Origin of the sequence: Rhodococcus sp. 14-2483-1-2, from assembly GCF_002259405.1 — a bacterium.
Classification (GTDB): Bacteria; Actinomycetota; Actinomycetes; order Mycobacteriales; family Mycobacteriaceae; genus Rhodococcoides.
In genome coordinates this window covers 1-52,146 of sequence record NZ_NPFW01000018.1, presented here as the reverse complement: position 1 = coordinate 52,146, position 52,146 = coordinate 1, and the positions used below count along the sequence as shown (strand labels likewise).

At 64.5% G+C, this 52,146-nt stretch carries 53 protein-coding genes, 1 rRNA gene and 1 riboswitch; of the genes, 22 read left to right on the top strand and 32 right to left on the bottom strand.

Translation table 11 applies throughout. The features are described 5' to 3' along the window. The coding region (locus tag CH295_RS17220; protein ID WP_252342080.1) for a DUF7159 family protein at positions 1 to 825 on the top strand (825 nt) is incomplete at its 5' end. A gap of 145 nt (positions 826 to 970) precedes the next feature. Here CH295_RS17220 and CH295_RS17215 read toward each other — a convergent pair. The 7 genes from CH295_RS17215 to CH295_RS17185 form a co-directional block, all read right to left on the bottom strand. After that, positions 971 to 1,747 carry an enoyl-CoA hydratase gene (locus CH295_RS17215; protein ID WP_094741398.1) on the bottom strand — a complete coding sequence of 259 codons (777 nt, stop codon included), beginning with the start codon at positions 1,745 to 1,747 and terminating at the stop codon, positions 971 to 973. Next, positions 1,744 to 2,652, bottom strand: a complete 909-nt coding sequence (gene mmsB / locus CH295_RS17210) for a 3-hydroxyisobutyrate dehydrogenase (RefSeq protein WP_094633230.1) — start codon at positions 2,650 to 2,652, stop codon at positions 1,744 to 1,746. The genes CH295_RS17215 and mmsB overlap by 4 nt, the downstream gene beginning before the upstream one ends. Further along, complete coding sequence (locus tag CH295_RS17205) at positions 2,649 to 3,707, bottom strand: enoyl-CoA hydratase/isomerase family protein (RefSeq protein ID WP_094741397.1); 1,059 nt, start codon at positions 3,705 to 3,707, stop codon at positions 2,649 to 2,651. Before CH295_RS17205 ends, mmsB begins: the two co-directional genes overlap by 4 nt. Then, a complete protein-coding gene (locus CH295_RS17200) occupies positions 3,704 to 4,843 on the bottom strand; it encodes an isobutyryl-CoA dehydrogenase (protein ID WP_094741396.1) in 1,140 nt (379 codons plus the stop codon). Before CH295_RS17200 ends, CH295_RS17205 begins: the two co-directional genes overlap by 4 nt. 7 nt (positions 4,844 to 4,850) lie before the next feature. Then, a complete protein-coding gene (locus tag CH295_RS17195; RefSeq protein ID WP_094741395.1) occupies positions 4,851 to 6,359 on the bottom strand; it encodes a CoA-acylating methylmalonate-semialdehyde dehydrogenase in 1,509 nt (502 codons plus the stop codon). 76 nt (positions 6,360 to 6,435) lie between these two features. Then, positions 6,436 to 7,188, bottom strand: a complete 753-nt coding sequence (locus CH295_RS17190; RefSeq protein ID WP_094741394.1) for an SWIM zinc finger family protein — start codon at positions 7,186 to 7,188, stop codon at positions 6,436 to 6,438. Next, positions 7,188 to 10,019, bottom strand: a complete 2,832-nt coding sequence (locus tag CH295_RS17185; protein ID WP_094741393.1) for a DEAD/DEAH box helicase — start codon at positions 10,017 to 10,019, stop codon at positions 7,188 to 7,190. Before CH295_RS17185 ends, CH295_RS17190 begins: the two co-directional genes overlap by 1 nt. Before the next feature lie 81 nt (positions 10,020 to 10,100). On the opposite strand from CH295_RS17185, the gene CH295_RS17180 reads away from it, so the two are divergent. The 3 genes from CH295_RS17180 to CH295_RS17170 all read left to right on the top strand — a co-directional run bounded on the left by CH295_RS17180 (position 10,101) and on the right by CH295_RS17170 (position 12,664). Beyond that, on the top strand, positions 10,101 to 11,006 hold the full coding sequence (locus CH295_RS17180; protein WP_094741404.1) for an NADP-dependent oxidoreductase: 906 nt from the start codon (positions 10,101 to 10,103) through the stop codon (positions 11,004 to 11,006). 145 nt (positions 11,007 to 11,151) lie between these two features. Continuing rightward, positions 11,152 to 11,826 carry an HNH endonuclease family protein gene (locus tag CH295_RS17175; RefSeq protein WP_094741403.1) on the top strand — a complete coding sequence of 225 codons (675 nt, stop codon included), beginning with the start codon at positions 11,152 to 11,154 and terminating at the stop codon, positions 11,824 to 11,826. Positions 11,827 to 11,836: 10 nt separating this feature from the next. Then, entirely contained in the window at positions 11,837 to 12,664 is an 828-nt protein-coding gene (locus tag CH295_RS17170) for a shikimate 5-dehydrogenase (protein ID WP_094741392.1), read from the top strand. A gap of 1 nt (position 12,665) precedes the next feature. Here CH295_RS17170 and nagB read toward each other — a convergent pair whose 3' ends face one another. The 3 genes from nagB to CH295_RS17155 are packed head-to-tail and all read right to left on the bottom strand — an operon-like array spanning position 12,666 to position 15,874. Then, positions 12,666 to 13,445 (bottom strand): glucosamine-6-phosphate deaminase, encoded by a 780-nt coding sequence (gene nagB / locus CH295_RS17165; protein ID WP_094741391.1) that lies wholly within the window; start codon positions 13,443 to 13,445, stop codon positions 12,666 to 12,668. After that, complete coding sequence (locus CH295_RS17160) at positions 13,446 to 14,630, bottom strand: N-acetylglucosamine-6-phosphate deacetylase (RefSeq protein WP_170945950.1); 1,185 nt, start codon at positions 14,628 to 14,630, stop codon at positions 13,446 to 13,448. Beyond that, positions 14,627 to 15,874, bottom strand: a complete 1,248-nt coding sequence (locus tag CH295_RS17155) for a PTS transporter subunit EIIC (protein WP_052047888.1) — start codon at positions 15,872 to 15,874, stop codon at positions 14,627 to 14,629. The genes CH295_RS17160 and CH295_RS17155 overlap by 4 nt, the downstream gene beginning before the upstream one ends. Before the next feature lie 175 nt (positions 15,875 to 16,049). On the opposite strand from CH295_RS17155, the gene CH295_RS17150 reads away from it, so the two are divergent. Together CH295_RS17150 and CH295_RS17145 are read left to right on the top strand one after the other, a co-directional pair. Further along, positions 16,050 to 16,280: a PTS sugar transporter subunit IIB gene (locus tag CH295_RS17150; RefSeq protein ID WP_032393491.1), complete on the top strand. Its 231-nt coding sequence runs from the start codon at positions 16,050 to 16,052 to the stop codon at positions 16,278 to 16,280. Further along, positions 16,277 to 16,738, top strand: a complete 462-nt coding sequence (locus CH295_RS17145; RefSeq protein ID WP_094633237.1) for a PTS sugar transporter subunit IIA — start codon at positions 16,277 to 16,279, stop codon at positions 16,736 to 16,738. Before CH295_RS17150 ends, CH295_RS17145 begins: the two co-directional genes overlap by 4 nt. Positions 16,739 to 16,740: 2 nt before the next feature. Here CH295_RS17145 and CH295_RS17140 read toward each other — a convergent pair whose 3' ends face one another. Beyond that, on the bottom strand, positions 16,741 to 17,484 hold the full coding sequence (locus CH295_RS17140) for a GntR family transcriptional regulator (RefSeq protein ID WP_170945949.1): 744 nt from the start codon (positions 17,482 to 17,484) through the stop codon (positions 16,741 to 16,743). Positions 17,485 to 17,666: 182 nt separating this feature from the next. Here CH295_RS17140 and CH295_RS17135 point away from each other — a divergent pair, with 182 nt between their 5' ends. Both CH295_RS17135 and CH295_RS17130 read left to right on the top strand, forming a co-directional pair. After that, positions 17,667 to 18,884 (top strand): benzoate/H(+) symporter BenE family transporter, encoded by a 1,218-nt coding sequence (locus CH295_RS17135; RefSeq protein WP_094741390.1) that lies wholly within the window; start codon positions 17,667 to 17,669, stop codon positions 18,882 to 18,884. Positions 18,885 to 18,894: 10 nt separating this feature from the next. Beyond that, a complete protein-coding gene (locus CH295_RS17130) occupies positions 18,895 to 19,368 on the top strand; it encodes an acyl-CoA thioesterase (protein ID WP_094741389.1) in 474 nt (157 codons plus the stop codon). A gap of 4 nt (positions 19,369 to 19,372) precedes the next feature. On the opposite strand, the gene CH295_RS17125 is transcribed toward CH295_RS17130, so the two are convergent. Then, positions 19,373 to 20,398, bottom strand: coding sequence for a phosphotransferase family protein (locus CH295_RS17125; RefSeq protein ID WP_094741388.1), 1,026 nt, complete (start codon positions 20,396 to 20,398; stop codon positions 19,373 to 19,375). A 114-nt stretch (positions 20,399 to 20,512) separates the two neighbouring features. After that, a complete protein-coding gene (locus CH295_RS17120) occupies positions 20,513 to 20,839 on the bottom strand; it encodes a hypothetical protein (protein WP_141217045.1) in 327 nt (108 codons plus the stop codon). Between the two features lie 591 nt (positions 20,840 to 21,430). On the opposite strand from CH295_RS17120, the gene CH295_RS17115 reads away from it, so the two are divergent. Then, positions 21,431 to 22,144, top strand: coding sequence for a hypothetical protein (locus CH295_RS17115; RefSeq protein WP_141217044.1), 714 nt, complete (start codon positions 21,431 to 21,433; stop codon positions 22,142 to 22,144). Between the two features lie 43 nt (positions 22,145 to 22,187). Here CH295_RS17115 and CH295_RS17110 read toward each other — a convergent pair whose 3' ends face one another. From CH295_RS17110 to CH295_RS17100, 3 genes are read right to left on the bottom strand one after another with little or no spacing between them, the layout of a single operon-like run. After that, the gene (locus CH295_RS17110; RefSeq protein ID WP_037193418.1) at positions 22,188 to 23,609 is read right to left on the bottom strand and encodes an NAD(P)(+) transhydrogenase (Re/Si-specific) subunit beta; all 1,422 of its coding nucleotides are present in this window, start codon (positions 23,607 to 23,609) and stop codon (positions 22,188 to 22,190) included. Continuing rightward, positions 23,609 to 23,932, bottom strand: coding sequence for an NAD(P) transhydrogenase subunit alpha part 2 (locus tag CH295_RS17105; RefSeq protein WP_037193419.1), 324 nt, complete (start codon positions 23,930 to 23,932; stop codon positions 23,609 to 23,611). Before CH295_RS17105 ends, CH295_RS17110 begins: the two co-directional genes overlap by 1 nt. After that, positions 23,932 to 25,050, bottom strand: coding sequence for a Re/Si-specific NAD(P)(+) transhydrogenase subunit alpha (locus CH295_RS17100; RefSeq protein WP_037193420.1), 1,119 nt, complete (start codon positions 25,048 to 25,050; stop codon positions 23,932 to 23,934). The genes CH295_RS17105 and CH295_RS17100 overlap by 1 nt, the downstream gene beginning before the upstream one ends. A gap of 254 nt (positions 25,051 to 25,304) precedes the next feature. Here CH295_RS17100 and CH295_RS17095 point away from each other — a divergent pair, with 254 nt between their 5' ends. Then, positions 25,305 to 25,745, top strand: a complete 441-nt coding sequence (locus CH295_RS17095; protein ID WP_037193422.1) for an HIT family protein — start codon at positions 25,305 to 25,307, stop codon at positions 25,743 to 25,745. Beyond that, on the top strand, positions 25,742 to 26,386 hold the full coding sequence (locus CH295_RS17090; RefSeq protein ID WP_094741386.1) for a Type 1 glutamine amidotransferase-like domain-containing protein: 645 nt from the start codon (positions 25,742 to 25,744) through the stop codon (positions 26,384 to 26,386). Before CH295_RS17095 ends, CH295_RS17090 begins: the two co-directional genes overlap by 4 nt. An 8-nt stretch (positions 26,387 to 26,394) precedes the next feature. On the opposite strand, the gene CH295_RS17085 is transcribed toward CH295_RS17090, so the two are convergent. Further along, positions 26,395 to 26,706, bottom strand: a complete 312-nt coding sequence (locus CH295_RS17085) for a hypothetical protein (protein WP_037193424.1) — start codon at positions 26,704 to 26,706, stop codon at positions 26,395 to 26,397. A gap of 192 nt (positions 26,707 to 26,898) precedes the next feature. Here CH295_RS17085 and CH295_RS27855 point away from each other — a divergent pair, with 192 nt between their 5' ends. The 3 genes from CH295_RS27855 to CH295_RS17070 all read left to right on the top strand — a co-directional run bounded on the left by CH295_RS27855 (position 26,899) and on the right by CH295_RS17070 (position 29,428). After that, positions 26,899 to 27,414, top strand: coding sequence for a DUF3558 domain-containing protein (locus CH295_RS27855; RefSeq protein ID WP_170945948.1), 516 nt, complete (start codon positions 26,899 to 26,901; stop codon positions 27,412 to 27,414). A gap of 4 nt (positions 27,415 to 27,418) precedes the next feature. Next, positions 27,419 to 27,955, top strand: coding sequence for a DUF3558 domain-containing protein (locus CH295_RS17075; protein ID WP_094741384.1), 537 nt, complete (start codon positions 27,419 to 27,421; stop codon positions 27,953 to 27,955). A 90-nt stretch (positions 27,956 to 28,045) separates the two neighbouring features. After that, entirely contained in the window at positions 28,046 to 29,428 is a 1,383-nt protein-coding gene (locus CH295_RS17070) for an FAD-binding oxidoreductase (protein WP_094741383.1), read from the top strand. On the opposite strand, the gene CH295_RS17065 is transcribed toward CH295_RS17070, so the two are convergent. The 10 genes from CH295_RS17065 to CH295_RS17020 all read right to left on the bottom strand — a co-directional run bounded on the left by CH295_RS17065 (position 29,429) and on the right by CH295_RS17020 (position 40,979). Next, a complete protein-coding gene (locus CH295_RS17065; protein ID WP_094633247.1) occupies positions 29,429 to 30,739 on the bottom strand; it encodes an aspartate aminotransferase family protein in 1,311 nt (436 codons plus the stop codon). It abuts the gene before it with no gap. Next, a complete protein-coding gene (locus CH295_RS17060) occupies positions 30,740 to 31,876 on the bottom strand; it encodes an ABC transporter substrate-binding protein (RefSeq protein WP_094741382.1) in 1,137 nt (378 codons plus the stop codon). It abuts the gene before it with no gap. Continuing rightward, on the bottom strand, positions 31,873 to 32,631 hold the full coding sequence (locus tag CH295_RS17055) for an ABC transporter permease (protein WP_094741381.1): 759 nt from the start codon (positions 32,629 to 32,631) through the stop codon (positions 31,873 to 31,875). The genes CH295_RS17060 and CH295_RS17055 overlap by 4 nt, the downstream gene beginning before the upstream one ends. After that, complete coding sequence (locus CH295_RS17050; RefSeq protein WP_037193432.1) at positions 32,628 to 33,407, bottom strand: ABC transporter ATP-binding protein; 780 nt, start codon at positions 33,405 to 33,407, stop codon at positions 32,628 to 32,630. Before CH295_RS17050 ends, CH295_RS17055 begins: the two co-directional genes overlap by 4 nt. Next, the gene (locus CH295_RS17045; RefSeq protein WP_252342079.1) at positions 33,404 to 34,309 is read right to left on the bottom strand and encodes an ABC transporter permease; all 906 of its coding nucleotides are present in this window, start codon (positions 34,307 to 34,309) and stop codon (positions 33,404 to 33,406) included. Before CH295_RS17045 ends, CH295_RS17050 begins: the two co-directional genes overlap by 4 nt. A gap of 26 nt (positions 34,310 to 34,335) precedes the next feature. Beyond that, on the bottom strand, positions 34,336 to 35,367 hold the full coding sequence (locus CH295_RS17040; RefSeq protein ID WP_037193437.1) for a TIGR03842 family LLM class F420-dependent oxidoreductase: 1,032 nt from the start codon (positions 35,365 to 35,367) through the stop codon (positions 34,336 to 34,338). A 3-nt stretch (positions 35,368 to 35,370) separates the two neighbouring features. Then, positions 35,371 to 36,792 (bottom strand): dihydropyrimidinase, encoded by a 1,422-nt coding sequence (hydA, locus tag CH295_RS17035; RefSeq protein WP_037193440.1) that lies wholly within the window; start codon positions 36,790 to 36,792, stop codon positions 35,371 to 35,373. Then, entirely contained in the window at positions 36,792 to 37,631 is an 840-nt protein-coding gene (locus tag CH295_RS17030) for a nitrilase-related carbon-nitrogen hydrolase (protein ID WP_212556183.1), read from the bottom strand. The genes hydA and CH295_RS17030 overlap by 1 nt, the downstream gene beginning before the upstream one ends. 103 nt (positions 37,632 to 37,734) lie before the next feature. Continuing rightward, positions 37,735 to 39,249, bottom strand: a complete 1,515-nt coding sequence (locus CH295_RS17025) for an ATP-dependent DNA ligase (protein ID WP_094741401.1) — start codon at positions 39,247 to 39,249, stop codon at positions 37,735 to 37,737. A 137-nt stretch (positions 39,250 to 39,386) separates the two neighbouring features. Continuing rightward, entirely contained in the window at positions 39,387 to 40,979 is a 1,593-nt protein-coding gene (locus CH295_RS17020) for a carboxylesterase/lipase family protein (RefSeq protein ID WP_052047918.1), read from the bottom strand. A 98-nt stretch (positions 40,980 to 41,077) separates the two neighbouring features. Here CH295_RS17020 and CH295_RS28255 point away from each other — a divergent pair, with 98 nt between their 5' ends. From CH295_RS28255 to CH295_RS16990, 6 genes are all read left to right on the top strand, one after another. Continuing rightward, positions 41,078 to 41,725: a hypothetical protein gene (locus tag CH295_RS28255; protein ID WP_230596360.1), complete on the top strand. Its 648-nt coding sequence runs from the start codon at positions 41,078 to 41,080 to the stop codon at positions 41,723 to 41,725. 118 nt (positions 41,726 to 41,843) lie between these two features. After that, positions 41,844 to 43,241 carry a sugar porter family MFS transporter gene (locus CH295_RS17010; protein WP_037193447.1) on the top strand — a complete coding sequence of 466 codons (1,398 nt, stop codon included), beginning with the start codon at positions 41,844 to 41,846 and terminating at the stop codon, positions 43,239 to 43,241. A 63-nt stretch (positions 43,242 to 43,304) separates the two neighbouring features. Continuing rightward, positions 43,305 to 43,404, top strand: a riboswitch (TPP riboswitch). Beyond that, positions 43,398 to 44,120 carry a TenA family protein gene (locus CH295_RS17005; protein WP_094633264.1) on the top strand — a complete coding sequence of 241 codons (723 nt, stop codon included), beginning with the start codon at positions 43,398 to 43,400 and terminating at the stop codon, positions 44,118 to 44,120. Its footprint overlaps the riboswitch before it by 7 nt. Beyond that, positions 44,117 to 45,130 carry an ABC transporter substrate-binding protein gene (locus CH295_RS17000; RefSeq protein ID WP_094741380.1) on the top strand — a complete coding sequence of 338 codons (1,014 nt, stop codon included), beginning with the start codon at positions 44,117 to 44,119 and terminating at the stop codon, positions 45,128 to 45,130. Before CH295_RS17005 ends, CH295_RS17000 begins: the two co-directional genes overlap by 4 nt. Beyond that, a complete protein-coding gene (locus tag CH295_RS16995; RefSeq protein WP_094741379.1) occupies positions 45,108 to 45,944 on the top strand; it encodes an ABC transporter permease in 837 nt (278 codons plus the stop codon). Before CH295_RS17000 ends, CH295_RS16995 begins: the two co-directional genes overlap by 23 nt. Then, entirely contained in the window at positions 45,937 to 46,674 is a 738-nt protein-coding gene (locus tag CH295_RS16990) for an ABC transporter ATP-binding protein (protein WP_037193452.1), read from the top strand. The genes CH295_RS16995 and CH295_RS16990 overlap by 8 nt, the downstream gene beginning before the upstream one ends. A 30-nt stretch (positions 46,675 to 46,704) precedes the next feature. Here the strand turns inward: CH295_RS16990 and CH295_RS16985 are convergent, their stop codons facing one another. Then, a complete protein-coding gene (locus CH295_RS16985) occupies positions 46,705 to 47,982 on the bottom strand; it encodes an LCP family protein (RefSeq protein WP_094741378.1) in 1,278 nt (425 codons plus the stop codon). A 20-nt stretch (positions 47,983 to 48,002) separates the two neighbouring features. Further along, positions 48,003 to 48,659, bottom strand: coding sequence for an FMN-dependent NADH-azoreductase (locus tag CH295_RS16980; protein ID WP_082323750.1), 657 nt, complete (start codon positions 48,657 to 48,659; stop codon positions 48,003 to 48,005). Positions 48,660 to 48,732: 73 nt separating this feature from the next. Here CH295_RS16980 and CH295_RS16975 point away from each other — a divergent pair, with 73 nt between their 5' ends. After that, complete coding sequence (locus CH295_RS16975; RefSeq protein ID WP_094741377.1) at positions 48,733 to 49,095, top strand: helix-turn-helix domain-containing protein; 363 nt, start codon at positions 48,733 to 48,735, stop codon at positions 49,093 to 49,095. A 15-nt stretch (positions 49,096 to 49,110) separates the two neighbouring features. Here CH295_RS16975 and CH295_RS16970 read toward each other — a convergent pair whose 3' ends face one another. Continuing rightward, complete coding sequence (locus CH295_RS16970) at positions 49,111 to 49,431, bottom strand: homoserine dehydrogenase (RefSeq protein ID WP_094741400.1); 321 nt, start codon at positions 49,429 to 49,431, stop codon at positions 49,111 to 49,113. A 230-nt stretch (positions 49,432 to 49,661) separates the two neighbouring features. Then, positions 49,662 to 50,432, bottom strand: coding sequence for a hypothetical protein (locus CH295_RS16965; protein WP_037193454.1), 771 nt, complete (start codon positions 50,430 to 50,432; stop codon positions 49,662 to 49,664). Positions 50,433 to 50,618: 186 nt separating this feature from the next. Here CH295_RS16965 and CH295_RS16960 point away from each other — a divergent pair, with 186 nt between their 5' ends. After that, a complete protein-coding gene (locus tag CH295_RS16960; protein WP_094741376.1) occupies positions 50,619 to 50,903 on the top strand; it encodes a GNAT family N-acetyltransferase in 285 nt (94 codons plus the stop codon). 1,146 nt (positions 50,904 to 52,049) lie between these two features. Here the strand turns inward: CH295_RS16960 and rrf are convergent. Next, a 5S ribosomal RNA gene (rrf, locus tag CH295_RS16950) occupies positions 52,050 to 52,146 on the bottom strand; the annotation flags it as partial.

Here is a 52,146-nt window from a genome sequence, read left to right as displayed (position 1 = left end):
GTGCTGGTGTTGGGGGTCGGGGCGGGTGCGCACGGTGCACGCGCAATTCTGACGTATCTGGACAGCCCCCATCGCACACCCATCGTGTCGCGGACGGTTCGCCGCGCTCCCGGTCAGTCGCTGTCCACCACGATCGCCACCGGTGTCGACGCCATCCACTCGATCGCCGCGACGATGTCGCTCCCGGTACAGTTCTCCGCCATCGCCTATCGGGTTGCCACCGATCCCGGCACGGTCGCCACCCGAGGTACGGCCCGCACGGCCTCGCTCGTTCCGGAAACCGCTGCACAAGTGCGCTATCTGCGTTTCATCGGGCTGGTACCCAACCACGGCGTCACCGTGTTGTGCGATATCGGTAGCACCGGAACCACGGTGACCGTCATCGATCTCGCGTCCACGCGCACACTCATGACGCGGCGTACCGCGACGTTCTGCGGCGACGATCTCGACCACTCGGTGCGTAGGCTGCTCTCGTCCAACGGCGTTCGCGTCGGAATCGATGTCAGCCGATCCATCAAGGAGCAACTGAGCCTCGACTCCGTTGTCAGCACCACGAATTCATCCGGTACTGCGCGGCATGTGCTGACCCGCCGCGATTTCGACGATCTGATCGCCGGACCGGTGCGGTACGCGGGCATGCTGGTGGAGCAGACCATCCAATTGTCCGGTGCCAGACCGCAGTCCATCGTCGTGGTCGGCGGCGGCGCGAACATCACCTCGATTGCGCAGTCACTCGAGCTGCGGACCGGCCTGACGACTCTGGTGCCGTCGATGCCGGAGCTGGTCTCGGCCCGCGGTGCCGCCCTCCTGTCCCCCGACAGGTAGGGCGGACCCGGGAGTGGAGCCTGCGGAACGACCGGTTGGGGGGTAGGAGTGGAGCCTGCGGAACGACCGGTCGGGGTAGGAGTGGAGCCTGCGGAACGAGCGGTTGGGGTAGGAGTGGAGCCTGCGGAACGACCCAGAAGAGCAATCAGCGGTGCTGGAAGTTCGGCGTCCGCTTCTCGATGAAGGCCGACATTCCTTCCTTCTGGTCCTCGGTGGCGAACGTGGAGTGAAACACGCGGCGCTCGAACAGAACACCCTCGCGAAGGCTCGACTCGAACGATCGGTTGACTGCTTCCTTCGCCATCATGACGACCGGTAGCGACATCTCGGCGATGGTGGTGGCGGTCGCGATGGCGTCGTCGAGGAGATCCGCGACCGGCACGATGCGCGAGACCAATCCTGCCCGCTCGGCTTCCTCGACCTTCATGTTGCGACCGGTCAAACACATCTCCATGGCCTTGGCCTTGCCCACCGCGCGGGTCAGACGCTGCGACCCGCCGATTCCCGGAATGACGCGCAGTTTGATCTCGGGTTGTCCGAACACCGCGGTGTCCGAGGCGATCAGAACGTCGCACAGCATCGCGAGTTCACACCCGCCGCCGAGTGCGTAGCCGGAGACCGCTGCGATCAGAGGTGTTCGAGCCGCTGCCAGTCGATCCCAGGCCGCGAAGAAATCGTCGAGGTACACGTCCATGTAGGACTTGGGCTGCATCTCCTTGATGTCGGCCCCAGCAGCGAAGGCCCGCTCGGAACCGGTGATCAGGATCGCACCGATGTCGGAGTCCGCGTCGAGTTCTTCGACCACCGAGACGACCTCGCGCATCAGTTGAGAATTGAGCGCGTTCAATGCCTTGGGTCGATTGAGCGTGATGATGCCGACGCGTCCCCGACGTTCGAGCAGAATTGTCTCGTAGTCACTCACAGGCCTGCTCCGTTCGAGCGCTCGCGGATGTCGTTGATGATGCCGGAGAAGTCGACATCGGTGCCGCCCCCGGACGTTTCCTTGAATCGAGCGTACAACTCTGCTGCCCGTAGGCCGAGGACACCCTCGACACCGTTGTCGCGCAGTGCATTGGCAGCCAGACCCAGGTCCTTGTCCATGAGCGCCGCCGCGAAGCCCGGCTTGTACTCGTTGTTGGCGGGGCTCGTCGGGACCGGTCCGGGTACCGGGCAATTGGTCGTCAGTGCCCAGCACTGACCGGACGCAGTCGACGCCACATCGAACAACGCCTGATTGCTCAGACCGAGCTTCTCCCCCAACACGAACGCCTCGCTGATGGCGATCATCGACACCCCGAGGATCATGTTGTTGCAGATCTTGGCGGCCTGGCCGTTGCCCGCTGCACCGCAGTGCACCACCTTGCGCCCCATGACGTCGAGAACTGCTGCCGCAGAGGCAAAATCCTCTTCGGAACCGCCGACCATGAAGGTCAACGTTCCCGCGGCCGCTCCCCCGACACCACCGGAGACCGGCGCGTCCAGACTGCGGTGGCCTGCCTCGTGCACCAGCTTGTGCGCGGCATGCGCGTCGGCCACGTCGATGGTCGAGGAGTCGATGAACAACGTGCCCGGTGCGGCGGCAGGCAGCAGGTCCGCGTACAACCCGAGTACCAGTCTGCCGTTGGGCAGCATCGTGATGACGATGTCGGCATCGGCAACGGCGGCCACAGCCGACTCCACCACGGTGACGCCGTCCTTCGTGGCCTGCTCCAGCGCGGCAGGCACCAGATCGAAGCCCTGCACGGTGTAGCCGGCCGCAGCCAGATTGGCGGCCATCGGTCCGCCCATGTGGCCGAGGCCGATGAAGCCGATCGTCTTCTCGCTCATGACTGCTCACCTTCTGTGTGTGCTTTCGACAGGCCCAGTTCCGCGTCCCCGAGAGGCGCGAAGTACCGGTCGACGTCCTCGGGCGTGACGTCTGCCAACGTACGCGGTTGCCATTGCGGGTTGCGGTCCTTCTCGACCACCTGTGCTCGGATTCCTTCGACGAGATCGTGGCTGGACAACGACGCGACCGACACGCGGTACTCCTCGTCGAGCACTGCCTCGAGCGTCGGAAGCGTCGCTGCCCGACGCAGCGACCTCAGTGTCACGGCCAGCGACACAGGCGATTTGGACGCGATGTCCTCTGCGGACTTCTGTGCCTCCGGCACCGTGCTGGCGGCCAGAGCGTCGACGATGCCCTGGACGTCGTCGCCGGCGTAGCACTCGTCGATCCATCCCTGCTGTCCGGCAACGGTGGACTCCGGTGCCGGCTCACTGAATGTCGCGACGGCCTCGCCGACACTGACGCTCTCGAGTGCCGAGTAGAAGTCGTCCAGCTTGTCGGACGGGATGTAGTGATCGGCGAAGCCGACCGCGATGGCGTCGGCGGCATTCATTCGCGCCGTGGTGAGCGCGAAGTGGGTGCCGATCTCGCCCGGTGCACGCGAAAGTAGGTACGTGCCGCCCACATCCGGAACGAAACCGATTCCGACCTCGGGCATCGCAATCTTCGATCGCTCGGTGACGATGCGAGTGTTGGCATGTGCCGAGAGCCCGACGCCTCCGCCCATGACGATGCCGTCCATGATGGCAACGAACGGCTTGGGGAACCGAGCGATCGCGGCGTTGAGGATGTACTCCTCACGCCAGAAGTCCTTGCTACCGTTGCCGCCGTCTTTCGCGTCGTGGTAGATCGAGACGATGTCGCCACCGGCACACAGTCCGCGCTCACCGGCCCCGGTCAGCAGCACGACGTCGACGGCGTCGTCGGTTGCCCACTGCGCCAACGCCGGTGCGATCTCGCGAACCATCGCATGATCGAGCGCATTGATGGCTTTGGGGCGGTTCAGGGTGATGCGGCCGATACCACCGGAGACCTCGAGGATCACGTCGCTCATGCGGCACCCACGATCGATCGAGCGACGACCACCCGCATGATCTCGTTGGTGCCTTCGAGAATCTGGTGCACCCGAAGGTCGCGAACGATCTTCTCGACACCGTATTCACTGAGGTACCCGTACCCGCCCAGCAGTTGCAGCGCTCCGTTGGCGACCTCGAATCCGGTATCGGTTCCGAAACGCTTTGCCATAGCGCACATTTCGACCTTGTCGGGAGCGTCGTTCTGCAACGCGTCCGCGGCCCGCCACAGCAGTGTGCGGGCGGCCTCGAGTTCGGTCTTGAAATCGGCCAGTCGGAACTGAAGCGCCTGCGCATCGAGCAACCGTGCCCCGAACGCCTTGCGCTCGGCGAGGTAGGCAACGGCCTTGTCGAGAGCGGACTGCGCTCCGCCGACCGAACACGCGGCGATGTTGATGCGTCCGCCGTTGAGTCCGTTCATCGCGATCCGGAACCCGTCGCCCTCGCTGCCGAGCATGTTCTCGGCCGGAATGCGGACTCCTTCGAGAACGACCTGACGAGTGGGCTGAGCGTTCCACCCCATCTTCTTCTCGTTGGCCCCGAAGGAGAGTCCCGCGGAGTCCTTCGGCACGATGAACGCCGAGATGCCACGCGGACCCGACGCGCCGGTGCGCGCCATCACCACGTAGACCTCGGATGTGCCTGCGCCGGAGATGAATTGCTTGACGCCGTCCAACACGTATTCGTCGCCGTCGCGCACTGCCTTGGTGCCGAGCATCGCGGCATCGGATCCCGCGCCGGGCTCGGTGAGGCAGTAGCTCCCCAGCTGATCCATCGCGCACAGGCCCGGGAGCCAACGCTGCCGTTGCTCGTCGTTTCCGTAGGTGTCGATCATCCAGGCGACCATGTTGTGGATGGAGATGTATGCCGCGATGGACGGGTCACCGGTGGCCAGTTGCTCGAAGATCCGCACCGAGTCGACTCTGGTCAGACCCGATCCACCCACATCCTCGCGAATGTAGATGCCGCCCATTCCCAGTCCCGCTGCCTTGCGCAGCACGTCGACCGGGAAGTGTTTCTGCTGGTCCCATTCGATGGCATTCGGTGCCAGGAACTCGTCGGCGAATTCGCGAGCGGTGTCGTTGATCGCGCGCTCGTCCTCGTTCAAGGTGAACATCGCCGGATCAGTCCATGTTCGGAATGACGAAGTGATTCTGTGCTGCCGCCTCTTTGGTGCCCGACGGCCAGCGCTGCGTGACGGTCTTGGTCTTGGTGTAGAAGCGGATCGAATCGGGTCCGTGCTGGTTCAGATCGCCGAATCCCGAACGCTTCCAACCACCGAACGTGTGGTACGCGATCGGGACCGGAATCGGCACGTTGACGCCGACCATGCCCACCTGGACGCGGGAGCAGAAGTCGCGGGCGGTGTCACCGTCACGGGTGAAGATGGAGACGCCGTTGCCGTATTCGTGTTCGGTGGGCAGGCGCAGCGCGTCCTCGTAGTCCTTCGCGCGCACGACGATCAGGACCGGTCCGAAGATCTCTTCCTTGTAGATGCGCATGTCGGTGGTCACCTTGTCGAACAGCGTTGCGCCGGCGAAGAATCCACCCTCGTGGCCTTCGAGGCTGAATCCGCGTCCGTCGACGACGAGTTCGGCCCCCTCGTCCACACCGATCTGGGTGTAATCGTTGACTCGCTTCAAAGCATCGCTGCCCACGAGCGGTCCGAAGTCCGCGTCCTCGTCGTCGCTGCGGCCGATCTTCAGCTTCGCCACTCGCTCGGTCAGTTTGGCAACGAGGGCGTCGGCGGTCTCCTCACCGACCGGTACCGCGACGGAGATGGCCATGCAGCGCTCGCCTGCCGAACCGTAGGCGGCACCGAGAAGAGCGTCGGCAACCTCGTCGAGATCGGCGTCGGGCATCACCAGGGCATGGTTCTTGGCTCCACCGAAGCACTGCGCGCGCTTGCCGTGCTGCGCTGCGGTCTCGTAGATGTACTGCGCGATGGGAGTCGAGCCCACGAAGCCGATCGCCTTGACGCGGTCGTCGGTGAGGAGCACGTCGACAGCATCCTTGCCGCCGTTGACGACGTTGAACACACCCGGCGGCAGTCCCGCTTCGAGGAAGAGCTCGGCGAGCTTGAGCGGGACGGACGGGTCACGCTCGGAGGGCTTGAGGATGAACGCGTTTCCGCAGGCGATGGCCGGGCCGGCCTTCCACAGGGGAATCATCGCGGGGAAGTTGAACGGGGTGATGCCTGCGACGACGCCGAGCGGCTGACGCATCGAGTAGACGTCGATTCCACCGCCTGCGCCTTCGGTGTACTCACCTTTGAGCAGATGCGGGACGCCGACGGCGAACTCCACGACCTCGACGCCACGCTGGATGTCACCCTTGGCGTCGGCAATCGTCTTGCCGTGCTCGGACGAGAGCAAGCGGGCCAGTTCCTCTGTGTCGCGGGTGACGAGCGCCAGGAACTTCATCAGTACGCGGGCCCGACGCTGCGGGTTCCACTTGGCCCATTCACGTTGGGCCTGTTCGGCATCGGCGATGGCGGCCTCGACCTCGGATACGTCGGCCAGCGGCACACGGGCCTGAACCTCGCCGGTGTTGGGGTCGAAGACGTCCCCGAAGTTTCCGGAGGTGCCTGCGACATGCTTGCCGCCGATGAAGTGCGTGAGTTCGCGAGCCATGGGAGTGTCCGTCCTCGAGCGTGGAAGTGAAGTACGCCCATCCTATAGTCGGATGTCCATGTAAGTCCAGGAGTGGTCACATCCGGTCGTAGAACTGCCTCAGATCGGCACCGGCGCGACTGACCTCGGCCTCGGTCGAGCCGTCGGCGCGGAAGATTCGGTGCAGGATCAACGGATCGAGATCGTCCACCGCGGGGGCGAACGACACCTGCGGAAGTTCGGGGAAAGACGCGCGATCGGCGAACCAGTCATCGGGGTCGAACTCGTCGTCCCCGTCACCGACACCTTCGATCAGTTGATCGAGATCGACTCCACGCAACGTCAGGATGGTCGCGGCGGACGCGTCGATGTGCTCGGCGGCGATGTACATCAGAGCCGCCGCGTGTTTGCAGGGCCACCCGTCGTCGGGGCATGTGCAGTCGAAATCGAGCTGCCCCTTGTCGTGCGGCAGCAACACCGACGCCAGTGCCTGCGGAATGGCATTGGAGGCCAGCTCGGCCAGCATGCCGGGGTTCGATCGCACCCTGCCGACCAGCGCGGCTACTTCACCCTGCGTGAGCGGGTCGACGGTGACCGAGGCCGAGAACGGCTCGAGCTGACTGCCCTGCACCTCGCCGTATATCTGCCCGCGCTCGACACCGAGAGTGAGCACCTGCCCTTGACGCGCATACGTTCTGCCCCGAGCAATCCGACCCGGATCCGCGAGGTCTTCCATGGCCGCCACGAAATGCCTGCCCCACCACGTCTGCCCGAACGCGCCGCGCTTGTTTCTGGACTCGATGCCGCCCTTGGCTTTTCGCCGCTTGCCGTACTGCGAGAAGTCGACCATCACTCCCCCACCGCATCCTCGCTGAGGCGGAACAGTTCCTGCAGCTCCGCGGTGTCCATCTCGGTCACCCAGTTCTCGCCGGTGCCCACCGCCAGATTCGCCAGGTCCTGCTTGGAGACGAGCATCGAGTCGATCCGTTCCTCCACGGTGCCGACGCACAGCAGTTTGCGCACCTCGACGTTCTTGCGCTGCCCGATGCGAAAGGCCCGGTCCGTCGCCTGATTCTCCACCGCCGGATTCCACCATCGATCCAGATGAACGACATGATTGGCGGCCGTGAGATTCAACCCGGTGCCGCCGGCCTTGAGCGAGAGCATCATGATCGGCGGACCGTCGTCGGTCTGGAACTTCTCCACCATCTCGTCGCGCTTGGTCTTGCTCACGCCGCCGTGCAGGAACGGCACCTCGGTGCCGAATCGTTCGGCGAAGTAGGGTGCCACGAGCTCACCGAACTCCCGGAACTGCGTGAACAACAACGCTTTCTCGTTGTCACCCAGAATCGAGTCGAGCATGTCCTCCACCAGACCGATCTTGCCGGAACGATGCTGCCCCCTCTTGAGCACCGGCGAGCCGTCGGACAGGAAATGGGCGGGGTGATTGCACACCTGTTTGAGACGAGTGAGCGCGGACAGCACGGCACCCTTGCGCTTCATGCCCTTCGCGTCGGCGATCTGCGCCATCATCTCGTCGACGACGGCCTTGTACAGCGCAGCCTGCTCGGCCGTCAGGTTGGCGCGCACGGTCATCTCGTTCTTCTCGGGCAGATCCGAGATGACCGTCGGATCGGTCTTGACGCGACGCAGAATGAACGGCGAGGTGATGGCGCGCAGACGCGAGACTGCGCTCTCGTCGTTCTCTCGCTCGATCGGAACCGAGAATCGCTTTCGAAAGTCCGACGGCCTACCGAGCATTCCCGGATTGGCGAAGTCGAGAATGGACCTCAGCTCGTCGAGACGATTCTCGACCGGCGTTCCGGTGAGCGCCAGCTTGTGATCCGCGGGGATCGCTAGCGCCGCCTTGGCCTGCACGGTCCCCGAGTTCTTGATGTGTTGCGCCTCGTCGAGGACCACACGACGCCACGTCTGCTCCGCCAGCTGCTCGCGATCCTTGGCCATCAGCGCGTACGTGGTGACGATCAGATCGTGCTCGGCGATCGCCCGGTCGAGCTCGTCGCCCTTCGACCGGGCCGGCCCGTGATGCACCAGAACTCGCAGTGCCGGAGTGAATTTCGCCGCCTCACGCTGCCAGTTGCCGACCACCGACATCGGTGCCACCAGCAGCGTCGGCGTCGAACTCTTCTCGTGCGCGAGCAGTGTCAGCACCTGCAGCGTCTTGCCCAGCCCCATGTCGTCGGCGAGTACCGCCCCGAGACCGAGCCGACTCATGAACGCGAGCCAATCGAGCCCACGCTGCTGATACGGCCGCAGAGTCGCGTTCACACCGGCCGGTACGGGGATCGTCTCCGGCACCGCACCGGGCTCGAGCAACGTGGCCGCCCATCCCGAGGCACGAATGTCCTGGACCGGAGCCGGCGGTGGATCGGCCAGAGTCATCTCGCGCATCAGCGTGCTCAGCGCAGTCCCGTCACCGTGATGCTCGGCGACGTACTTGGCAGCCCGCGCGAGCTGACCGCCGTCGGCCAACACCCACTGACCGCGGAGTCGTACGAGATCGCCCTTCGAGACGGCGAGCCTGTTCATCTCCGCCTCGGTGAGCACCATGTCGCCGAGTTGGAGCTGCCAGTCGTAGGACACCAGTTCGTCCATGCCGACCGCCCGATCGGCTGCCGCTTTCGTCACCGCCGGTGACTCGACGCGCAGCCTCATCGACGGATCCAGCCTCGTCCAGGCCCGAGGCAACAGAACCGTCGTCCCGGTGGCCTGCAGTGCCGTCGCACCGTGTTCGACGAGGTCGATGACCACCGACGTCGGAAGCAACAGATCGAGGGTGCCTTCCTGAGACGGCAGATCGCGCAGTCTCGGGTACGCCGCCACGGCGTCGCCGAGCTTGCGCACGGCGATGGAGAGCAGAGTGGCATCGACCTTGCGGCTCATCGGAACCGGTCGCGGCGCTTCGCCATCGGCTCGCAGACACACCTGCAGCGTCCAGTAGGACTCCACTGCGTCCTCGGAGGAACTGTCGACGGCGTCATAGTCATCGGGTTCGAGCAGGCGGAGCACAAGGGACGGCTCGTCGACGGTGAGGCTTCGACGCCAGTTCTCGAGCAACGTCGACATCTGTTGGGTGCCATCGGCATACGGGTCGTCGCGAATCAGAGCCGACAACAGCGGATGCTCCGAGTCGGGTCTGCCCAGAACCGATCTGACGATCGGATCGGTGAGCTCCTCCACCATGTCGTCGAGGATCTTCTTGGGCCGCTCACCCGCACGCTGCACCGAGGGCATCGCGACGGCGAGTTCGCTGAGCCAGGCACGTTGACGTTCGCCCCCGACCAGACGCCACCGCGGCCACCACTGCCCGTCCATCAACTTCAGGGCCGGAACGACGCGACCGCCGCGGACCCAGCGTTCGATTCCGCGGGCGACGTGCGCCAGGTAGCGGAGGTCACCGGAGATCGACGGGTGGTCGGACGGCGTCCGCAACAGCAGGTCGGCACCGTCGTGCGGGGCGAGTGCGATGGCCGGAACCTGTACCGGGGCCTGCGCGGTGGAGGTGCGTCCGGATGACGGAAACGACACCGCGGCACGGTGCCGGAACGTTCTGGTGAGCACGTGCGCGTGGGTCGGCGGCAGATCGGGTTCGTCGCCGGTGGTGATCTCGTCGTCCCACAGCATCAGCCCGGCACCGGGAGACCAGAGACCGTGCAGCATCGGTCCATCCAATCAGCAAGCACCGACACACTTCAGGTGAGGCGCTCCCGAGCGGGTCGCTGGGTGAGGCACAGTATGTACATGATCGCGTACGGCTTCAGTGAATACGGCGGACCCGACACCGAATACCTTCTCGACCTTCCTGTCCCCGAGCCAGGACCGGGGCAAATTCTCGTCGCGGTCCACGCCGCCGGGGTCAATCCTGCGGATTGGAAGGTGCGGGCGGGCAACCGCAAGGACACCGTGCAGATCACCTTGCCCGCGGTTCTGGGTCGGGAAGTATCGGGCACGATCGTGTCGGTCAGCGGCGATGTGGCCGACTTCGCGGTGGGCGACCACGTGTTCGGAGCCACCGCGTCGGGATACGGAGGCTATGCGCAGTACACCGTGCTCAACGCGTCGAGCAGCGCCCACAAGCCGGAAGCCGTCTCGTGGGCAGCCGCGGCCACGCTGCCGGTGGCTGCCGGAACCGCGTACGACGCGCTGCGCCGACTCGCCGTCGGCGCGGGTGATTCCATCGTGGTGCTGGGCGCAGGTGGCGGCGTGGGTTCGACCGTTCTGCAACTCGCGCGAGCCGACGGTATCGACGTTCTCGCGGTCGCGAGTGCAGGCAAGCGGGAGTGGATCGAGAGCCTCGACGCAGAATTTCTCGCCTCCGGCCCCGATTTCGTCGACTCGATGTCACGACCGGTGAACGGCATCATCGATCTCGTCGGAGGCGAGAGCTTGCGCGCCGCCGCGACCGCTGTGACCGCGGGGGTGCCGATCGTCAGCGTCGCAGACCCGGTGCTCGCGGCGCAGTGGGGCGGTTCCGGAGTCGATCGCGACCGCACCACCGCGGCATTTGCGCGGCTGGCGGACCTGACCGCGTCGGGCGTCATTCGTCCGCGTATCGACCATGTGTTCCCGCTCGAACGTGCGGGTGAGGCTCTCGCCCTCGTCGAGGACGGGCACGTGCTCGGCAAGGTCGTCGTCGAGGTTCGCTGATGCCGGATTCGCGTCGGCGGAGAACTGTCGGGACCTTCCGGCACACTGCTGTCGCGAGGACCGATGACCGAACAACAAGATCGACGATGGGGCGTGCGTGAGAAAGCTGTGGGTGGCGGTACTACTGGCGATCGCCGCGGCCGTGATGGCTGTGTTCGGCTCGTGCGACCGGCCCGTCGTCCCCGGCTTCTCCCCCGCCGAACCGGCTCCCGGTAGCCCCACTCGAGCCCAGATCGAGCAGTTGCTCGCCCAGGTTCGTGTGGTCGCCGACCGACCCGATGCCCTCGGCTACGAGCGCGGGTGCAAGAGCGGCGAAGGGTGTGTGTTCGGCCCGGCATGGACGGACGACTACGACGGGCCTGGCGGCCACGACGGTTGCGGTACCCGCGACAACGTCCTGGCGCTGTCGATGACCGGGGTCGAGTTCCGGGCGGGCACCCGCGACTGCGTCGTGCTGTCGGGTTCGCTCGCAGACCCGTACTCCGGTGAGCCGATGCAGTTCACCAAGTCCGACGCCGGAAAAATTCAGATCGATCACGTTTACCCCCTGTCCGCTGCGTGGGATATGGGCGCGAACATGTGGTCGCCCGACAAGCGCGTTCGGTTCGCCAACGACGTGGCGTTCAATCTGCTCGCGGTCAACGGCGCAGACAATCAGAGCAAGAGCGACAAGACACCCTCGCAATGGTTGCCGCCGAACGCGGCCTACCACTGCTTCTATGCGGGCAAGTACCTCTCGGTCGCTGCCCAGTACGAGTTGCCGATCACGCGGGACGATCGGAGTGTTCTCGCTTCGGTCGCCTCGACGTGCGCGGCGTAACGTCTCAGCGATGGCAACAGCACACCCGCGCAGCTTCCTCGACCGTGACACACAGCTCTGCATGTCCCTGTCCGGCCGACCGAGCAATATCGGAACTCGCTTCCACAACTTTCTCTACGACGAGTTGGACCTCAATTTCGTCTACAAGGCGTTCACCACCACCGACCTCGCCGCCGCGGTCGGGGGCGTTCGCGCGCTGGGCATCCGAGGCTGCGCCGTCTCGATGCCGTTCAAGGAAGATGTGATCGAACTGGTCGACGTGATGCACGAGTCGGCGAGCGCGATCGAATCCGTCAACACGATCGTCAACGAGAACGGCGTCCTGCACGCGTACAACACCGACTACCAGGCCGTCGCGAACCTACTCGCCGCGAGCGGCTTCTCGACCGACTACTCGGTGGCCGTCACCGGCAGCGGCGGTATGGCCAAGGCTGTCGTTGCCGCACTGCGGGATTCGGGTTTCACCCGGGGCACCGTCGTCGCCCGCAACACGAACACCGGCCCGGTGCTCGCCGAGACCTACGGCTACGACTGGTCTGCCGAAGCTGTGGGCGCAGACCTGCTGGTGAACGTGACTCCGGTGGGTATGGCCGGCGGACCGGACGCTGATTCGGCACCGTTCACCGTCGAGCAGATCGACGCAGCGAAGGCCGTGTTCGACGTCGTCGCCATGCCGTCGGAGACGCCGCTGATCGTTGCTGCCCGGGCGGCGAACAAGCCCGTGATCACCGGCGCTCAGGTCATCGCCCTGCAGGCGGCAGAACAGTTCGTCCTCTACACCGGAGTGCGGCCGTCGGACGACCAGATCGCGCGCGCATCGGAGTTCTCGCGCAGCTGACTCACAGGTGCTGCCACCGGGGCTTGTCGGCATAGGCGTACCGGTAGTAGTCCGCGAGGGTGAGCGACGCCGCCGCGGCCTCGTCCAACAGCACCGTTGCGTGCGGGTGCCATTGGATCGCCGACGCCGGACAGTGCGCCGACAGCGGTCCTTCGACGGCCGCCGCCACCGCGTCCGCTTTCGACTCCCCCGTTGCGATCAACACCAGGTGACGGGCCTCGTCGATGGTGCCGAGACCCTGCGTCAGTACGTGATGCGGCACGTCCTCGGGCGAGTCGAAGAAACGGGCATTGTCGGCGCGAGTCTGTTCGGTCAGCGTCTTGACCCGCGTCCGCGATCGCAGTGAAGATCCGGGCTCGTTGAAGCCGATGTGTCCGTCGGTGCCTATTCCGAGGATCTGAACATCGATGCCGCCTGCCGCCGCGATCGCCGCGTCGTACCGCTGCGCCTCCGCCGCGATGTCGTCCGCTTCGCCGTTGGGCGAGAACACTGCGGCGTCGTCCAGGTCGACGTGGTCGACGAAGTTGTCTCGAATGAACGAGAAGTAGGACTGCTCGGCTGCTTTCGCCAGTCCGATGTATTCGTCGAGGAGAAAGGCTCGGCATCGCGCGAACGACAGGCCGTCGTCCCGATGCCGTCGCGCCAACTCGCGATAGGTGCCCACCGGGGTCGACCCGGTCGCCAGTCCCAGTACAGCCGGACCGGCTCGCACCACTCGTTCGACGATGTCGGCGGCCGTTCGATCCACTGCGTCGACCCCCTCGAGGATCACGACCTCCATCTAGCTGTCCTCTCTGATTGCAGTTCCGCTTCTGATCACCTGTAGTGGCTCGAACGCCGCGTCGACCACCAGCACGTCGGCTCTCATGCCCTGTTCGAGGCACCCGATGTCGGAGCCGAGTCCGATCGATGCCGCCGGAGTCGACGATGCGGCCCGGACCGCTTCGACAATGGGCACGCGGGCGTCCAGCACGGCGCGGCGCACCAGGTCCAGCACGGTCGCGGTTCCGCCCGCGATCGGAGCGGTCTCGGAGTCTGCGTCGCGGGACAACCGTGCGACCGAGTGCTGGACGGTCACATCCAGTGGTCCGAGTCGGTAGCGACCGTCCGGCATTCCGGCCGCGGCCATCGCGTCGGACACCAGCGCGATCTGTGCGCCACCGACGAGATCGAACACCGCGCGCACGGTCTCGTCGGCGAGATGCACTCCGTCGCCTATCAATTCGAGCACCATCACGCTGCGGGCCGCGGCCGCCAGGCACTCGCTCACCGGGCCCGGCGATCGATGATGCCAGGTCGGCATTCCGTTGAACAGGTGCGTGGCCGTCATCGGACCGTCCCCCAGCGACTCGACAGCGCGTCGGGTGGTGAGCGCATCGGCGTCCGTGTGCCCGATGCTCGGCAGTATGCCGTTCTCCCGCAACATCTCTGCTACGGCAGCGAAGCCGTCGATCTCGGGCGCAAGGGTCATCGACCGCACGGCTCCCCGGCCCGCGGCCAGTATGTCGCGCAGCAGTCCGGGATCTCCGCTGCGCAGCGAGGCCGGGTCCTGCGCGCCGCAGCGGGCGACCGAGAGAAACGGCCCCTCGATGTGGAGGCCTGCGATGTCACCGGACTCGTACAGATCGGCCAACAGCGACGTCTGCTCGATCAGTCGTTCCGGCGGTGCCGACACCAGTGAGGCGAGCATCGTCGTGGTCCCGCGGGAGCGGTGATGCCGCACCGCCGTCATGAGATCGACGGCCGGTGAATCGGGAAACGAAGCCCCCGCTCCACCGTGGCAGTGCAGATCGATCAACCCGGGGAGGATCGTCGAATTCGTGTGCGGTGCTCGATCACCGGTCCATGCCGATGCCGGTCCGACCCAGGAGATCCGGTCTCCCGTCGACGCGACGACGCCGTCCTCGATCACCTGGTCGCGCGTGACGACACGCCCTCGGAGCGTCGTTGCAGTGGATGCGGTCATGCCCGGTCGGGTTCGAGCACAGCGTCGTCCTCACGTCCGGGGGTGCGCAGGTTCCACTTCTTGATGACGAAGCTGAACAGGAAGTAGTAGATCACCGCGTACACCAGGCCGATCGGAATGAGCAGCCATGCCTTGGTGGCGATTCCGTAGTTCAGCAGGTAGTCGATGCCACCGGCGGAGAAGAAGAATCCGTCATGGATTCCGAGGGCATTGGTCAGCGCCATAGAGGTTCCGGTCAACACCGCGTGGATGATGTAGAGCGGCCAGGCCACGAACATGAACGAGTATTCGAGCGGCTCGGTGATCCCGGTGACGAAGGCAGTCAGGCCGGTGGACAACATGATTCCGCCGACGATCTTCTTCTGCGACGGCTTGGCGTTGCGGTAGATCGCGAATGCCGCAGCGGGAAGTGCGAACATCATGATCGGGAAGAATCCGGTCATGAACACTCCGGCGGACGGGTCGCCGGCGAAGAACCGGTTCAGATCGCCGCGGACCAATTGACCGCTTGCATCCTGGTAGTCCCCCACCAGGAACCAGACGACGGAGTTCAAAATGTGGTGCAGCCCTGTGGGAATGAGCATGCGGTTGGCGAAGCCGTAGATTCCGCTACCCACCACGCTGTGGTCGGCGACGGTGTTGCCCACCCACTGGAGAGCGCTGTAGAAGAGTGGGTACACGAACGACATGATCACGGCGACGACGAGACCGGTGATCGCCGTCATGATCGGCACCAGACGACGGCCGCTGAAGAAGCCGAGATAATCAGGCAGCTTCTGTCGATAGAAACGCTGCCAGAGAATTGCCGAGAGCAGTCCGATGACGATGCCTGCCAACACGCCGTAGTCGATCACTGCCGGGTCACCGTTGGCATCGACCTCTCCGTCGAGCACGACCGGCGACATTGCCGTGAAGACTCCGTTCATCACCATGTAGCCGACCACAGCTGCGAGCGCGGTCGAACCATCGGACTTCTTGGCCCAGCCGATGGCGATACCGACCGCGAAGATGAGGGGAAGCCAGGTGAAAACCGACTGGCCTGCCGCGGAGATGACCGCAGCAGTGGTCTTCAGTGCGCTGAACCTCCCCAGCAGGTCGTCCTGACCGAGCCGCAGGAGAATTCCGGCTGCGGGCAGAACAGCGATCGGCAGCATGAGGCTGCGACCGAACCGCTGCAGCCCGGCCAACGATCGTGATTCCTTCTTCGGCTCGGTATCGATCGAGTCCGTCTTCTTGGGGGTCATGGCGACCTTCTCTTCGAGGCTGGTCCTTCGAGGGCAATTTCGCTGTTGTGACCGGATGCCATCAGGGGTACTGTCCGGTCATTACCAGTTGTAGTTTGGCCAGGTGGCAGGCTCGTGTCAACCCGGCCGTGTGATCCACCCGACAGATACAAGCCGACAGAAAGCGAGAATCCACATGTCCAAAGCGGACGCGATCGTCGAAGGCCTCGGCGGTGCCGACAACATCGTCGAGATCGAAGCGTGCATCACTCGGCTGCGCACCGAGGTGAAGGACGGGTCGTTGGTGAACGAGGCGGCGCTCAAGGCAGCAGGTGCCCACGGCGTATTTCACAAGGGAACCGCCGTTCAGGTCATCGTCGGTCCCGAAGCGGACACGCTCGCAGAAGACATCGGCGACATCCTGTGAGCGCAAGGGCGATCCTCAGCCCGGTTGCCGGGCAGGTCATCTCGCTCGCCGACGTGCCCGACCCGGTGTTCTCGGCGCAGATGGTCGGCTCCGGTGTCGCACTACGCCCGGCTCCGAACGACGGGTCCGTCGAGGTTCGTTCACCGGTCGCGGGCACGATCCTCAAACTTCACCCGCACGCGTTCGTCGTTTTCACCGAGGACAAGGCGGGCGTGTTGGTGCACATCGGTATCGACACCGTGAAGATGAAGGGCGCGGGCTTCGAACTCGTTGCAGCAGAGGGCGATCGAGTCGAGGCCGGCGACCTCGTCGTCACCTACGATCCCGCAGCGATCGCGGCGGCGGGCTACTCGGATGTCGTTCCGGTGGTGTTGATGGATTCGAAGCCGGATTCGGTCACGAGTGCGAGCATCGACAACACCGTGGCAGTGGGCGACCTGCTGTTCGAGCTGCCCTGATCTCACCGACGCTGCGGGGTGCGTCGTCCGCCTTCGACTTCCATCGACAATTGGTACCGATCGCAGCGGTACCAGCTCTCGGTGTGTTCGAGCGGCTCGTCGCCACTGAAGGAGACTCGGTCGAAATACAGCACGGGGGCGCCGCGCTTGGTGCCGAGCAGGGTGGCGGTATCACTGTCTGCCGCAGTGGCTTTGACGGTCTGCTCGGCCCGGTCGATCGTCAACCCGTAGTGGATCTGGACGGCCTCGTACACAGACTTGCTCAGATCGTGCTCGATCAGTCCTGGTAGCAGGGAAGCCCGGTACCACGCGTCGTCGACGCTGACCGGTTCGGCGTCGGCCAGCCGTAGACGCTTGACGTGGTAGGTCTGTTCTCCGTCGGCCAGGCCGAGAGCACGAGTCGTTGCCGCCGAGGGGCTTTCGAGCCGCGCGAACAGCACCACAGTGGTAGGCGTCAGCCCCTGCGCGCGCATCTCCTCCGAGAACGATGCCAGGTGCAAACGAGACTGCACGGTGCGACTGGCCACGAACGTGCCCTTGCCACGGACTCGCACCAGATGCCCGTCGTTGACGAGCTGGCCGATGGCCTCGCGGACGGTGATGCGGCTGACGCCGTAGTCCTCCATCAGTTTTCGCTCGCTGGGCATCAGATCGCCGGGTTGCAGCTCCTTGGTGCAGCGGTGCAACAGAATTGCGCGAAGCTGTTCGTGCTTCGGGACTTGACTGTCCCTCAGATGTACGGGCATCACCACTGCGCCGGCCTTTCCGTCACTCGCCGAACCAGCGGTACGGACTGGTCCGGTCCAACCAAGAGACTACGTCACGTCGACGGTGCCCCGACAGCATTCGGCCACGGATTGGTGGCGCCGACTCGGCTCGAGGGGAAACGACGCGACAGGCGACGGCCCGCAGTGCATCATCGTCAGTCGTGACCACTGCCGACGCCGCCGACAGACCGACGCCACTCTCGACCCCTGTCAGCGCTGGAATCGTGGCCTCACTGGTCGGCTTCACCAGCTCGTTCGCCGTCGTGCTGACGGGCCTGCGGGCAGTAGGTGCCAGCCCGACCGAGGCGGCCTCGGGGTTGCTGGCGCTCTGTGTCACGCAGGCGGTGGGCATGATGTGGCTCGCACGCAGATATCGACAGCCCATCACCCTGGCGTGGTCGACGCCGGGCGCTGCGCTGCTCGCCGGAACCGGTGTGGTCGTCGGAGGGTGGCCCGCCGCTGTGGGTGCCTTCGTCACTGTCGGGGTGCTGATCGTCCTGACGGGCCTGTGGCCCAGACTCGGCGCTGCGGTGTCGAAGATTCCGGTACCACTCGCTCAGGCGATGTTGGCCGGAGTGCTGCTACCGCTGTGCGCGGCACCGGTCGGTGCGTTCTCCGACTCACCCGCTCGGATAGCGCCGGTGGTACTCGTCTGGCTCGTGGTACTTCGATTCAGTGCGCGCTGGGCGGTGCCCGCTGCGTTCCTCGCGGCGGCTGCAGTCATCGCAGCGGACTTGATCGGCGGCGGCACACCCATCGCGGCGTCCGATCTGATCCCTCGAATCGACTGGACGGTTCCGCACTGGACCTGGCAGGCGACGATCGGTATAGCGGTGCCGCTGTACATCGTCACCATGGCGTCGCAGAACATCCCGGGCACCACCGTCATGGCGTCGTTCGGCTTCCGAATTCCTTGGCGGGCGTCGATGACGGTCACCGGAACCGGAACTGTCCTGGGCGCATTCGCGGGTGGGCACACGATCAACCTCGCCGCGATCAGCGCTGCGCTCGCGGCGAATCCCAGTGCCCATCCGGACCCGAAGCGGCGTTGGGTCGCGGCATTCTCCGCGGGTTCCTCGTATCTGGTGTTGGCGCTGCTGTCCGCGGCATTGGCAACCCTGGTTGCCGCAGCCCCGGCAGGCGTGGTCGAAACCGTTGCCGGACTTGCTTTGTTGGGAACTCTCGCGGCATCACTGTTCGGTGCACTCGAACATGCATCGGACAGAGAGGCGACCGTTCTGACGTTCCTCGTCGCCGCTTCCGGCCTGACGTTCGCAGGAATCGGCTCCGCATTCTGGGCCTTGGTCGTCGGTCTGGTGGTCCGAGCGATCCTGCGTCGGCAGTCCCCGGCGACGCCCGCTACCGACGCCACTGGTTAAGGTCACGTTCATGACCGATCAGGTGAACCGCGGGCGGGAGTTGTCGCACGCATCGGACTATCCGGCTCTGTGGCCCGTGACGACGCGATGGGACGACAACGACCACTACGGCCACGTCAACAACGTCACCTACTACGCGTATTTCGATACCGCCGTCAACGGTTGGTTGATGGAGACGACCGGACTCGATATCCGCACACTGCCGGCGATCGGTGTCGTCGCCGAAACCTCGTGCCGCTACCTGTCCGAGTTGAGCTTTCCGGATCGCCTTCAGGTGGGCTTGGCCGTCGAGAAGCTGGGCACCCGTAGCATCGTGTACTCGCTCGGGTTGTTCCGCGAGGCAGCCAACGATGCGTTGGAGCTGGCGGCGAGGGGTCGATTCGTACACGTGTACGTCGACGGGACAACGCGTAGACCGGTGGCGATTCCGCCCGAAATCGAGAGCGCAGCGCGGACTCTGGTGATCGGGACCGGGTCGATCTGACCGACTACAGGCCGATCTCGTCGGCTGTACGCAACGCCCTGGTGACGATGTCGTCGATGAGCGTCGTGGTCGGCCCGCCTGCCACGGCCCGGTTTCGCGAGTCGGCTTCCATACGGCGCATGACACCTTCGGCGATGATCGAGAGCTTCCACAACGCCAGCACCTGCCAGAATCCGACATCGGAGACGTCGCGCCCGGTGTGTTGCGCATACGACTCGACGAGCTCGGCCCGAGTGGGAAAGCCCGGCAGAGTCGACGCCATGAACGGACCGGCGACCCCGTCGTCGGCTTGCGGCCAGTAGGCCAGCAGGCCGCCGAGGTCCGCCAACGGATCTCCGAGTGTGCACAGCTCCCAGTCGACGACCGCCGCGACACGACCGTCTTCGCGGGCCGTGATGACGTTGCTGAGGTGGAAGTCTCCGTGTACCAGGGTCACTTCGTGCTGCGGAGGAATCCCCGCTGCCAATCGAGTTGCCAGCGAATCGATACCGGGTACGTCGCGAGTGCGCGAGGATTCCCACTGCTTGGTCCACCGGGCGAGTTGGCGAGCGGCGTACGGCTTGTGACTGGCCAGATTCGCCAAACCCGAGGAGTCGAGATCGACGCGGTGGATGTCGGACAGTGCCACCGTGAGGCCGAGCCCGACGCGGCGTCGGTGATCGGGGTCGAGTTGTTCGGCTGCCGCCACCGAGTCGACGACGATCCCGTCGACGAAACTCATCAGCACGAGCGGGACCTCGGACACCGAAGGATCCTCGGTGATCGCGATCATCTTCGGAACCGGCACCGCCGTGTTCTGCAGTCCGGAAAGAATCCGATGTTCGCGCACCACGTCGTGTGCGGACGCCAGCAGATGCCCCAGTGGTGGACGCCGAAGTACCCAGCTGCTGCCACCGGCGTCGCGCACGGCATAGGTGAGATTGGACTGACCGTTGCCGATTCGCTGGTAGGTGAGAGGCGAGGTTGCGCCGATCCCCAATCCTGCGATCCAGGTCGATACTGCGTCCTCGTCCAGTCCCACTGCGCCCATACAGAACCCTCACTTCGCCGCGCGACACCGTTGTCGACTGCCGTCATCGGAATTCGACCGATAGTAGCGAAGCGGAACCTGCCCTGGTGCGAAAGACTCCGGGCCCGGGGCGAGTCAGCTGGCGCGCACGAAGGCGGGGATCAGAGCCGGTGTGGCAACTGCTGCGGCCGGCACCGCTGCTTCGTGACGCTTGACGGCGATTTCGTCCACTTCGCCGATCAGCATTGCTACCAGCGTCTCCGGCTCGGCCGCCCACACCGAGGAGATGTTGCGTACCTCGGCGGGAGCGAAGAGGCCGCTGTTGGTCAGTGCATCGATCCACTCGGCGACTGCCTCGGCGGTGGGCTCCGGCACGGTGGATCGGTCGAGGGAATCCGCTTCGAACTCGTTGCAAAAGAACGCGCGGACCATGTCGAGCTGTCCCTGAGACATTGCGGTCATGTTCTTCTCCTTCGAGTTTCCGGCGTCCGTAGCTGTCGAGTACCCGATTCCGGCGGGCTGTGACGGGCACCACGGTCCGTTTCCAGATCGTTATCGATTTGGGTGTAACGGCCGAATCCGGGTTTCCGATGCGGCTGAAACTACGCCCTTTCGGACGGTCTCGCCCAGGGTGAACTGGACTATGTGAGTATCGTCACACACATGGACCCATCCAATCAACGCCTTGCAACGAAGTCATAGCTCGCATTGCGAAATGCTGTGACGCTGAACAATCGAAGGACAAACGCCCAGCTGAGCGGACCGAGGACCATCAGAGGGCGCGATTCGGCGGCAGGAATGCGAGCATCGCCGATCGAATCCACTCGATTCTATTCGAGGTCAGTGGCCCGCTTGGCCCTCACAAACCAGTTTCCGCCCCCGAATGGATCGGCCAAACCGACTCGGAGAATTTGACTGGCGGCCACCGCTACTCGAAACTGCATGATTCCGCTCAGACCGTGCGGTGTGATCGAATCGTTACCACGGCAAGAATCAGCCGCTTCCCATGTTCCTCACATCCTGCGTTCAGCCGGTTCGGGCACCGTGGCACTCATGCCTCCACCGAGCCTGGATTCCGGACCGATCCGCGCATCCCCCGACGCCGAGACGCCTGCCGTGCCGTCCACCACCTCGAGCCGTCCACGCCGGCGAGCGGTCGCCGTGCGGTCGGCCGTGTCAGGTGCCTCCGCAGTCCTGCTGCTGATCTTCCTGATGTGGGCGCCGCACGCCGCACCCTCGACGTTCGGGGAATCCATGCCCGGCTCGGCACTGGCCGCTCACGTACTCGATGCGATCGATGTGACCGCCGTCTTGATCGCCGTGGCCGCGCTCGCGGTCGTGGCGCTGATACGCAAGCTGCCGTTCGGCATCGGGGTGGTGATCGCCTGCACCATCGGTGCCGTCGTGACCAGTGCGCTCGCTCGCGAGATCATGGGAGCCACGACGGCGTCCGCAGACCTTCCGAGCGGTCAACTCGTCGCCGTGGCCTCGCTGCTCGGAGCTGCATCCATGGTGGCGTCCGCGGCGTGGCGGCCCGTGATCCTCGGTCTGGGAACTGTCGCGACGCTCGCGGTGGCGGCGGCCGCCCTGATCGTCGGATCCGCGTCCATCACCGGGATCGTGAGCGCAGCATCGATCGTGTTCGTGTGGTGGCCGGCGTGCTCGATCGTCATGCTCTTCTCACCCGACGCAGCTGCCCGTGAAGCCCGCAACCCGCTCGACACGGCCGCGCTGGCGGTTCGACGCAAGACGGGGCGCTCCCGGTGATGAACAACGGGAGCGCCCCATCGAGGCTGCTGACTGCTCGCGACTAGAGAGCCTTGAGCTCCTCGGTCACCTCGGAAACCGATTTCTTCGCGTCACCGAACAGCATCGAGGTGCCCTCGGCGAAGAACAACGGGTTCTCGATACCTGCGAATCCGGACGACATCGACCGCTTGAGAACGATGACCGACTTCGATTGATCGACGTTCAGGATCGGCATGCCGTGAATCGGGCTCGACGGATCGTTGCGCGCAGCCGGATTGGTCACGTCGTTCGCGCCGATGACCAACGTGACATCGGTACGGGCGAACTCGTCGTTTATGTCGTCCATCTCCTTCATCGCGTCGTATGCGACGTCGGCCTCTGCAAGGAGCACGTTCATGTGCCCGGGCATGCGACCGGCGACGGGGTGAATGGCGTATTTGACCTCGACACCCTTCGACTCGAGCAGCTTGGCCATGTCCTTGACCGCATGCTGTGCCTGCGCAACGGCGAGGCCGTATCCGGGAACGACGATGACCTGGTTGGCGTACGCCATCTGGATGGCAGCGTCGGCTGCGGACGTGGCCTTCGCCGTTCCCCCACCTGCGCCGGCGGGACCTGCAGCAGCGTCACCGCCGCCGAATCCACCGGCGACGATTGCCGGAATGGATCGGTTCATGGCCTTGGCCATGAGGTTGGTCAGGATCGTGCCGGACGCGCCGACGATCATGCCTGCAACGATCATCGCGGTGTTGTTGAGCGCCAGACCTGCCGCCGCAGCAGACAAACCGGTCAGAGCGTTGAGCAGCGAAATGACGACCGGCATGTCTGCGCCGCCGATGGGCAGCACCACCGTCAGACCGAGAATTCCGGCGAGTACCAGAACCGCAACGATCCACCACTGCGACACCCCGCCGCCCGGAGTGGCGTTGATGCCGATGACCACTGCAGCGGCCACAGCGCCGATCAGCAGCAGAGCGTTGAGCGGCTGCTGCAATTTGCCGATGGTGATGGGCGAACCGGGCAGGGTCTCCTGCAGCTTGAGAAACGCGATCAGTGATCCCCAGAACGAGATCGACCCGATGATCGCCGCGAACAGCGACCCGATGACGATGTGGACAGTCGGTGATTCACCGTGCTTGAAGTTCGAGAATCCCGACGTGTCGAGGAACTCGGCCCAGGCGATCAACGCGACGGTTCCACCGCCGACGCCGTTGAACAGAGCCACCAGCTGTGGCATCGCGGTCATCTTGACCCGGCGAGCAGGCGGGATACCGAGCGCAACGCCGACGACCAGACCGACGACGATCAGAATCCAGTTGCCGGTGTCTCGGATGGAGATCAGCGTCGCCACGACAGCGAGGAACATGCCGACCGCGGCGATCTGGTTGCCACGCACGGCCGTCTTCGGTCCGGTCAGACCCATCAGGCCGTAGATGAACATGCCGAAGGCGACGATGTAGAGAATGTTGACGAGATTGTCCATCAGGAGTCAGCACCCTTCTTGGCCTCGGCAGGAACGGGCTTGGACTTGAACATGCCGAGCATGCGGTCGGTGACCACGAATCCACCGATGACGTTGACGGTTCCGAACACGAGAGCGACGAACAGGATGACCTGCAGGCCGATGGACGGATCGTCGACCTTGCCGAGCACCACCAGGGCACCGAGCACGACGATGCCGTGGATGGCATTGGTTCCCGACATCAACGGGGTGTGCAAGGTGTTGGGCACCTTGGAGATCACGGCGAAGCCGACGAACCCGGACAACACCAGGATCGCGATGTTCGCGAGCAGCGGGGTGTACATCAGTTCTCCTTCTCACGTGTCACGCAGGCACCGGCGAGAACCTCGTCCGAGAAATCGGGGGCGAGCTTGCCGTCGACCAACATGAGTTCGAGCAATGCCGAGATGTTCTTCGAGTACAGCTCGCTGGCGTGCTCGGGCATCGAGGCCGGCAGGTTCAACGGCGAGCAGATGGTGACATCGTGCTTGACGACCGTCTCGCCGGGCTCGGTGAGTTCGCAGTTGCCTCCGGTTTCCCCTGCGAGGTCGATCACGACGCTGCCGGGCTTCATGCCCTCGACGGCTGCGGCCGTGACCAGTCGCGGGGCGGGGCGTCCGGGCACCAACGCGGTGGTGATGACCACGTCGAATCCCTTGATGGCCTCTTCGAGAGCCTTCTGCTGTTGCACCCGCTCGTCTTCGGTCAGCTCACGCGCGTATCCGCCCTCGCCTGCGGCGTCGATCCCCAGGTCGAGCCACTGCGCGCCGACGGAGCGAACCTGATCCGCCACCTCCGGTCGCACGTCGTACCCGGTGGGGCGGCCGCCGAGACGCTTCGCGGTGGCGAGCGCCTGCAGACCTGCCACACCGACGCCCAGTACCAGCACGGTAGCGGGCTTGACGGTGCCAGCGGCGGTGGTGAGCATCGGGAAGAACCGGGTGGACTCCGACGCGGCCAGCAGCACGGCCTTGTAGCCGGCGACGTTGGCCTGAGAGGACAGTGCGTCCATCACCTGCGCCCGCGAGATCCGCGGGATCGCTTCGACGGCGAAGGCCTGTACTCCGGCCGCCTTCAACGCCCCGATGCTGTTCTCCGCGTTGCGCGGTGCCAGGAATCCGATGAGCGTCGAGCCCGACTTCAGCTTGGCGATCTCGGCATCGGACGGCGGCGCAACCTTCACCACGACGTCCGCCGACCATGGATCACCGATGGTCGCTCCGGCGGCGACGTACAGCTCGTCGGGAATCAGAGCGCCGAGACCGGCACCCGATTCGACAACGATCTCCACGCCCTTACCCGTCAGGGAGGCAACAATCTTGGGCACCAGGGCGACGCGACGTTCGCCCTCCCCCGATTCCCGAACCACACCGACGACAGTCGTGGATCCCGAACCCTTCTCAGTGCTCTGCGATGTATCCAAATCTCCGTCTTCCTGCGTTGAATGGTGTCCACTGATCGGCCGATGGTCCCGAACGTGCGACGAGTGGACGAACCCATGCGACAAAGGCACAAGGTCCCTGATAGTAGCCAGAGGAGACAGACCGCGGGTAACCCGGAACACAGTCCGATTCGTTCTGAATCGAGTCCGTTGGGCATTCCGCGGTTACAGGACGAGCAATTGTGATGCACGCCATACAGGTCTATCGGTGATGATCGGACCCTACAGTGACAACCGTGGAATCTTGCATCTTCTGTGCCATCGTCGCCGGCGACGCCCCCGCGCACCGTGTGTTCGAGAACGACCATGCGATCGCCTTTCTCGACATCCGGCCGGTCAGTCGCGGACACCTGCTCGTCGTCCCGCGCGAGCACGCCACCGATCTGAACTCGACCCATCCGGACGCGGCCGCCGACGTGTTTCGCGTCGGACACACCCTGTCGCGCGCAGTGCGCCACTCGGACCTGCGCGCCGACGGAGCCAATCTCGTCATCAACGACGGCAAGGCCGCGTTTCAGACGGTCTTCCACCTGCATCTGCACGTGGTGCCCCGGTGGCATCGGGATCGCTTCCGGTTCGCGGCCGGGTTCGTGACGCGTCGCCTGAGTGAGCCCGAGCGTGTCGCGGACGCAGTTCGCGTCGGGTTGGCCCGGCTGAACGGCGAATCGACAGCATGAAGCTGTTCCTGTCGTCCTATCGATTCGGCGGCCACTCGGACGCTTTCGTCGAGCTCACCGGGCCGCCGTCCGATATCGCGATCATCGCGAACGCATCGGACGCGTGGCCCCTCGCCGCTCGCACGTCCTCGCTCCGAAGCGAGTTCGGTCCGCTGCGGGCGCTCGGGTACCGGCCTGCCGAGCTGGATCTGCGCGATCACGTGGGTCGGCCCGCCGCATTCGAGCGCGCACTCGACGGCTTCGGTGCGGTGTGGGTGCGCGGGGGCAACACCTTCGTCCTGCGCGCTCAACTCGCCCGCTCGGGTGCAGACGAGATCCTCACCGAGCGTGTTCGGCGGGGATCGATCGTGTACGGCGGATACAGCGCGGGCGCGTGTGTGGCCGCACCATCGTTGATCGGAGTCGAGGACGCGGACGACCCAGGCGAGGTTCGGCCCGCCACCGGTGTCGATCCGGTGTGGATCGGACTGGGCCTGGTCGATTACTCGATTGTCCCGCATCTGAATTCTGTTCTGGACGAGAATGATTCGGGGCACGCAACGGTGCAGCGCCTACGCAGGGACGGTGTCGACTGTCATGGGTTGACCGACGAACAGGCCATCGTCGTCGATGCGTCGGGGACGCGGTTGCTCGGTACTTGACCTTTACTTCAGCCCAGGCGGGCAAGTGGTGCGAGCCGGTCCAGCGAGGACCACGCCAGCGAGCATCGCCTGGCGGTCATCTCGTCCGCGTCGAGCACCAGCATGTCGAACAACTGCCGAGGGGCCTGATGCCACGAGTCGGCAATACGCGCGATGGTTGCTCGATCGAACAGCCCTGACTGCGTCAACGCCTGAACCCATTCGTCGATCTCGCCTCGGTGAATGCGCTCGATGGTGTCGTATTCGATTCCGCCCCCGAGGAATTCGTACGAGAACATCGCGGCCACGTAGTTCCAGGAGTCACTTCCGGGATCGATCATGGTGCAGCCTCCTTGTCGACTCGCACCGCGTGGGGTGTGAGGTTCGCTGCGCTGGACGCTAGCGTGGCGAACTACAAATTTGCGTGTCGGCGACGCATCGATCTGGTAACGCCTGAGGCTGGTGTTACTGATGTGACTCACTTCGATCAAACGCTCCCCCTCTGCCGTGCAGGGTGGGTAGAGTCCGCATTCGTGCGCACCAGGGCCGTTACAGCGTTGATCGCGGCGGTCGGATGTGTACTGGTCGGATGCTCCGACACACCGGGCACCGAAGCCGATCCGGATCCGGCCGAGACGGCCGACCAGCTCATCACCGAAGAGCTCTTCGTCGGTGAATGCGGGTCGATGGACAACACGGAAGTGCAGACACTCACGGCCGTTCCCGATCTGACGGTGGTGTCCGAGAACGCTGTTCGTTGCCGATGGGAATCCGCGAGCGGCGCTTACGCGATGTTCACCTGGTACCGCGGCAGCCCCATCGACCGAGAGAGTTCCGTGGCCGAAGCCGTCGGCCGCACCATCGAGCGCATCGATGTGGACGGACACCCGGGATTCACCGCAGCAGCGTCGGGCGCGTCGTGCGAGGCCGGGGTCGAGAACGGGGACGGCTTCGTCCACTGGTCCGTCAACTACGTGGTCGACGGCCCCCGTGACTCCTGCGACGTCGTCGAGGATCTGGCCAGATCCACGATCTCGAAGGCGAAGTAGCCCGATGACGACGTTCCCTTCCACCGATTCCACCCGTCGCGTCCTCGCCGCTGTCCTCGTGACTGCGGCCGTCGGTACCGGATGCAGCACCACCGTGACCGGCAAGGCGGTACCCGCTCGATCGGGCGGCAGCGGACAGTTCGACAAGCTGCTCGAGGAGTGCATCGCCGTCCCGGATCCCACCATCGCCGAAACGGTGGGAGCCGACCTCGTCGATCAGTACTTCTACGGTGCGGTGTGCATGTGGACCGGGATCGGTGCAGGCGGACTCATCGACGTGACCTTCGCCTGGTTCGAGAACGATGCACTTTCGCGTGAGCGAGAGCTGGCCGATCGACTCGGCTACACCACCGAAGACGTTGCCGTTGGCGGCACCACAGCGTTCCTGTCGCGACGACCGGCCGACCCGTCGTCGTGCGGAATCAGCGCGGCGTACTCGGGCGTCATCACCTGGTGGGTGCAGTACCGAGGCGGCAGTCCGGCCGACCCGTGCGCCGCCGCCACCGAACTCGCAGAACTGACGCTGCAACGCAATCAGTGATCGAGCGTCGACCGACCCCGACTCCGCCGCACGCGCGGCCGTGACAGACTCGGGTGTCGACGGTCACATTTTCGACGTGAGGAGACCGAGATGTCGGTGACGACCGATGCAGATGCCCGCCTGAGCGAGCTCGAATCCCTTCTTTCGCCCGGCGCGGTGGTCACCGACCCGGACATCACCGAGGGCTACCGACGCGACTGGGCGAAGGATCCCGACGCCGGAACCCCGCTGGCCGTCGTGCGCGCACAGTCCACCGAGGACGTTCGTGCCGTGATGCGGTGGGCCACCGAGCACAACGTGGCGGTCGTCCCGCGCGGTGCCGGATCGGGTTTGTCCGGCGGAGCCACCGCCGTGGACGGCGGAATCGTGCTCACCACCGAGTTGATGCGAGAGATCACCGTCGATCCGGTGACCCGCATCGCCGTCGTACAACCCGGGCTGCTCAACGTCGAGGTCAAGAAGGCCGTCGCGGAACACGGCCTCTGGTACCCACCGGATCCGTCCTCGTTCGAGATGTGTTCCATCGGAGGCAATGCGGCCACCAATGCGGGCGGCCTGTGCTGTGTGAAGTACGGAGTCACCACCGATTACGTTCTCGGTCTCGAGGTCGTCCTGGCCGACGGTACCGCCGTCCGACTGGGCGGGCCACGCCTGAAAGACGTTGCAGGCCTGTCCCTTGCGAAGCTGTTCGTCGGCTCCGAGGGCACGCTGGGCATCATCACCGAGATCACTCTTCGATTGATTCCGGCGCAACCTCCCGCCAGTACGGTGGTCGCCTCGTTCGCGTCGGTGCACGACGCGACCACCGCCATTCTGGCCATCACCCGGAACTTGCGGCCGTCGATGCTCGAATTCATGGACCGCGCGTCCATCGGTGCCGTCGAGGATGCCATGAACATGGGGCTCGATCGCGAGGCGGACGCGATGCTCATTGCTCGGTCCGACTCCCCCGGTGCCGACCGAGGTCGCGAGATCGAGATCATGGCGGCCGCGTGCACCGAGGCCGGGGCCTCGGATGTCTTCACGACCGACGACCCCGATGAGGGTGAGGCCTTCGCTGCCGCAAGGCGATTCGCCATTCCCGCGGTCGAACGACTCGGCAGCCTGCTGCTCGAGGACGTCGGGGTTCCACTGCCCGCACTACCGGCCCTCGTCGACGGAATCGCCGAACTGTCCACGAAATACGACGTGCTGGTGGCGGTCATCGCCCACGCCGGCGACGGCAACACCCACCCTCTGATCGTCTTCGACCCCGAGGACGCCGACATGACACGGCGCGCCAACATCGCATTCGGCGCGATCATGGATCTGGCAATTTCCTTGGGCGGCACCATCACCGGTGAACACGGCGTCGGTCGCCTCAAGAAGGCGTGGCTGCCCGATCAGGTGGGTGAGGACGTCATGGAACTGACCCGCCGGATCAAGACCGCACTCGATCCGGCAGGCATCCTCAATCCCGGTGCGGTGCTGTGATCACCCGTCGACGGTGAAGCCGTCCGCCACCGTCAGTACCTCGTCGAGGATTTCCAGTCCCTGACGAATCTCGTCCTCCGAGGTCGTCAGCGGGGGCGCGATCTGAAGGCGGTTGCCTGCCACGAACGGCCACAGTCCACGTGACTTCGCCGCGGCGGTCACCGTGCCCATGGCCGCTGCGTCCTTGCCCGACGCGGCAAAAGGCACCAGCGGTTCCTTCGTCTCGCCGTCCTTGACCAATTCGACGGCCCAGAAGAATCCCTTGCCGCGCACCTCACCCACGCTCGGATGAGATTCGGCCAGCTTCGACAGGCCCGCACCGAGTACGTCCTCCCCCACGTGACGCACGTGCGGAAGGATCTTGTCGCGCTCGAACACTCCGATGGATGCCACGCCGGCGGCGCACCCGAGCACGTGGCCGGAGTAGGTCAACCCTCCCGGATAGGCTTTGTGGTCGAACTGCGAGGCGATCTTCTCCGAGATGACCACACCGCCGAGGGGGATGTACCCGGAGTTGACGCCCTTGGCGAACGTGATCAGATCCGGTGTCACATCCCAGGCCTGGCATGCGAACCATTCGCCGATTCGCCCGAACCCGACCATCACTTCGTCGGCAATGTAGACGATCCCGTACTTGTCGCACAGCGCCCGAACCCCGGCCAGATATCCGGGCGGCGGGATCAGCACACCGTTGGTGCCGATGACCGATTCCAGGATCAGTCCGGCGATGTTCTGCGCACCCTCGAGCACGATGACCTGTTCCAGGTGCGCCAGTGCTGCGGCCGTCTCGTCCTCGGGAGTCGTTGTGCCCCAGGGTGACCGGTACGGATACGGCCCGAAGAAGCGTACGACGTCGACGTTGGTCGGTTCGGTGCCCCAACGCCTCGGCTCGCCGGTGAGACCGATCGCAACTCCGGTTCCACCGTGGTACGAGCGGTACGCGGCGAGCATCTTCGTACGCCCGGTGTGCTGTCGCGCCAGCCGCACCGCATGCTCGACGGCTTCTGCGCCACCGGTCGTGAAGAACACTCGGTCCAAATCACCCGGCGCACGTTCGGCGATCAACGCGGCGAGTTCACTGCGCTTGTTGTTGGCCACGGTGGGAGAAATGGTCGTCAGAACCTGGGCCTGTTCGACGATGGCGGCGACGACGTCGGGGTGTTGATGCCCGAGATTGACGTTGACCAGCTGCGACGAGAAGTCCAGGTACCGCTTGCCCTTGTCGTCCCAGAACCACGACCCCTCCGCACCCTCGACGGTGATCGGATTCAGTTCGGCCTGCGCCGACCAGGAGTAGAACACGTGATCCATCTACTTGCCGCCTTCCTCCAGTGTGACCTCCATCGGAGCGTACGACTCCCCGGTGACATCCACACCGTCGGCCTTCAACAAATCCAGCGCCTGGCTCACGTACTCGTTGGTGTAGGCCTCGGCGTCGGGATCGGCGGTCAGCACCGTCGAGCCCTCGGCGTTCTTCGTCGTCTTGGCGATGTCGACGGTCTGCTGCCATGCCGCCTCGTCGATCATCCCGATGCCGTCCGCCGACGGCCAGATCAGCTTGTTGACTTCGTTGACCTGCCAGAGCTGATGGCTCGCGCCCAATGTGGACCCCGCGGCGACGGTGATGTCGCGGCACTTCTCGACGTTGTCTCGGCAGAAGATCCAGCCCTTCAGCGAGGCCGCCAAGAATTTGACCGTCTGCTCCTGGTAGGCCTCGTCGGAGAGCTTGTCGGTGTTGGCCCAGATCGCGTCCTGCAGCATCGCGACGCCGTCGTCGTTCCAGTTCAGCGACGCGAAATCGTCTGCGGTGTAGAGCGCACCGGTTGCGGGGTTCACGGTCTCGAGCAACTGCGCGTACTCGTTGTACGACATCGCCTGGGCTGCGGCGATATCACCGGACAGCAGTCCGTTCATGTCGAACTGCTGCTGAACCAACGTCACGTCGGAGGGACTGACCCCGGCCTTGGTCATACCGGCGAACAGCTCGAATTCGTTGCCGTAGCCCCAGTTTCCGACGGTCTTGCCCTGGAGGTCGGCCGGTGAGGCAATGTTCTGATCCTTGAACGAGACCTGCAATGTGCCCGACTTCTGGTAGATCTGGGCCACGTCGGTGATGCCGGCTCCGGCTTCACGGGATGCGAGCGCCTTCGGCACCCACGCGACGGCATAATCGGCCTGCCCCTGTGCGAGCACAGTTTGCGGGACGATATCCGTTCCACCGTCGAGGATTTCGACGTCCAGCCCCTGTTCCGCATAGAAACCCTGATCGACGGCGGCGAGGTAGCCCGCGAACTGGCCCTGTTTGAACCACTGCAGTTGCAGCTTGATCGTGGTGTCCCCATCGGCGGTGGTGTCGGTGTCGGTCGTGGTGGTACTGCAGGCCGAGGCGACCACCGCCAGAGCCATGACGACGGCGAAAAGAGGTCGGGGGGTTCGAGTGATTTTCATATCCATCTTTCCTGGGGACGACGCCGGGACACGAGTTTCTCGAGCAACAGAACAACCACGAAGAACAGCAAACCGACTGCGATGGCACCCATCACGTAGGCCCACGCCCGGGGGTAGGCCGTGTTCGCCGCGGCGGAGGTGATCCGCGACCCCAAACCGTTCTGCAGTCCACCGAAGTACTCGCAGATGATGGCAGCAATGACAGCATTGGGAGCCGCAACCCGCAAGCCGGTGAAGATGTGCGGAACGGCGGACGGGAGGCGAACGATTCGGGTGAACTGCCAACCACCCACGGCATACGACGTCATCAGGTCGTGGTGCACAGCCGAGACCTGACGCAGTCCTTTTGCCGCACTGACGAATACCGGGAAGAACACGACGATGGTCACCACGAGTCGCCGCGGTAGATCGGTGGTCGAGGAGAACATCGAGTTGAACACCGGCGCAAGAGCGACGATCGGAACGGCTGCGGCACCCGCTGCCAACGGGGTGAGCAGCTCGTCGACGATCCGCAGGCGAACCGCTGCCATTGCCGCGAGGAGACCGAGCACCGACCCTGCGATCAACCCCATGAGAGCGTTGGTTCCCGTTGCCAGACTTGCCGATCCGATGTTACCGAGGTTCCGCACGAATTGCTCGGCGATGGCGCTCGGCGACGGCAGCAGGAACGACGGAACCCCGGCGACGACCGTGAGCAACTGCCACAGTGCGAGCGCCGCCGCACCGAACACCACCGGCGGCAACCAGACCTTCATCGCAGTTCCGCACTGCGAACCGTACGGCCGTGCAATGCGTCACGAACCGCGGTGATGGACGAGAAGAACTCCGCCGATTCGCGCGGATCCCCGTTCGTGTCGAATCTGTCGATCGTGAGTGTGTCGACGATCCGTCCCGGGCGTGGGGACATGACAACCACCCGATCGGACAGGTACACCGCTTCGGGAATCGAGTGGGTCACGAACACCACTGCTGCGCCGGACTCCTCGGCGATGCGCAGTAGGTCGTTCTGCATCTTCTCGCGGGTCATCTCGTCCAGGGCCCCGAACGGTTCGTCCATCAACAACAGTCCCGGTGTTCGGGCGAGCGCCCGCGCGATCGCCACTCGTTGCTGCATCCCACCGGATAGCTGGCTGGGAAATCTCTCTGCGAAATCGGTGAGTCCGACGAGGTCCAGCAGTTCGCGAACTCGTTCTGCCCGAGCGCGTTTGGGCACCTTGTGCAGTTCCAGCGGCAATGCGACGTTCGATTGCACTGTGCGCCAATCGAGCAGCCCTGCCTGTTGAAAGGCGATGCCGTACTTCTGTTCGACGCGGGCTCGGCGTGCCGACAGGCCGAACACCGATACCGAACCGGACGTCGGTTGCTCGAGATCGGCCACGATGCGGAGCAACGTCGACTTGCCGCAGCCCGAAGGCCCGATGAGCGAGACGAATTCACCGGGGGCGATCGCGAGCGATACATCCTCCAGCGCAGTCACTCCCCCGTCGAACGTCTTGCCGACGCCCTCGACGAGTACCGCATGCTCGGTCATGTCTGTGCCCTTCGCGCTGGTGCACGGCCCGCGTAGCGGCCCAGTGCGATATCGAGCAGCGACACCAGTGCGGTCACCACGAGTCCGAGCACCGCAGCGCCCAGAACGGCTGCGTACAAGCGGGATGCGTCTCCTGTTGCCTGCTGCGAGAACACGATGATCTGCCTACCGATACCGCCGGTCGTACCGGTGGAGATTTCGGCGACCACGGCACCGATCACGGCGGCCGCAGCAGCCAGACGCAGTGCCGGAATCAGATGCGGCACAGAGGCGGGCAGGCGCAGTCGAACCAGGGTGGTCCACCATCCGGACGCATAGCTGTGCATCAGATCGAGTGCTGCCCGATCGGGTGCACGCAGGCCGCGCAGCATCCCCACTGCGACTGGGAAGAACGCGAGATACGACGCGATGACGGTGATGCTCATCCAGGGCTGCCACGCGTACCCGCCGATGGCGATCTTCCCGCCCCAGCCGGCGACGAGCGGTGCCAACGCGATCAACGGAACCGTCTGCGAGACGATCACATACGGCAACAAGGACCGCTCGACCCACACGAACCGTTGCATCGCCACCGCCAGCACCAGCCCGACCACCGTCCCCAGCGCGAACCCGAGTACCGCGAGCCCGAACGTGAACAGGCCACTGGACACGATCGCGGCACCGACACTGCGAGCCCCGGCGACGTTCACCTCAGGCTCGGTCAGCGCCGCCAACACCGACCACACGTGGGGTAACGCGCCGTCGTCGGTGCGCGGGAGCACCCGCACTCCGGCGACACTCACCCCGTTCGCGGGGACGAGCACTTTCACCAGCTCCCAGAACACCAGCAACACGCCGACGGCCACCACTGCCATCAACGGACGCCGCACTCCTCGATTCGCACCGGCTGGAGTGGCTGCCACGACCGAAGCCTGATCGAGAACACCCGTCACGACGTTGCCGTCACGCTCGGCCGAATCTGCGGAATGATGCTCTCTCCGTAGGCTTCGAGTGTCGCTGCCTTGGCGTCGTGCTGCAGGTACACCGAGAACTGGTCGACGCCGAGTGTCTCCAGCTCTTTCAGCTTGGCGATGTGATCGGCCGGGGTGCCCAGTAGGCAGAACCTGTCGATCACCTCGTCCGGAACGAATTCTGCGTGAGAGTTTCCGGCTCGACCGTGCTCGTTGTAGTCGTACCCTTTGCGCGCCGCGATGTAGTCGGTGAGTGCCTGTGGAACACCGCCGCCATCGCCGCCGTAGCGCGAGACGATATCGGCGACGTGGTTGCCGACCATCCCGCCGAACCAACGACACTGATCTCGGGCGTGTTCGAGCCCGGCATCGGTGCCGTCGGTGACGTAGGCGGGAGCGGCAACGCAGATCGAGATCGAATCGGGGTCGCGACCGGCCTGCTCGGCCGCGGCGCGGACCCGGCCGATCGTCCACGCCGCGATATCGGGATCGGCCAGCTGCAGAATGAACCCGTCCGCCACCTGGCCGGTGAGCTCGAGTGCTTTCGGCCCGTACGCCGCGACCCATACCTCCAGGCTCGAGTGTTCTGCCCACGGGAACTGCACGGTTGTCTCACCGACCCGAGCGCTCCGCCCATTGGCCAGATTACGGATCACCTCGATCGACTCTCGCAGTGAGGCAAGCGTTGTCGGCTTACCGCCCAGAGCCCGGACCGCGGAGTCGCCGCGGCCGATGCCACAGACCGTCCGATTGCCGAACATGTCGTTGAGCGTCGCGAACGTCGATGCCGTCACCGTCCAGTCACGGGTGGCAGGATTGGTGACCATCGGACCGACGGTCACCCGCCTCGTCGCCGCCAGAATTTGGCTGTAGATGACGTACGGTTCCTGCCACAGCAGGTGCGAATCGAACGTCCACACGTGCGAGAACCCATGTGTCTCTGCCTGTCTGGCCAGATCGATCACACGGGACGCAGGCGGATTGCACTGGAGCACTACCCCGATGTCCATGACTCAGATCAGATTCTGAGACAGGTCGCGTCGGACGAATCGTCCGTGTCCCGCAGTGCCGGAATAGGATCCACCGTCGACGATGATCCGGCCGCGAGAGATCACGGTGTCGACATGCCCGTCGATCTCGAAACCTTCGTACGCCGAGTAGTCCATGTTCATGTGGTGGGTCTTGTCGACGCCGATGCTGGTGTGTCCGTTCGGGTCGTAGATCACGATGTCCGCGTCGGCACCCGGGGTGATGACACCTTTCCTCGGATACATTCCGAACATCCTGGCCGGAGTGGTGCAGCAGACGTCGACCCACTTCTCCAGCGTGATCCTGCCGCTCTTGACGCCCTGGAACATCAGATCGATGCGATGTTCCACCGAGCCGATCCCGTTGGGAATCCTGGAGAAATCGCCGATGCCCATCTCCTTCTGGTCCTTCATGCAGAACGGGCAGTGATCGGTACTGACGGTCGCCACGTCTCCGGTGCGCAGGTACCGCCACAACTCGTCCTGATGCCCCTCGGCTCGCGACCGCAGTGGCGTCGAGCAGACCCACTTGGCACCCTCGAAGCCCGGTGCACCGAGTTGTTCCTCGAGTGACAGATAGAGGTACTGCGGACACGTCTCGGCAAACACGTTCTGCCCGTTGCCACGGGCCTGCGCAATCTGTTCCAGGGCCTGCTTGGCAGAGACGTGTACGACGTAGAGCGGTGCGCCGGTGACGTGGGCGAGCATGATCGCTCGATGCGTCGCCTCCTCCTCGAGTTGCCACGGCCGTGACGTGCCGTGGAAGTACGGGGCCGTGTCTCCACGCGCGATCGATTGAGCAACGAGTACATCGATCGCGATGCCGTTCTCCGCGTGCATCATCAGCAGTGCACCCGTTTCGGCGGCGGACTGCATGGCGCGCAGGATCTTGCCGTCGTCGGAGTAGAACACACCCGGATAGGCCATGAAGAGTTTGAAGCTGGTGACGCCCTCGGACACCAACTCGCTCATGGCTTTCAGGGAATCGTCGGTGACGTCGCCGATGATCTGATGGAAGCCGTAATCGATGGCGCACTGCCCCGCGGCCTTCTCGTGCCACTGCGCCAGAGTGTCCTGGACGCGCTGACCGGGGGTCTGAATCGCGAAATCCACGATCGTCGTCGTGCCACCCCAGGCCGCTGCGCGCGTTCCGGTTTCGAAGGTATCGGAGGCGAACGTACCGCCGAACGGCATCTCCATGTGCGTGTGTCCGTCGACCCCACCAGGAATGACGTATTTGCCGGTCGCGTCGACGACGACGTCCGCCGAGGTCTTCAGGTCCGCGGCCAGGGAGACCGATCCGGGTGCAAGCACTGCGACGATGCTCTCACCGTCGATGAGCACATCCAATTCCTGTGCGCCGGTGGTGGATACCACGGTCCCACCGTGCACGAAGGTGGTGGCCATCAGGGTTGCACCAGCGGGCCGTATGCGTCGGGTCTGCGGTCCCGATAGAAGGCCCATCGGTCGCGGACCACCTTGAGCAGGTCCATGTCGAGGTCACGCACGATTATTTCGGGTTCCGAATCCGACGCCACCTCGCCGACGAATTTGCCTTCGGGATCCACGAAATAGCTGGTCCCGTAGAAATCGTCGTCACCGTATTCGGATTCGATTCCGACTCGATTGATCGCGCCCACGTAGTACTCGTTTGCGACGGCCGAGGCGGGTTGTTCGAGCTTCCACAGGTAGTTCGACAGGCCCCGCGAGGTGGCCGACGGATTGAAGACGATTTCGGCACCGGCAAGACCGAGTGCGCGCCAACCTTCCGGGAAATGTCTGTCGTAGCAGATGTAGACACCGATACGCCCGACCGCGGTGTCGAACACCGGCCACCCCAGATTGCCGGGGCGAAAGTAGAACTTCTCCCAGAATCCGTTCACGTGGGGGATGTGGTGTTTTCTGTACTTGCCGAGATAGGTCCCGTCGGCGTCGACGACGGCAGCGGTGTTGTACAGAAGTCCGGGTTGTTCCTGCTCGTACACGGGCAGAATCATCACGATGCCGAGTTCCTTCGCCAGTGCGGCGAAACGGTCGACGGTGGGCCCTGGTACCGATTCTGCGTATTCGTAGAACTTCGCGTCCTGTAGCTGGCAGAAGTACGGACCGTAGAAAAGTTCTTGGAAGCAGACAACTTTCGCGCCCTGCTCGGCGGCGGACCGAGCAAACCCCTCGTGTGCCGCGATCATCGATTCTTTGTCACCGGTCCACTTGCTTTGGACCAGAGCAGCTCGAACTGTGGACATCATTGGCACTCCATCTCTCGCTGGCTTGCACCCTCAAGATATTTTGCGCCGTGTTACGGGATCGTTCGGCCGGTTTCGTATGTATTAATCGTCGGAACTGTTTTCACGAATGTGGAAGGAGTGCGCGCACGGCGTCGATGGAGTCCGCGGTGGCGAGGTTCTTGTCGGGTCGGTATCGCAGTACTCGCGCGAATCGCAGGGCAACGCCGCCCGGATAACGTGGGCTGACCTGCACGCCGTCGAGTTCGATTTCGACGATCAGTTCGGGGCGCAGGTACACGGTGTGCTCGTCGCGCTCTCGCTCGTGTTTCGGGAATTCGTCGGTCTGCCACTGCAACAACACGTCGGTCAGGCCTTTGAAGGTCTTACCCACCATGATCGGGTCACCGCCGTCGGGATCGCGAGCTCCCAGGTGCAGGTTGGACAGGTAGCCGGTGCGACGCCCGTACCCCCACTCGGCTCCGAGGACGACGAGGTCGAGGGTGTGTTCGGGTTTGACCTTCTGCCAGCTCTTTCCGCGACGGCCTGCGGCGTACGGTGCACCGAGAGCTTTGAGCATGACTCCCTCGTGCCCGGCGTCGAGTGCAGCGTCGAAGTGGGCCGCTGATTGGTCCGCATCGGGCCGAACGGCACTGGGAATTCGGTGCCCCGGTGCCACCCGGTCCAGTGCCGCCAGCCGTTGCTCCAGCGGGGAATCGAGCAGATCGACACCGTCGAGGTGCAGGCAGTCGAAGAAGTAGGGCTGCAGCAGGAGCTCGTGCGCGCTCTCGGCACCGAACCGGCTCATCGTTTCCTGGAAAGGCCTGGGCCGTCCGCTGTCGTCGAGCGCGAGGGTCTCCCCGTCCAGGACCACCGAATCGCACGGCAGCTCGAGAACCAGGTCCACCAGCTCGGGCACGCCGGCAGTGATGTCGCGCAGAGTCCGCGTGTAGATGCTCACGTTGTTTCCGGAGCGGTGCACCTGAATTCGCGCGCCGTCGAGTTTGTATTCGACGGTGACATCGCCTGACATCTGTTCCCAGGCGCCGCGCAGAGATTCCGCCGGCGATGCCAGCATCGGCCGGATCGGGCGACCGACCTCGAGCCGGAATGCATCCAGTGCGTCGACGCCACCGGTCATGGCGGCTACGGCCGTGGCAGGCAAACGACCCGAGAGCATGAATGCCCGACGCACCGGCGCTTGCGGCAGGTTCGTGGCCGCGGCAACGGCGTCGACCATGATTCCTTCGAGCGCGCCCTGGCGCAGCTCGCCGGTGACGAGCCGGATCAGAAACCGACGCTCCTCGGCCGTACTTCGGGAGAACAGGTCGGTCAATATCGCTACCCGCCGCGCAGCAGAACCCGCCCCCGAGGTCGCCGCGACCAAAGATATCGCCTCGTCCACCTCGGCAACCGTCAGTGTCGAGTCCGCGGCGGACGTCACGTCGAGATCGGCGAGAGTGCGCCAGCCGACCCCTATCCGTCCCTGCGGCAACTCCCCCGACAGCCACGACACGGCGGGCCCGATGTCACCGGCCTCGGCCTCGGCGAGCAGGGCACCGAGTTGCTCGATCTTGACCTTTCGCGAGCGCGTCGCTGCCACGGCACTGGACGTTTCGACGATCCTCGACATCAACACACCATCGAACATAACCGCACCTACCGACAGGTCGCTGACATCCAATTGTTACCGGTGTGACTCGAGCGACCGGTGTTCTTGCTGTTACGTTCGATTCATGTCAGCAACGCCGTGCGACAGAACGCATGAGCGATGTGTCAGCTGAACCCGAGAACGCGGTCGCCCCATGCAGCGCGCATCTCGCCGTCGGGGTCGTCGACGAGAGTGTCGGATGCATCGATCACCAGCGTCCAGCGCGCCTGCTCGGTGTACGGGGCCCAATGCTTGGACGCATCCAACGCTGCGGGTACGCCGTACCGGGCGAAAGCGAGCCAGCGTCTCTGCATCCGCGCGGACACCGCCATCGCCGGCTTCCGGCCACCGAGCCAGAAGGTGGGGTCTCGGCTGAGTGTTCCGAAATTACCGAACACATACGGCAGTTCGGTCGCGTGTCCCGCTCCCACCCGTGCGGCCTTGAGCATCGGCGTCGCATGATCGAATCGGTACATCCATGTCGGCGAATGCCTGCTGTGCCCGTCGGCGATCCAGACGCTCGGCATGAGGAATCCCGCGTCGCGCGATATGGCCTGTGCCCCAGCGGGTTTGTCCCGGTCCGGATATGCGGCCATGATCTCGGCGACCCGATAGGCGGGCAGATCCGCGTGGTCGTGAGCGATGGCGCGGAACATCTCGGAGACGGTGTCGGAGGTGATCGGCATCAACGGAGACTTCATGAATCGAAAGATCGAGGGCTCGTCGTGGTTGGTGCCGATGATCAACGGGATCTTGTGCGAGAGCCCCTTCTGGAAGGCCGCCACTGGATAGCGCGGCACGATGTCGCCGTCGACGACCGGCGAAAGGCCAAGTGTCCCAGGAACTGTCGTCGGGATCTCGTAGCAGAGCGTGTCGCCGGCGGTGACCAGCCTGGTGAAATGCATATCGAACAGTTCACCGATGTCTTCCCGGTCGACGCCCACCAACTCCAGGAACCTCGACGCCACCGCGGCTCCGCGGTCGGGGCCGTACACCGAGGTCGCAGGCGCGCTCTGCACGATCGCTCGCTGGAACAGGCCCTCGGCCTTGGGAGAGGTCATCAACGTGGTGACCGACGCTCCCCCGGAGGATTCACCGAACACCGTCACCTGATCGGGATCGCCGCCGAACGCAGAGATGCACTCACGGACCCACTGCAGTGCGGCAATCTGATCTCGCAGCCCCAGATTGGTCTCGAACGTGTGCTCGTCGGTGGAGAACGAGGACAGGTCGAGGAACCCGAACGGGCCGAGACGAAAATTGATGGTCACCACCACCACGTCGCCGTTCTCGCTGAGGTTTCTCCCGTCGTAGACCCGCTGGGCGGACGATCCGAGCGAGTACGCACCGCCATGGATCCAGACCAACACCGGCCGCAGTTCTGCATCGGGACGGGGAGCCCAGACGTTGAGCGTGAGGCAGTCCTCGGAAATCGACAGCGACGGATCGATCGGCACCGGACTGTCGCGACCCTGCGGAGCCATCGCACCGAATTCGAGGCCGTCGAGCACTCCCGACCAGGGCTGCAACGGACGCGGCGCTCGGAACCTGAGCTTCCCCACCGGAGGCGTCGCGTAGGGAATACCCCGCCAGGCCAGGATCGGCGACGCATCGGCAGCGACCGGATAGCCGAGAACGTCGCCGTAGGGCGTGCTCACGAGCACGGTGGAATCGGGCTCGGTGGAATCGGACGCGCCGGAGTCAGAGGCGATGGCCATGGAACCTCCCGTTCGGTCGTTGCCCAACGTACCAACATCAACCATCCCCTCGGCGACGATACGCACAGCGTCGACGCCCGCGAGCGAAGGAACCGTCGATGAAGAGAATCGGATGTGCCGCAGTGGCAGTCGTCGGGGCATGTCTGCTCGGAGCCTGCGGTTCGAGCGGCGGAGGCGACGGACCGATGGCGACCGTGATCACCGACCGCCCCACCCCGATCACCACGGCTCCCTCCGCCCCCTCTGCCGCGCCGGCATCACCGTCCACCGCAGCGACCACCACGCCGACGTCCACCACGGCGACACCGACGAGTCCTGCTGCACCCCAGGCGAAACCGCAAGACTACGCAGGCAAGGCACCCGGCTGGTACTACTTCTCGAGCCCCAGCGGAAAGTTCGAGTGCGGTATCGCCGTCCTCGAATCCTCGATCGCCGGATGCCACGGGTCGCTCCCTTCTTCGGCACCCGAGGTTCCCGGCAGCGGGGCGTCGGAAACGGCGGTGAAACCCAATGCCGTGCAGCTGATCGCTGGATCACCGGCGAAGTTCGAGAGCCTCGGCGATCCCAAGTTCCACCGTTTCGACGGTCCTGCGGCAGCCTTGCCGTACGGCGAGGAGCTCACCGTCCCCGGAAGCGGCTCCACCAACGGCCTTCGGTGCAGCGTCGACGAGCAGACCGGAGTCACGTGCACCGATCAGGTCGGCCACGGTTTCACCGTCTCGGACGATGATTTCGACCTTCGTTGACGGTCTCGTTCGCTCAGCAAATTACCAGGCGTAATGTCCGGGGACGGTACGACAATTCCTGCCGTACGGTCTCCCCAGCGGCCGACGCCCGTGCGCGCGGCCGGAAGGTGCATCACTCATGAATCAGACCTCGGACCGCCACACAGCGAAGGTCATCGGCGTCAGCATCGCCGCTGCTGTGGGCGGATTCCTGTTCGGCTTCGACAGTTCCGTCATCAACGGCGCTGTCGACTCGATCGAAGATCACTTCCTCCTCGGCTCGTTCACCACCGGCTTCGTGGTCGCGATCGCCCTCATCGGGTGCGCAGTGGGTGCCTGGTTCGCCGGCAGCCTCGCAGACCGTTGGGGACGCAAGAAGGTCATGCTGCTCGGCTCGGCCCTGTTCGTCGTTTCGTCGATCGGTTCGGGACTGGCGTTCAGCGTCCCCGACCTCATGCTCTGGCGAGTGCTCGGTGGACTGGGGATCGGCATCGCCTCGGTGATCGCACCGGCGTACATCGCCGAGATCGCTCCGGCCAAGTGGCGCGGTTCTTTGGCCTCGCTCCAGCAATTGGCCATCACCATCGGTATTTTCGCCGCTCTGCTGTCCGACGCCCTCCTCGCGGGTGCCGCGGACGGGGCGTCCAACGACCTGTGGTTCGGCATCGAGGCCTGGCGCTGGATGTTCCTGGTCGGCGTCGTACCGGCGCTGGTGTACGGGTTGTTGGCAACCCTGATCCCGGAGTCTCCGCGCTACCTCGTCGGTCAGCATCTCGACGAGGAAGCCGCCAGAGTCCTCGCCGAGATCACCGGCGAACTGCATCCGGACGAGCGCGTCCACGAGATCAGGCTGACACTGCGCAAGGAGTCACGCTCGTCGTTCGCCGACATTCGCGGTCCGAAGTTCGGCCTGCAACCCATCGTCTGGGTGGGCATCACGATGGCCGTGCTGCAGCAGTTGGTCGGCATCAACGCGATCTTCTACTACTCGACGACGCTGTGGCGCTCGGTCGGCTTCAGTGAGGATCAGTCGTTCACGACGTCGGTCATCACCGCCGTGATCAACGTGGTCATGACGTTCGTGGCGATTCTGTTCGTCGACCGAATCGGTAGGCGCAAGCTGCTGATGGCGGGCTCGATCGGCATGTTCGGCGGACTCGTCATGGCGTCGGTGGCGTTCTCGCAGGCGACCGGCAGCGGCGACGACGTCACGTTGCCTGCTCCGTGGGGTGCGATCGCGCTGATCGGCGCCAATCTTTTCGTCATATTCTTCGCATCCACCTGGGGTCCGATCATGTGGGTCATGCTCGGTGAGATGTTCCCCAACCGCATGCGGGCCATGGCACTCGGCATCGGCACTGCAGCCAACTGGATGGCCAACTTCGCTGTCACGCTTGCCTTCCCGCCGCTGACGTCGTCTGTGGGACTGTGGGTGATCTACGCAGGATTCGCTGTGTTCGCCGCACTCTCGTTCTTCTTCGTCAAGGCCAAGATCCGGGAGACCAAGGGTATGGAGCTCGAAGACATGCTGGGCTGAACCCGGACCGCAGATACGGGGGCGGCAACAGCGCCACCGGGTGACCGGTGTTACTGTCACTGTCGTTCTGACACGGGGTGTGTCCGCCGATGCGGATGCTGAGATCAAACCCGCCGAACCTGATGCAGGTAATACTGACGAAGGGATGTCAAGGCGATGACGCCTGTTGTATCTGCGGACCCGGTCCGCTTCACCGATCGACTGTGGAATGCCTCCGAGGACATTCGACGCGCGATCGACGACCTCGAATTTCTTCGACTACTCGGGGCCGGGACGCTTCCGCTCGACGCGTTCCGTCGGTACCTCGAACAGGACTCACTCTATCTCGGTGGGTACGTGAAGTCGCTGTCACTGCTGGCAGCACATGCACCGAACCCGTTCGCCGGAGCATTCTGGGCAAGCGCTGCCGCGAGCGCGATGGACGAGGCCGCGTCGCACGAGGCGATGCTGACCGGTGGAGCGCTGCCCCCGTCGACCCGGACGCCCGAGCCCTCACCGGCATGCCTCGGTTACACGTCCTACCTGACCGCGACGGCGGCAACCGAACCGTATCCTGTTGCAGCAGCAGCTGTTCTGCCGTGCTTCTGGATCTACGCAGACGTCGGCCGCTCACTCGCCGGTGCAGCGAGGGCGGTTCTCGATCGCGATCCCGACCACCCTTACGCGCAGTGGGTGGCCGCGTACGACGCACCCGAATTCCATGCCATCGTCGACGCTGCCAAGACATTCGTCGATGACGCCGCAGCGGCCGCGACGCCGGCGCAGCGCGAGCAGATGATCGACGCCTTCGTCGTCGCGTCGCGGTACGAATTGATGTTCTGGGACAGCGCATTACATCCCACCCCATGGCCCCTGGCCGAGAGTGCGGTGTACGCATGAGAACCACTCGAATCCTCGCGGCGTTGGCGGCGGCAGTCGTTGCCACGACCGGACTGGCGGGCTGCTCCGACTCGACGGACTCCGACACCATTCGGTTCGCGTTGGACTGGACGCCGAACACGAACCACACCGGCCTGTATGTCGCCCTGCAGGAGGGCTATTTCGCCGACGCCGGCCTGGACGTGGAGATTCTGCCGTACAACAACACCGCGGCGGACACTCTCGTCGATGCCGGAAACGCCGAGTTCGGCATCAGCACACAGAGTTCGGGCGTATTCGCGACCTCCGCAGGCGCGCAGACAGTGTCCGTCCTTGCGCCGCTGCAGCATTGGGCTACCGGCATCGGAGTTCGCGCCGATCGAGACGACATCCCGAGCCCGAAGGCACTCGACGGGAAGGTCTACGCCGGGTTCGGCGAGTCCGGTGAGCAGGCCGGACTCGAGAAGGTCATTCAGAACGACGGCGGCACAGGCGAATACGAAACGGTGGTACTGGGCACCTCGGCATACGAGGCGGTGTACTCCGGTACCGCCGACTTCACCGTCTCCTACTTCGCGTGGGAAGGCATCGAAGCCGAGCACAGCGGAACGCCGATGAAGTACTTCGACTACACCGACTATGGGTTTCCGGACGCCTACGCCATCACGATCAGCGGCAACGAGCCCTGGCTCGCAGCCCATCCGGACCAGGCCGAGAAGTTCGTCCAGGCACTTCAGCGCGGCTACCAACTCGCCGCCGACGATCCGGACAAGGCCGCACAGGATCTGATCGACGCCAATCCGGGAACCTTCACCGACGAGTCGCTCGTCTTCGAGAGCCAGGAGATGCTCGCAGCGAAGTACATGAAGGACTCCACTGGCGAGGTAGGACGACAGAGTCTCGACAAGTGGACCGCGTACTCGAAATTCCTCTACGACAGCGGTGTGCTGGCCGATCAGAACGGCGCGCCTCTGACCGCGGAGCCGGACTGGTCGACCTACTTCACCAATGACTACCTCGGCAATCGATGAGTCGGTAGCCGCTGACCGAGGTTCCTACTCGTTCAGCGGTATCCGAGCCTCGCTTCGTTGGGCGTGGCCCGCGCTGACCGTCGTCGTACTGCTCATCGCCGCCTGGCAGATCTACGTCCAGATCAGCGGCATCCGGCCGCAGGTGCTGCCGTCTCCCGGCCGAGTGGTGGTCCAGGGTTGGGCGCAACGCGATGCGATCGCCGAGAACGCGGCGGCGACTCTGCAGGTGACCCTGGTCGGGTTCGCGGTCTCCCTGGCCCTGGCGTGGCTGCTGGCCATCGCGGTGGATTTCTCGCCGTGGCTGCGGCGCGCGTTCGTACCCCTCTTCGTCGTATCGCAGACGCTTCCGATCATCGCGATCGCGCCGCTGTTGATCATCTGGTTCGGCTTCGGGCTGCTTCCGAAGATCCTGGTCATCGCGTTGGCCACGTTCTTCCCGATGGCCATCGGGCTCATCGAGGGTTTCGCGGCGGCCGATCGAGACGCGAGATCACTGCTGGCCAGCATGGGCGCCTCGCGCTGGCAACAGTTTCGATACGTGCGGCTACCGTCGGCGCTCCCCCGATTCTTCACCTCACTTCGCATCGGAATCACCTACGCGGTGGTCGGTGCGATCTTTGCCGAATATGCCGGGGCCAGTGCGGGACTCGGCATCTACATGAGCCAACAGAAGAACTCGTTTCGTACCGATCTGGTTCTCGCCGCGGTTGCCGTGACTGCCGTGATCAGCGTGGTCCTGTTCGTCTCCACCTTCCTGGTGGAGCGGTTCGTCGCTCCTTGGGCGCGCCACGGTTCGGCGGGTCTTCATGTCTGACTCCGACACCTGCATCGATGTTCGCGATCTCACCAAATCATTCGGCGACAAGCCCGTACTCGACGGCATGTCGTTCGGTGTTCGGCCCGGCGAGTTCGTGTCGATCATCGGCCCGAGCGGTTCCGGTAAGAGCACGGTGTTCAACATGCTGGCCGGACTCGACAGGCCCGACTCCGGCACGGTGCGAGTACCACCGTGCGCCTACATGCCTCAGAAAGACCTGCTGTTTCCGTGGCGTTCGGTGTTGGACAACACCACCCTCGGGCTCGAAGTGCAGGGCATTGCCAAGAAGGAGGCGCGGGCGCGGGCACGCGAGCTGTTCCCGGTGTTCGGTCTGGACGGGTACGAGTCGGCCAGACCGTCCGAACTCTCCGGCGGCATGCGCCAACGAGCGGCGCTGCTGCGCACGGTGGTACAGGGACGATCGGTACTGCTGCTCGACGAACCGTTCGGAGCGCTGGACTCGTTGACCAGGAGCGACATGCAGGCCTGGTTGCAGCAGGTCTGGTCGGAGTTTCGGTGGACCGTGCTGATGGTCACGCACGACATCCGAGAAGCGGTCTATCTCTCCGATCGCGTGATCGTCCTCTCCCCCAGACCCGCCCACGTCCGACGGCAGATCGAGGTGACGCTGCCCCGCCCGCGCGGGCTCGAGATCGTCACGACGCCGCAGTTCGCGGCCGTGGAGAAACAGCTGATGGACGTTCTGCTCAGCACGCCGACCCTCTGACCGGTACCGCGCGAGTGCAGTCGACAGGGCTCAGTCGACACAGGGAATGCCGCCGTCGCTGTGCACACCCTCGTCAGGGGCTGCTACCGGATCCAGGGACGGATCCGGCGCAGCGACCTCGAGCGGGGGCAGCTCCGTTCCCGGATCGGGTGCCGCGGTGATCGGCGGTGCGGGCGGCGGCGCGTCATCGATCAACCGCGCTGCCTCGGCCCTGATGGCGTCGACGTCGACGAGGTTGACGTCCTGCCCGTCGATCGTGTCGTAGCCCGTGATCGGGAGCGTGTAGAAATCGATGTCGCCCTGCATGACTGCACCGGCTCCCCCTGCGAGCTTCACCGGATCCAGGGATGCGTCGATCACGACGTCGTCCTTGGTGCCCGCTACGAGCGCCCGGAGTTCGCCGATGTTCGCCATGACACCGGAGGAGCTGAGCTTGGCCATCACTCCGGCTACGAAGGCCTGCTGTCGCTTGGTTCGATCGAGATCGCCGTTGTCGAGGCCGTGGCGTTGCCGGACGAAGGACAGTGCCTGCGAGGCGCTCAGTTCTTGCGTGCCCGCAGCGAAGTCCGCCCCCGAGTAGTTGTCGTGTACCGGATTGTTCAGGCACACCTGAATGGGTCCGACAGCTTCCGCGACGTCGTAGAAGCCCAGAAGATTCACTTCGGCAAAATGATCGATCGGCACGTCGAGCAGATCACGAACCGCGGTCAACGTCGACCGTCGTCCCGCGTCGCGCGCTCGTCGCTCCCGTTCGGCCGGATCGGTGACGCCCTCGTCGAGCAACTGTGTATCGGCGTCGGCTTTCGCAAGTCCGTACGCCTCCTTGATCTTTCGCTTGCCGTATCCGGGAACGTCGACGTAGTCGTCGCGAGGTATCGACAGCGCCGTCGCCCGCCCGCCGTCGGCCGGAAGGTGCACCAGCAACAGGGTGTTGGTGTTGTATCCCCCCACGTCGCTGTCGCCTGCATGCAGCGCGTCGGTGACGAACTCGGCAGGTAGGTCGTTGCCGTCCATGTCCTTGCGGCTGTCGAGGCCGATCAACAGGATGTCGGTGTCCTCGCCGTTGCCACTCGGATCGTTGTTCGCGATGCCGTCGAGCGCGTTCGAGGTGGTCAGTCCCGTGGTGGCTTCGCGGTATACAGCGAACCCGATTCCGCTGACCACGATCGAGCCCACTGCCGCAGTGGCGACGAAAACCCGGCCGATTCGGAGCGCGAGGCCTCGATCGCGCAACGGCTTCCTGATGCGATGACGCCCCGATCCACGTTCACCGCGGGTGGTGTCGTTGCCTGGGCCGTTCGAGAGCACCTCGCCAGGCTACTCGGCTCTCACCTGGTGGTAGCTCCACCCAATCGCCGCGCGAGATCGTCGACGGCGGAGAACGCCGCCTCGAGATTGGCTCGCGCCTGCGGAATCTGCGGCGCGAGTGCCGGCACCCGCTCGGCGAGAGTCAGATCGACCGGGACGAAGTGGACGTCCATTCCCAGCGCGACTCCGAGCACCTGTCGCAGTTGTGCGGTGGTGTGGTCGGTGGACGCGTTGTCGGTACCGGGGGTGTAGTCGTTTCCCCGACTGGTCACCACGACCACGGGCTTGCCGACGAGAGGTGCCGTGTCGCTGTCGAACGGCACGGTGATGCCCGGAACGTGTACGTAGTCGATCCATGCCTTCAGGGTCGACGGGATCGACCAGTTGTACATCGGCGCACCGATCAACACCACGTCCGCCGAGATCAGTTCCTCGATCAGTTCGACCTGCAACGCCTCGGCGGATGGATCGACGGTTTCGTCGGCGGTTCGCAGATGAGGTGCCCAGTGCAGCGCAGACGTGGGTAGGTGCGGCAGCGGACTCGAATGCAGGTCTCGAGGGATCACCGAGTGGTCGGTGCCGATGCCGTGCCAGGCGTCCGAGAAGCGGGCCGTCACCCGGCGGCTGATCGAGCCGACCGGGTCGGCGGACGAATCGAGGTGCAACAACTGCGGCACTGAACACTCCTCACATGCTGGGTGCTTCGAGCCTATGCGCACCGAGGCCGTTGCCCGCTCCTATCCTGGAAGAATGGACTTCCGATTCGTCATGCCTGCCCTCGAGTCGCGATCGGCCACCTCGCTGGCGGCGGTCGTTCACGAGCGGACCGGAGCAGACCTCGACATCAGTATCGGCGGTTCGGAGGTTCGGCTCGACGACGCAGCACGCGGCGCGGTGTTGGAACTTCTCACCCAGCTCGCGACCGGGCGGGCGGTGGCCATCGGCACCGTGGACGAGTTGCTGACCACCTCGCAGGCTGCCGAGGTGCTCGGGGTATCCGACACCTATGTCAGACGGTTGGCCGATGCGGGCGATCTACCGATCGAAATGCGCGGCACTCACAGACGATTTCGGCTCGAAGACCTTCTGCGACACCGTGATCGATTCCGGTGATGTGCGCTTTGCCCGTCACCCGGCCTCGCGTTCGAAGTGCTCGGACTGGACGGTCATGAGATCACGGAACGCCTGCCCGGCAGCCAGCCAGAGTTGTTCGGAGTCGATGTAGTCCACCCCTCGGATATCGACATCACCCAGGTACGCGCCGACGTCGACCGACAACATTCCGATGACAGAGGAGACGTCGGCATCGAGATACGTGGATTGGGTGTTCTGCAGCTCGCGGAACTGACCCGAGAAGAACTCGGCCGGGATTCTCCGATCGACGAACTGGGCGATGAGGAACAGGAAGCGGGACGCGTGGGCGGAGCCCGTCCGGAAGGAATGTTCCATGGTGAAGACCTCTCCCCACGGTCGACAGCACCCCTCGCACTGTCGACCGTTGAGCTCGCTGATACCCGAATTTCGATGCACGGACGAACTCTCGAACATCGATTCGACCCAGAGGCTAAAACAGGGAGCTCGTCCTACCAGCGCAAGATTAATCGGACCTTTGTCCCGTTTTTACCGGAAAAGCCAATTTGGTGAGGAGTCACAACAAAGGGGTCGGGAGCTGTAGTTCTCTACTGAAAAGATCCCAGCGGAGCACGATCCGGAGTGTCCAGTTGCCAGAACTGCCAACCGTCGCGCTCCTCGACATCCCCACTGATATGCGTGGCCACCGCACTGGCAGCGACGGAGGGATTGTCGAATCGACGGCCCTCCATCGGTCCAGCGGTGATCTCGAGTCGCTGTGTCTCGGGATCGTAGCGACCACTCAGCCGATAGCCTTCGCAATCGGCGACCACCCGTACCCGGTTGTCGATCACTTCTTCCTCCACGGCCGCCTTGGACGACTTTCGAGGCGCCTTCACCCGTGGAGTACGAACCCACGTCTGTTCGGGGCCGAGATCGACCGATGTGTCCAACGTCGAACTCAGACCCAGCAGGTCCCAACGCTCGCTGCCGTGCAGCACTCGGTCCACCGCTATCGCGTGATGTCCGGTCCTGGTACGCAGTGGCGAATCCTGGACCCACAGGTCGACTTCTCCGCGAATGTCGGTGGCCATCTCTTCGGACGAGACCATATAGAAGCGCGGCTCGTCGTTCGCCAGATCGACGAACACCCAATACGAGGAACCGGTGTCGTCACTCTCGAGCGATTCGTCCTGCCTGCGGGCCTTCCAATCTCCGGTCACCTTCGATCGCACGCGAACGATGCACGACGAGGTGCCGTCCATCGACCAGACCTGCACGGGATTGCGACGCGACGTCGTCAGCCGTTCCGCACGTCCACCGCGCTGAGCGACGGTTCGGATGAATGCCTTGATTCCCCGGTCGGATGTGTCTTCCACGGATTGCCACCTTCAGCCTCGAGAGCGCCCCGTACTTATGAAGAGCGGTGTTGCGACGGGTGGCGCTCGCACGACTCGGTTTCCCTCACCCTACTGCGTCGATGCCTGCTCGAGTAACCGCAGAACACCCCACAGGACGAGGTCCGGTTACCGTGGTGACAACGAACTCGGCCAGGAGGTACCACCATGGCGGTCAAGATCACCCACGACAGTGCCGACCGACGGTTCGAGATCCATGTCGACTCCGAGCTGGCAGGCTACTCGGAGTACATCGAATCGCACGGCGCACGAACGTTTCATCACACCGTGACGCTCCCGCAGTTTCGCGGCCGAGGGCTTGCCGCTGCCCTCACCGAATACGCCCTCGACGACACCAGCACGCAGGGACTGCGCGTTGTCCCTACGTGCTGGTTCGTTCGCGACTTCATTGCCGCCGCGGGCGATCGCTACTCACATCTGATGGAGCCCTGACTGTCAGCGCCGGGACGACATCACCGCAAACTCGATCTCGGATTCCGATTCGCAATCGTTCTGGGCTGTTGTCTCCGTCGGATCACTCTCACTCGAATCCGATTCTGCGACAGTTGTTTCGGCAGCTCTCTCCGCTGCGACCCGACGCCGTTCGTAGTTCTGCGCGCCACGCGCGACGCGTTGTCGGTGTTCGTTCAGGATCTGTTCGTACTGGTACATCTGTTCTCCTACAACAAGAATGGACGCCGAACACAGAGCATTGCTGTGCGGCGAAGTATTGGATCGACAGCTGCATATCGCCGGCCGGAACCGACCGATTCGGCCGAAGGCTCACTCAGAGAGCATGATCGGCAAGCATGGCAATCCGCGAGTAGACGACTCGACGGCCCACGTGATTCGTTCCTGCTGCCATTGTCCACCTCCACGGTCTCTGCGATGTGCCTGTGCCACGATCATGCACGGCCGCGGCGACGAACTCCACCGATTTAATTCAGCGAGCACGACGCGACAGCTGTCACCCACCAATCCACCTGTCGCAACAGCCATTTCGCAGACCGCATCGCTTTTCGGACAACGACGTGATGCGGAGACGACGACATCGCACCGAGCCGGCACAGCACGCTCCGCGTGGTGATACTGATATCTACCGTCGCCTACGCCGAAGTCGAAACTTAGAGTCCGCGAATGCGCGCGCGTTTGCCCTCGTATGCGCAGCTGCTTCCGGTGCCTCGTGCTGGCACCCGCGTTGCGGCCCCATGTGCGCAAATGCGCGCGCGTTTGCCGAGGGGCGGCATTGGTGCCGGGCAGCTCGGGAGTCTTGGAGCGGCAGTCGGGGTGCCGGCAGCTCCAGGGTCCGTCGATGTGACGGCAACGCCCGGCCTGTGTCCCTCGTGTCCGCAAATGCGCGCGCGTTTGTCAGGTGCGCGGGGAATAGGTACAGGTCGGGATGCGATTCTGCGCGCGGATGGCGAATGCGCGCGCGTTTGTCCGGGGTGGGAGGAGGGTGGCTGTCGGTGTGCGAGCCGGCACCTGGGTCCAGCCCCGGCTCGTGGCGGATGCGCGCGCGTTTGTGGGTGGGGTGTGTGGGTGGTTTCGAAATGCAGAACACCCCCAGACCAGTGGTCTGAGGGTGTTCTGGCAAATTGTGTTCGGCGGTGTCCTACTCTCCCACACCCTGTCGAGTGCAGTACCATCGGCGCTGGAGGGCTTAGCTTCCGGGTTCGGAATGGGACCGGGCGTTTCC

Coding starts and splice junctions, on each gene's coding strand:
- CH295_RS17055 (WP_094741381.1), bottom strand. CDS start 32,631: ATGAAGGTCTGGTTGCCGCCGGTGGTGTTCGGTGCGGCGGCGCTCGCA.
- CH295_RS17125 (WP_094741388.1), bottom strand. CDS start 20,398: ATGGGCGCAGTGGGACTGGACGAGGACGCAGTATCGACCTGGATCGCA.
- CH295_RS16990 (WP_037193452.1), top strand. CDS start 45,937: ATGTCTGACTCCGACACCTGCATCGATGTTCGCGATCTCACCAAATCA.
- CH295_RS17110 (WP_037193418.1), bottom strand. CDS start 23,609: ATGGACAATCTCGTCAACATTCTCTACATCGTCGCCTTCGGCATGTTC.
- CH295_RS17140 (WP_170945949.1), bottom strand. CDS start 17,484: ATGCCCGTACATCTGAGGGACAGTCAAGTCCCGAAGCACGAACAGCTT.
- CH295_RS17030 (WP_212556183.1), bottom strand. CDS start 37,631: ATGTCCACAGTTCGAGCTGCTCTGGTCCAAAGCAAGTGGACCGGTGAC.
- CH295_RS17195 (WP_094741395.1), bottom strand. CDS start 6,359: ATGGCTCGCGAACTCACGCACTTCATCGGCGGCAAGCATGTCGCAGGC.
- CH295_RS17200 (WP_094741396.1), bottom strand. CDS start 4,843: ATGTTCACCTTGAACGAGGACGAGCGCGCGATCAACGACACCGCTCGC.
- CH295_RS16960 (WP_094741376.1), top strand. CDS start 50,619: ATGGCGGTCAAGATCACCCACGACAGTGCCGACCGACGGTTCGAGATC.
- CH295_RS17085 (WP_037193424.1), bottom strand. CDS start 26,706: ATGATCGATCCCGGAAGTGACTCCTGGAACTACGTGGCCGCGATGTTC.
- CH295_RS17075 (WP_094741384.1), top strand. CDS start 27,419: ATGACGACGTTCCCTTCCACCGATTCCACCCGTCGCGTCCTCGCCGCT.
- CH295_RS17170 (WP_094741392.1), top strand. CDS start 11,837: ATGGCAACAGCACACCCGCGCAGCTTCCTCGACCGTGACACACAGCTC.
- CH295_RS17040 (WP_037193437.1), bottom strand. CDS start 35,367: ATGGACATCGGGGTAGTGCTCCAGTGCAATCCGCCTGCGTCCCGTGTG.
- CH295_RS17175 (WP_094741403.1), top strand. CDS start 11,152: ATGGCTGTGTTCGGCTCGTGCGACCGGCCCGTCGTCCCCGGCTTCTCC.
- CH295_RS17180 (WP_094741404.1), top strand. CDS start 10,101: ATGATCGCGTACGGCTTCAGTGAATACGGCGGACCCGACACCGAATAC.
- CH295_RS28255 (WP_230596360.1), top strand. CDS start 41,078: ATGAAGAGAATCGGATGTGCCGCAGTGGCAGTCGTCGGGGCATGTCTG.
- CH295_RS17000 (WP_094741380.1), top strand. CDS start 44,117: ATGAGAACCACTCGAATCCTCGCGGCGTTGGCGGCGGCAGTCGTTGCC.
- CH295_RS17205 (WP_094741397.1), bottom strand. CDS start 3,707: ATGAGCGACGTGATCCTCGAGGTCTCCGGTGGTATCGGCCGCATCACC.
- CH295_RS17105 (WP_037193419.1), bottom strand. CDS start 23,932: ATGTACACCCCGCTGCTCGCGAACATCGCGATCCTGGTGTTGTCCGGG.
- CH295_RS17160 (WP_170945950.1), bottom strand. CDS start 14,630: ATGACCGCATCCACTGCAACGACGCTCCGAGGGCGTGTCGTCACGCGC.
- CH295_RS17120 (WP_141217045.1), bottom strand. CDS start 20,839: ATGACCGCAATGTCTCAGGGACAGCTCGACATGGTCCGCGCGTTCTTT.
- CH295_RS17185 (WP_094741393.1), bottom strand. CDS start 10,019: ATGCTGCACGGTCTCTGGTCTCCCGGTGCCGGGCTGATGCTGTGGGAC.
- CH295_RS16995 (WP_094741379.1), top strand. CDS start 45,108: ATGACTACCTCGGCAATCGATGAGTCGGTAGCCGCTGACCGAGGTTCC.
- CH295_RS17020 (WP_052047918.1), bottom strand. CDS start 40,979: ATGGCCATCGCCTCTGACTCCGGCGCGTCCGATTCCACCGAGCCCGAT.
- CH295_RS17090 (WP_094741386.1), top strand. CDS start 25,742: ATGAAGCTGTTCCTGTCGTCCTATCGATTCGGCGGCCACTCGGACGCT.
- CH295_RS16970 (WP_094741400.1), bottom strand. CDS start 49,431: ATGGAACATTCCTTCCGGACGGGCTCCGCCCACGCGTCCCGCTTCCTG.
- hydA (WP_037193440.1), bottom strand. CDS start 36,792: ATGGCCACCACCTTCGTGCACGGTGGGACCGTGGTATCCACCACCGGC.
- CH295_RS16975 (WP_094741377.1), top strand. CDS start 48,733: ATGGACTTCCGATTCGTCATGCCTGCCCTCGAGTCGCGATCGGCCACC.
- CH295_RS17065 (WP_094633247.1), bottom strand. CDS start 30,739: ATGGATCACGTGTTCTACTCCTGGTCGGCGCAGGCCGAACTGAATCCG.
- nagB (WP_094741391.1), bottom strand. CDS start 13,445: ATGGAGGTCGTGATCCTCGAGGGGGTCGACGCAGTGGATCGAACGGCC.
- CH295_RS17130 (WP_094741389.1), top strand. CDS start 18,895: ATGACCGATCAGGTGAACCGCGGGCGGGAGTTGTCGCACGCATCGGAC.
- CH295_RS17115 (WP_141217044.1), top strand. CDS start 21,431: ATGCCTCCACCGAGCCTGGATTCCGGACCGATCCGCGCATCCCCCGAC.
- mmsB (WP_094633230.1), bottom strand. CDS start 2,652: ATGAGCGAGAAGACGATCGGCTTCATCGGCCTCGGCCACATGGGCGGA.
- CH295_RS17190 (WP_094741394.1), bottom strand. CDS start 7,188: ATGGTCGACTTCTCGCAGTACGGCAAGCGGCGAAAAGCCAAGGGCGGC.
- CH295_RS17005 (WP_094633264.1), top strand. CDS start 43,398: ATGACGCCTGTTGTATCTGCGGACCCGGTCCGCTTCACCGATCGACTG.
- CH295_RS17155 (WP_052047888.1), bottom strand. CDS start 15,874: ATGACCCCCAAGAAGACGGACTCGATCGATACCGAGCCGAAGAAGGAA.
- CH295_RS17050 (WP_037193432.1), bottom strand. CDS start 33,407: ATGACCGAGCATGCGGTACTCGTCGAGGGCGTCGGCAAGACGTTCGAC.
- CH295_RS17070 (WP_094741383.1), top strand. CDS start 28,046: ATGTCGGTGACGACCGATGCAGATGCCCGCCTGAGCGAGCTCGAATCC.
- CH295_RS17010 (WP_037193447.1), top strand. CDS start 41,844: ATGAATCAGACCTCGGACCGCCACACAGCGAAGGTCATCGGCGTCAGC.
- CH295_RS17060 (WP_094741382.1), bottom strand. CDS start 31,876: ATGAAAATCACTCGAACCCCCCGACCTCTTTTCGCCGTCGTCATGGCT.
- CH295_RS17150 (WP_032393491.1), top strand. CDS start 16,050: ATGTCCAAAGCGGACGCGATCGTCGAAGGCCTCGGCGGTGCCGACAAC.